The 57671-nt window shown below is 62.6% G+C and carries 48 protein-coding genes and 2 riboswitches (2 of these 50 cut by a window edge); of the genes, 30 read left to right on the forward strand and 18 right to left on the reverse strand.

Features of this window, described 5'->3' with window-relative positions; all coding sequences use genetic code 11:
* The 15 genes from QMN23_RS08800 to gltX all read left to right on the forward strand — a co-directional run.
* A protein-coding gene (locus QMN23_RS08800; protein ID WP_282003494.1) for a tetratricopeptide repeat protein crosses the window boundary here: on the forward strand, positions 1-556 show its 3' portion. Its footprint begins 398 nt before the window's first position; the window shows 556 of its 954 coding nt (coding positions 399-954); its start codon lies off the left edge, out of view; it ends in the stop codon at positions 554-556.
* 563 nt (positions 557-1119) lie between these two features.
* Positions 1120-1989 carry a 6-bladed beta-propeller gene (locus QMN23_RS08805; RefSeq protein ID WP_282003496.1) on the forward strand — a complete coding sequence of 290 codons (870 nt, stop codon included), beginning with the start codon at positions 1120-1122 and terminating at the stop codon, positions 1987-1989.
* A gap of 120 nt (positions 1990-2109) precedes the next feature.
* A riboswitch (cyclic di-GMP riboswitch) is annotated at positions 2110-2185 on the forward strand.
* A gap of 25 nt (positions 2186-2210) precedes the next feature.
* Positions 2211-3488 carry a cytochrome C gene (locus QMN23_RS08810; protein WP_282003497.1) on the forward strand — a complete coding sequence of 426 codons (1278 nt, stop codon included), beginning with the start codon at positions 2211-2213 and terminating at the stop codon, positions 3486-3488.
* 124 nt (positions 3489-3612) lie between these two features.
* The gene (locus QMN23_RS08815) at positions 3613-5010 is read left to right on the forward strand and encodes a YncE family protein (RefSeq protein WP_282003498.1); all 1398 of its coding nucleotides are present in this window, start codon (positions 3613-3615) and stop codon (positions 5008-5010) included.
* 7 nt (positions 5011-5017) lie between these two features.
* Positions 5018-7243, forward strand: coding sequence for a hypothetical protein (locus QMN23_RS08820; RefSeq protein ID WP_282003500.1), 2226 nt, complete (start codon positions 5018-5020; stop codon positions 7241-7243).
* A gap of 19 nt (positions 7244-7262) precedes the next feature.
* The gene (locus QMN23_RS08825) at positions 7263-7865 is read left to right on the forward strand and encodes a GNA1162 family protein (protein WP_282003501.1); all 603 of its coding nucleotides are present in this window, start codon (positions 7263-7265) and stop codon (positions 7863-7865) included.
* Complete coding sequence (locus tag QMN23_RS08830) at positions 7837-9012, forward strand: hypothetical protein (protein WP_282003502.1); 1176 nt, start codon at positions 7837-7839, stop codon at positions 9010-9012. The genes QMN23_RS08825 and QMN23_RS08830 overlap by 29 nt, the downstream gene beginning before the upstream one ends.
* A 102-nt stretch (positions 9013-9114) precedes the next feature.
* Positions 9115-10881, forward strand: a complete 1767-nt coding sequence (locus QMN23_RS08835; protein ID WP_282003504.1) for a peptidylprolyl isomerase — start codon at positions 9115-9117, stop codon at positions 10879-10881.
* Between the two features lie 64 nt (positions 10882-10945).
* Positions 10946-12922, forward strand: a complete 1977-nt coding sequence (locus QMN23_RS08840) for a cytochrome c3 family protein (RefSeq protein WP_282003506.1) — start codon at positions 10946-10948, stop codon at positions 12920-12922.
* 13 nt (positions 12923-12935) lie between these two features.
* Positions 12936-14219 (forward strand): cytochrome c3 family protein, encoded by a 1284-nt coding sequence (locus QMN23_RS08845; RefSeq protein WP_282003508.1) that lies wholly within the window; start codon positions 12936-12938, stop codon positions 14217-14219.
* A 4-nt stretch (positions 14220-14223) separates the two neighbouring features.
* Positions 14224-15120 (forward strand): NHL repeat-containing protein, encoded by an 897-nt coding sequence (locus QMN23_RS08850; protein ID WP_282003509.1) that lies wholly within the window; start codon positions 14224-14226, stop codon positions 15118-15120.
* Positions 15121-15162: 42 nt separating this feature from the next.
* Entirely contained in the window at positions 15163-18201 is a 3039-nt protein-coding gene (locus QMN23_RS08855) for a fused MFS/spermidine synthase (RefSeq protein ID WP_282003511.1), read from the forward strand.
* 83 nt (positions 18202-18284) lie between these two features.
* Positions 18285-19265: a uridine phosphorylase gene (locus QMN23_RS08860; protein ID WP_282003513.1), complete on the forward strand. Its 981-nt coding sequence runs from the start codon at positions 18285-18287 to the stop codon at positions 19263-19265.
* Between the two features lie 144 nt (positions 19266-19409).
* Complete coding sequence (locus QMN23_RS08865; protein ID WP_282003514.1) at positions 19410-19589, forward strand: DNA gyrase inhibitor YacG; 180 nt, start codon at positions 19410-19412, stop codon at positions 19587-19589.
* Between the two features lie 15 nt (positions 19590-19604).
* Positions 19605-20999 (forward strand): glutamate--tRNA ligase, encoded by a 1395-nt coding sequence (gltX, locus tag QMN23_RS08870; RefSeq protein WP_282003515.1) that lies wholly within the window; start codon positions 19605-19607, stop codon positions 20997-20999.
* A 78-nt stretch (positions 21000-21077) separates the two neighbouring features.
* Here gltX and QMN23_RS08875 read toward each other — a convergent pair whose 3' ends face one another.
* A complete protein-coding gene (locus tag QMN23_RS08875; RefSeq protein ID WP_282003516.1) occupies positions 21078-21911 on the reverse strand; it encodes a response regulator in 834 nt (277 codons plus the stop codon).
* 276 nt (positions 21912-22187) lie between these two features.
* Positions 22188-23408 (reverse strand): ammonium transporter, encoded by a 1221-nt coding sequence (locus QMN23_RS08880; RefSeq protein WP_282003517.1) that lies wholly within the window; start codon positions 23406-23408, stop codon positions 22188-22190.
* Positions 23409-23686: 278 nt separating this feature from the next.
* Here QMN23_RS08880 and QMN23_RS08885 point away from each other — a divergent pair, with 278 nt between their 5' ends.
* The 10 genes from QMN23_RS08885 to QMN23_RS08930 all read left to right on the forward strand — a co-directional run bounded on the left by QMN23_RS08885 (position 23687) and on the right by QMN23_RS08930 (position 33126).
* Positions 23687-24841 (forward strand): acetoin utilization protein AcuC, encoded by a 1155-nt coding sequence (locus QMN23_RS08885; protein WP_282003519.1) that lies wholly within the window; start codon positions 23687-23689, stop codon positions 24839-24841.
* The gene (locus tag QMN23_RS08890) at positions 24822-25667 is read left to right on the forward strand and encodes a hypothetical protein (RefSeq protein ID WP_282003521.1); all 846 of its coding nucleotides are present in this window, start codon (positions 24822-24824) and stop codon (positions 25665-25667) included. Before QMN23_RS08885 ends, QMN23_RS08890 begins: the two co-directional genes overlap by 20 nt.
* On the forward strand, positions 25615-26619 hold the full coding sequence (locus QMN23_RS08895) for a hypothetical protein (RefSeq protein ID WP_282003522.1): 1005 nt from the start codon (positions 25615-25617) through the stop codon (positions 26617-26619). The genes QMN23_RS08890 and QMN23_RS08895 overlap by 53 nt, the downstream gene beginning before the upstream one ends.
* 175 nt (positions 26620-26794) lie before the next feature.
* Positions 26795-27232, forward strand: coding sequence for a hypothetical protein (locus QMN23_RS08900; protein ID WP_282003524.1), 438 nt, complete (start codon positions 26795-26797; stop codon positions 27230-27232).
* Positions 27233-27347: 115 nt separating this feature from the next.
* Positions 27348-28163 carry an ABC transporter ATP-binding protein gene (locus tag QMN23_RS08905; protein ID WP_282003840.1) on the forward strand — a complete coding sequence of 272 codons (816 nt, stop codon included), beginning with the start codon at positions 27348-27350 and terminating at the stop codon, positions 28161-28163.
* A gap of 52 nt (positions 28164-28215) precedes the next feature.
* The gene (locus QMN23_RS08910; protein WP_282003841.1) at positions 28216-29196 is read left to right on the forward strand and encodes a DmsE family decaheme c-type cytochrome; all 981 of its coding nucleotides are present in this window, start codon (positions 28216-28218) and stop codon (positions 29194-29196) included.
* 37 nt (positions 29197-29233) lie between these two features.
* Positions 29234-31300 (forward strand): hypothetical protein, encoded by a 2067-nt coding sequence (locus QMN23_RS08915; protein WP_282003525.1) that lies wholly within the window; start codon positions 29234-29236, stop codon positions 31298-31300.
* A gap of 21 nt (positions 31301-31321) precedes the next feature.
* A complete protein-coding gene (locus QMN23_RS08920; protein ID WP_282003527.1) occupies positions 31322-32281 on the forward strand; it encodes an ABC transporter substrate-binding protein in 960 nt (319 codons plus the stop codon).
* A gap of 40 nt (positions 32282-32321) precedes the next feature.
* The gene (locus tag QMN23_RS08925; protein ID WP_282003528.1) at positions 32322-32717 is read left to right on the forward strand and encodes a response regulator transcription factor; all 396 of its coding nucleotides are present in this window, start codon (positions 32322-32324) and stop codon (positions 32715-32717) included.
* A 16-nt stretch (positions 32718-32733) separates the two neighbouring features.
* Positions 32734-33126, forward strand: a complete 393-nt coding sequence (locus tag QMN23_RS08930) for a hypothetical protein (protein WP_282003529.1) — start codon at positions 32734-32736, stop codon at positions 33124-33126.
* 15 nt (positions 33127-33141) lie between these two features.
* Here the strand turns inward: QMN23_RS08930 and QMN23_RS08935 are convergent, their stop codons facing one another.
* A complete protein-coding gene (locus tag QMN23_RS08935; RefSeq protein WP_282003530.1) occupies positions 33142-33615 on the reverse strand; it encodes a metallophosphoesterase in 474 nt (157 codons plus the stop codon).
* 101 nt (positions 33616-33716) lie between these two features.
* Here QMN23_RS08935 and sppA point away from each other — a divergent pair, with 101 nt between their 5' ends.
* Positions 33717-34622: a signal peptide peptidase SppA gene (gene sppA / locus QMN23_RS08940; RefSeq protein WP_282003532.1), complete on the forward strand. Its 906-nt coding sequence runs from the start codon at positions 33717-33719 to the stop codon at positions 34620-34622.
* 86 nt (positions 34623-34708) lie between these two features.
* Here sppA and QMN23_RS08945 read toward each other — a convergent pair whose 3' ends face one another.
* The 11 genes from QMN23_RS08945 to QMN23_RS08995 form a co-directional block, all read right to left on the reverse strand.
* The gene (locus QMN23_RS08945) at positions 34709-35455 is read right to left on the reverse strand and encodes a hypothetical protein (RefSeq protein WP_282003534.1); all 747 of its coding nucleotides are present in this window, start codon (positions 35453-35455) and stop codon (positions 34709-34711) included.
* 48 nt (positions 35456-35503) lie between these two features.
* Entirely contained in the window at positions 35504-36619 is a 1116-nt protein-coding gene (locus tag QMN23_RS08950) for a class II glutamine amidotransferase (RefSeq protein ID WP_282003535.1), read from the reverse strand.
* Positions 36620-36696: 77 nt separating this feature from the next.
* The gene (locus QMN23_RS08955) at positions 36697-37974 is read right to left on the reverse strand and encodes an NAD(P)/FAD-dependent oxidoreductase (protein WP_282003537.1); all 1278 of its coding nucleotides are present in this window, start codon (positions 37972-37974) and stop codon (positions 36697-36699) included.
* On the reverse strand, positions 37971-38420 hold the full coding sequence (locus QMN23_RS08960; protein WP_282003539.1) for a 4Fe-4S dicluster domain-containing protein: 450 nt from the start codon (positions 38418-38420) through the stop codon (positions 37971-37973). Before QMN23_RS08960 ends, QMN23_RS08955 begins: the two co-directional genes overlap by 4 nt.
* A 1-nt stretch (position 38421) precedes the next feature.
* Positions 38422-39951, reverse strand: a complete 1530-nt coding sequence (locus tag QMN23_RS08965) for an FMN-binding glutamate synthase family protein (RefSeq protein ID WP_282003541.1) — start codon at positions 39949-39951, stop codon at positions 38422-38424.
* Positions 39952-40244: 293 nt separating this feature from the next.
* Entirely contained in the window at positions 40245-41228 is a 984-nt protein-coding gene (locus QMN23_RS08970; RefSeq protein WP_282003543.1) for a PilZ-like domain-containing protein, read from the reverse strand.
* A complete protein-coding gene (locus tag QMN23_RS08975) occupies positions 41225-41428 on the reverse strand; it encodes a DUF1858 domain-containing protein (protein WP_282003544.1) in 204 nt (67 codons plus the stop codon). Before QMN23_RS08975 ends, QMN23_RS08970 begins: the two co-directional genes overlap by 4 nt.
* A 195-nt stretch (positions 41429-41623) precedes the next feature.
* A complete protein-coding gene (locus QMN23_RS08980; protein WP_282003545.1) occupies positions 41624-42817 on the reverse strand; it encodes a pyridoxal phosphate-dependent aminotransferase in 1194 nt (397 codons plus the stop codon).
* A gap of 50 nt (positions 42818-42867) precedes the next feature.
* Positions 42868-43362, reverse strand: a complete 495-nt coding sequence (gene coaD, locus QMN23_RS08985) for a pantetheine-phosphate adenylyltransferase (RefSeq protein WP_282003547.1) — start codon at positions 43360-43362, stop codon at positions 42868-42870.
* 7 nt (positions 43363-43369) lie between these two features.
* On the reverse strand, positions 43370-43933 hold the full coding sequence (rsmD, locus tag QMN23_RS08990; RefSeq protein WP_282003549.1) for a 16S rRNA (guanine(966)-N(2))-methyltransferase RsmD: 564 nt from the start codon (positions 43931-43933) through the stop codon (positions 43370-43372).
* The gene (locus QMN23_RS08995) at positions 43930-45015 is read right to left on the reverse strand and encodes a class II fructose-bisphosphate aldolase (protein WP_282003550.1); all 1086 of its coding nucleotides are present in this window, start codon (positions 45013-45015) and stop codon (positions 43930-43932) included. Before QMN23_RS08995 ends, rsmD begins: the two co-directional genes overlap by 4 nt.
* Positions 45016-45164: 149 nt before the next feature.
* Here QMN23_RS08995 and QMN23_RS09000 point away from each other — a divergent pair, with 149 nt between their 5' ends.
* A complete protein-coding gene (locus tag QMN23_RS09000) occupies positions 45165-46322 on the forward strand; it encodes a deoxyguanosinetriphosphate triphosphohydrolase (protein ID WP_282003552.1) in 1158 nt (385 codons plus the stop codon).
* A gap of 65 nt (positions 46323-46387) precedes the next feature.
* A riboswitch (cyclic di-GMP riboswitch) is annotated at positions 46388-46464 on the forward strand.
* A 94-nt stretch (positions 46465-46558) separates the two neighbouring features.
* Complete coding sequence (locus QMN23_RS09005; RefSeq protein WP_282003554.1) at positions 46559-47095, forward strand: hypothetical protein; 537 nt, start codon at positions 46559-46561, stop codon at positions 47093-47095.
* Between the two features lie 77 nt (positions 47096-47172).
* Here QMN23_RS09005 and yhbY read toward each other — a convergent pair whose 3' ends face one another.
* Both yhbY and QMN23_RS09015 read right to left on the reverse strand, forming a co-directional pair.
* A complete protein-coding gene (gene yhbY, locus QMN23_RS09010; RefSeq protein WP_282003555.1) occupies positions 47173-47469 on the reverse strand; it encodes a ribosome assembly RNA-binding protein YhbY in 297 nt (98 codons plus the stop codon).
* Positions 47470-47555: 86 nt separating this feature from the next.
* The gene (locus QMN23_RS09015; RefSeq protein WP_282003557.1) at positions 47556-48845 is read right to left on the reverse strand and encodes an ATP-binding protein; all 1290 of its coding nucleotides are present in this window, start codon (positions 48843-48845) and stop codon (positions 47556-47558) included.
* 226 nt (positions 48846-49071) lie between these two features.
* On the opposite strand from QMN23_RS09015, the gene lepA reads away from it, so the two are divergent.
* Entirely contained in the window at positions 49072-50871 is a 1800-nt protein-coding gene (gene lepA / locus QMN23_RS09020) for a translation elongation factor 4 (RefSeq protein ID WP_282003558.1), read from the forward strand.
* A gap of 28 nt (positions 50872-50899) precedes the next feature.
* A complete protein-coding gene (gene lepB, locus QMN23_RS09025; protein ID WP_282003559.1) occupies positions 50900-51577 on the forward strand; it encodes a signal peptidase I in 678 nt (225 codons plus the stop codon).
* Positions 51578-51722: 145 nt separating this feature from the next.
* On the opposite strand, the gene QMN23_RS09030 is transcribed toward lepB, so the two are convergent.
* Positions 51723-55361, reverse strand: a complete 3639-nt coding sequence (locus tag QMN23_RS09030) for a carboxypeptidase regulatory-like domain-containing protein (RefSeq protein ID WP_282003560.1) — start codon at positions 55359-55361, stop codon at positions 51723-51725.
* 257 nt (positions 55362-55618) lie between these two features.
* Positions 55619-57671, reverse strand: the 3' portion of a protein-coding gene (locus QMN23_RS09035; RefSeq protein ID WP_282003561.1) for a carboxypeptidase regulatory-like domain-containing protein. It continues 1625 nt past the right edge of the window; only the last 2053 of its 3678 coding nucleotides appear in the window; the start codon falls outside the window, past its right edge; the stop codon is at positions 55619-55621.

Raw genomic sequence — 57671 nt, forward strand, 5'->3', positions numbered from 1 at the left:
AGCGCAGTATCGCCTCGGGGTGCTGTACGAAACGGGGTGCGGCGTTCCCGGCGACGATGCCGCCGCCGCCCGGCTCTACCTGATGGCGGCCGGCCGGCATCTGCCCGACGCCGAATTCCGGCTCGGGACGCTAATCCACGATGGGCGCGGGATACCGCGCAACGACGCCGACGCGGCGCGCTGGTTCCACAAGGCGGCCTCCCGCGGCAGCCTCCCGGCCGCCTTTGCTCTCGGCCAACTGCTCGATGACGGGAATGTGGCGCCGCCGCCGGGCGAATCGGCGGTCGGCTGGTACCATTATGCCGCCGACCGGGGCTATGCGCCGGCACAGCGCCAGTTGGGAGTCCTCTATGCCGCCGGGCGGCTGGTGGCGGCGGACCGTGTCCAGGCAATGATGTGGTTCAACCTGGCCATTGCCGGCGGCGATGGCGAAGCGGCGGCGCTGAAAGAGCGGCTTGCCGGCCGGCTGACCCCTTTCGAACTGCTGGCGGCCCAGCGCCGCGCCCGGCTCTGGCAGCCGACCACCGATTGTACCTCGTCCCAAAACTCGCCGTAAATTCCACTCCTGCGCCGTCCGGCGCGATTTCTCCGCTCTCATGGCCGATGCCGGTTCCCTCCCGGAGTCCCCCTTGCCGTTGTGACGGCGCTGCCGTCGACTGACCGCCGAAGGCGCGCCGGCCGGCGATCGAGTTATTTTTTCCTGCCACGGTCTTTTCCCGAAGCTACTCCGCGAAAAAACACCATGTCATTACTGTTAGTTAGAAAATGTTCGGTTAAAACACCGTGGTTGATTCGCGCGTGACTACCCTGTAACTTTTTAAAAATATTGGCTAAATAAATTCTAAAAATTGCCTGCCAGTTAATTGGCTAGACCGGTTGGCTATATGACGATGGGTCTGTTACCTAAATGGGACGTAAAAGAAAAACAACGCTAGTTCAAATATTTAACGAGGATGGGGTAAGTGCCCGAATAGACATGAAAGAATAAAATTTAATGTCGTCAAACAAAGGTTAGGCATATGTAATGCTCTTTGGTCGGATATGAAAATTGGCCTGCACATATTACCAGTACTCCTGGTGTTATTTTTTTGCCTCGGTTCGGCGCAGGGAGCGCCGTCGGTGACGGCCACCTATCTGTACAATCTCTCCACCTCCAACGGCATCGTGCCGTGCAACTGGGTTCGGCTCAATATCGACGGCGTGACGGGGGAAATTTACGTGGCCGATTCCAGCGAGCGGCTCGTCAGGGTGTTCAACGAAGCGGGGATGGAAACCTACACCTTTACCGATAACGGCGAGTACGTGGTGGTCGACATGGTGGCCCTGGAGAACGGCGACCTGATCCTCCTGTCCAACCCCGGGATCAAGGGGGCGCGCTACTCGCTGATCCGGGCCAATTTCCGCGGCGAATTTCAGGCGGCGATCCCCTTGAGCGGGATCCCCGAAGATTTCGGCGAGTTTTCCCCGACCCAGCTGACCCAGCACAAGGGGGTGCTCTACCTGGTGGACCGCCAGGCGATGAAGGTGCTGGCGGTGACTCCCGACGGCGCCTGCACCGCCAGCTACCAACTGGGAAAGATGCTCGGGCTGACCGACAGCCAGATTCGCGATTCGGGGCTGGGCGGCTTCAGCGTCGACGACCGCGGCAACATGCTCTTTACCCTGCCGGTGGATTTCAAGGCTTATGTCATGGCGCCGGACCGGACGATGAAGACCTTCGGCTCGCGGGGGAGCAGCCCCGGCAAATTCAATATCGTTTCCGGGATCGTTGCCGACTCCCGGGGAACGATCTTCGTTCTCGATACCTTGCGCAGTGTGGTGATGATCTTTAACAGCGATTTCTCGTTTGTCACCGAGTTCGGTTTTCGCGGCTACGGACCGGGGAACCTGGTGATCCCGGCCGATCTCTTTCAGGACAAGACAGGGCGTATTTACGTAACACAGGGTGCGAACAGGGGGGTCAGTGTCTACAAAATCAGCTACAACTGACCGTGATTACGGGGCAATGCATCCCTTCCCGGCGGAAAGGAGGTGAGCGGGAGCAGCGAACGGGATGCAACAACATGGCTGTACAACAAACGCACGTAACCGACGAAGGTTACGAATATCCTCCGAAAAGAGTAAACCCATCGCGAGGTGGGGGCACAAAGCCTACGGGTCCTCCAGGGACGGCCGGGCTGCCGGAGTAAAATCAATGGAGGATTCAACTCATGCGTTTTAAGCCAGTTTTAGTCACTGCAGCATTAGTGGTCTTTGGAACTGCCGGTTTTTCGTATGCTTTCCACAGCGGCGGCGTTGCCGAGTGCGAAGGGTGCCACACGATGCATAACTCCCTCGGCGGCCAAGCCATGGGTGCCGGAACCCAGTACAACGCCAATGCCTACCTGCTCCAAGGTACCGACCAGAGTTCGACCTGTCTCAACTGCCATGCCCACGCCGACACCGCTCCTTCCAGCTATCACATCATGACCTACCCGACCCCGGGCGCCGGCCTGCCGCCGGTTGAACTGACCCCGGGCGGCGACTTCGCCTGGTTGAAGAAAGACTACTCGTGGGTTCCCCGTACCGGGGCCGCCACCGAGACCAGCCCTGGCGAGCGTCACGGCCATAACGTCGTGGCCGCCGACTTCGGCTATGTCGTGGATAGCACTCTGACCACCGCCCCGGGCGGCAGCTATCCGGCCGACAAACTCTCCTGCATCAGCTGCCACGATCCGCATGGCAAGTACCGCGTGCTGTCTGACGGTACCCAGGCGACTACCGGCAAGCCGATCAAATCGTCCGGTTCCTATGGCGCCGTTGGCGACAGCAACTTTGCCGTTGGTACCTACCGGCTGCTCGCCGGTACGGGCTACACCCCGGTATCGGTTGGCGGTTTCGCCTTCACCCAACCGGCACTCTACGCTGCGGTTCCGAGCAGCTACAACCGCTCTGAAGCGACTTCCGACACCCGCGTTGCTTACGGCAAGGGTACTTCCGAATGGTGCGCCAACTGCCATGTCAATATGCACAGCACCCTCGGCAGCGGCTTCGTTCACCCGGCCGGCCAGAATCTCGGCACCACCATCATCAACAACTACAATGCGTACGTGAAGTCCGGCGACATGACCGGGACCTCCACCACCGCCTTCACCTCGATGGTGCCGTTCCAGTCCGACCAGCTGACCGACAACTCGGCGCTGTTCGCCCTGACCTCCAAAACCGACGGTCCGTCGGGTAGCGACAAGGTCAGCTGCCTCTCCTGCCACCGCGCCCATGCCACCGGTTGGGACAGCATGACCCGCTGGAACAACTCGTACGAAATGCTGGTGCTCGGCGATTCCACCGGTCAGCCGGTCTATCCGGGTACCGACTCCACGGTGTCCAACGCCGCCGCGGCTCAGGGCCGGACCGTTGCCGAAGTTCAGAAGACCTTCTATGACCGTCCGGCAACGAAGTACGCTGCATTCCAAAGATCACTCTGCAACAAGTGCCATGCTAAGGACTAACGACTGGTTTTGAACGTCAGCTGTCCGTGAACCTGTGGCCGGTGCCGTACCGACCGGCCACAGGCTTTTCCTTTGCCGGCCTTTGCTTCCGCCGGGGAGCGGGCCGACCTGAAAGGTTGTGGCCGTGAAACTGCTGCTTGTTGCCCTGAGCTGTCTCCTGCTGGCCGCCTGCCAGCTCCCTTCCGTTGTTTCCAGGTTGCCCCTCGACCAGGATGGTGCGGTGTACCTGTACCTGGAGCCGATCCCCCATGAAGGCAACCGGCTCCGCTTCGAGCTTGTCGAAGCGACGGCGCTGGGAGTCGACGGCGGCAGCTATCCGCTGACCCTGATGCTTTCCCAGTTGAACGGCGAAGAGGTGAAGCGGCAGCGGTTCCTTGCCTACGGCCAACTGCCGCCGGGCACCTACCGCGGCATCGCCCTGACGGTGAAGAAGGCGGAACTGGCGGACGAGAGCGGTACGGCGGCCCTGATGGTGCCGGAGCGGCCGGTGGAGCAGTCGTTCCATTTCGTCGTCAACCGTCAGAAGGCGACCGTCGTCACGCTTTCCCTCAATCCGGGCCGTTCGCTCAGCGACGGTTTCCGCTTCACCCCGAATTTCGTCCTCAATGTGCCGCCCCGGCCGGTGATCGAGCTGACCGGCTACGTTTCCAACAGCCGGGCCCAGACGGTTACCGTCTTCGACAAGCAGCGCAAGGAGGTGGTCGGGGTTATCGCCACCGGCCGGAATCCCCGGGGGATGGCGATCGATCAGCAGCGGCGCCGCGCCTATGTGGCGCTGGCCGGCGATCACGCCATCGAGGTGCTCGATATCGCCGTCGGCGAAGTGACCAACCGCATCCCCCTCAACAGCGGCGACGCGCCGCAGGAACTGGCGTTGACCCCCAACGGGCAACTGCTGGTGGTGGTGGACGGCGGCACCAACATGGTCAGCTTCGTCGATCCCCTGTCGTACCTGGAGCTGGATAGAATTCCGGTCGATCCGGGGCCGTCCTCGGTCCTGATCGACCCGTCCGGGCGCTTTGCCTACGTCTTCAGCTCGCTGACCAATACGGTGACCCTGATCGATATCGCCCGCCGGGCGGTGCTGGCCAAGGCGGCCACCGAGCCGGGGCCGACCCGGGGCGCGTTCAACCGCCGGGGCGACGGCCTCTACCTGATCCACGAGATGAGTTCGTACCTGGGGCTGGTCGACCCGACGACCCTGGCCGAGCGGAAACGGACCTACACCGGGATGGGGCTGAGCGAGGTCATCGTCGATCCGGCCACCGACCTGATCTATGCCGCCCGGCGGCGGAGCGGCGAGGTCGATCTCTTCGAACCGTTGTCGCTGCTCTCCTTCACCTTCATTCCGGTGGGGGGTGAACCGTTGCGGCTGGCGATCGACGGCGACGAGAATCTTCTCTACGTGGTGAATGCCTCCCGCCGGACCCTCCAGGTGGTGAACCTGGTCAGCAAGCGGATCGTTGCCGAGATCGACGTCGATCTCGGCCCCTACTGGGTGACGATGATGGGCGAACGGTGAACTGCAGATGCCGGCGCGAGGCGGGATATACCGGTACAATGCGCTGGGGCGCCGGCTCGTCGCCCTGGCGCTCGGCGCCGGTTGTGCGTTCTGGGGGGGGACGGCCCGGGCCGATATGATCAGCGGCTTCCTGGAATGGAACTACAGCCTGAACAACGGCCGGCTGACCAGCGGCGGCGAGACGACCCATACCCGGGCCGACACGCTGACCCAGCGCTACAACCTCAATCTCAACTGGCAGCCGTACCCGCAGTTGCGGCTGTTGGCCGGCGGGTTGTTCAAACAGGACCAGAGTACGGTGAAAGCGACTAACCAGACGAGCACGACCACCGATACCACCGATACGACGATTCGCCCCTTTGCGGACCTGACCCTGGAGAATCCGCTCTACAACGCCGGGGTCGGTTTCAATCGCCGGGAGGAGACCCTCGAAGTGACCGCGGCGCCGAAACTTACCACCATCAGCGAGGATTACCACGCCCTGGCCGGCTGGAAGCCCGAGGGGCTGCCGTGGCTCGACCTGCAGTTCTCCCGCTTCAACAACTACGACAGCGACCGGACGTCCCTCGATTCCACCACCGACCGGGCGATCATCGGGCTCCGCTACCTGCCGGTGCAAAGCCTCGATCTCTGGTACCAGGCGACCTATACCGACGACATCAACCATCTGAAGCAGAGTGAGATCGAGCAGCTGGTCCACTCGGGGCGGGCGACCTACACCGACCAGCTGTTCGACGGCCGGCTGTTCATCGCCGCCGACTACAACATCAACCATCAGGAAATCACGGCGACCGCCCCCGGCAAGACCGAGATCGATTACCCGGTCAGCCCGAGCTCGGCGATGTTCGCCCTCAACCTGACCCCCCAGCTGGGGGCGATGCCGATCGATGCCACCTATTCCTATCTCATCGACGGCAATTTCACCGTCGGCAACAGCCAGGTCAACCTCGGGGTGCGGGGGGATACTGACCGGAACATCAATATCGGCGTGACCTTCGTCTTCGCCGAGGCGGTCGACCTGTTCGTCATCTCGGTGGATCGGGACCTGCCGGACAGCGTTGCCAATTCGTTCACCTGGGACGTTTACACCAGCACCGACAACCAGGAATGGACCCTGGTCCAGGCGGCGGTCCCCGGCACGTTCATCCGTTCGGCCCAGAACAACCGCTTCGAGATCCGTTTCCCGACGGTCACCACCCGCTACCTGAAGGTGGTCACCTCGCCGCTGTCGGCGGCGGTTGCCGCCCAGGCGGTCCCGCCGCTGACCAACCCCGAATCGATCCTGGTGACCGAGGTGCAGACCTACAACCGCCGGCCGCCCGATACCTTCAGCCAGACCACCCAGCTGCTCAATATCGATACCAAGACCAGGCTGCTGGACATCCCGGCGCTGTATTACACGCTCTCTTTCTATTACGACCGGCGCGATCCGGCCGCCGAAACCCGCTATACCGTTTCCAACGGCCTGCTGCTCGACCATCGCTTCAACAACGTCTTCTCGCTGAATGCCCGGTTCGCCCGGGAGGACGGCCAGGAGGACCTGGGGCACCGGGTCGCCTATATCTACGATGCCACCCTGCGGGCCACGCCGCTGCCGACCCTGAGCCACACCCTGATCTACAGCGGCCGCAAGGAGGATGTGGGGCAGACGACCAACAACTCGGATTCGGTTTTCCTTTACAACACCGCCGAGCTGTACCGGGGCATCCAGCTCAACCTGGCCGGCGGGATCACCTATGCCACCCACGAGAACGGCGACAAGACCCGGACCTACAGCATCATTGCCGGCGCCAGCATCATCCCGAACTCCAAGGTGACCATCAACCTCACCTATTCGAAAGACAAGACCACCGCTCTCGAAGGGACTTCCGCCGATATCGGTTCGTCGATCGAGCGGGCGGACATCACCGGGACCTACCGGCCCTTCACGACGCTTTACCTGGTGGCGGGGGTCGGCTACATGAAGCAGCAGAACAGCCCGGCCGATTATACCCAGAACTACGGCGTCAACTGGTCGCCGTTCCCGGACGGGACGCTGCAGTTCAATTTTTCCTACAGCGAGAACCAGCGGACGCTCAACGAGGAGAAGACCCGGACGATCACCCCGAACCTGAACTGGAAGATCACCCGCCGCAGCTTTCTGCAGTTGGCCTACGTGATCCTCCAGACCAAGTCGGCGACGACCACCACCGATTCGGAAATTTACAGCATGAATCTGCGGACTTCATTCTGACCTGACAGGAGAATACGCAATGGGCGCAGCGAGCAACACGAGACGAAGGGGACGGGCGGCATGGCTGACGATGCTGCTGCCGGTGGCGGTGGCGGTCTACTGGCTGGCCGGCTGTGCGGGCGAGCAGGTCTATCATGATCCGAACATGGACTTCGGCGCGGTCAAGACCGTGGCGGTGATGCCCTTCAGCAACCTGACCCGGGACAACCTGGCCGGCGAACGGGTGCGGGACGTCTTCAGCACCGCGCTGTTGGCCAGCGGCGGCTTTTACGTCGTCCCGGCGGGCGAGGTCGGCCGGGGAATCTCCCGGGCGGGGATCGCCACGCCGACAACCCCTTCGCCCGAGGATGTGGTCAAACTGGCCAAGATGATCGGTGCCGACGCGGTGATCACCGGGGTGGTGAAGGAGTACGGCGAGACCCGCTCCGGGACGGTGACCGCCAACATCATCTCGGTGAGTGCGGAGATGATCGAAGGGCAGACCGGCCGGATCGTCTGGTCGGCCTCCTCCACCAAGGGGGGGGTCGGGTTTACCGACCGGCTGTTCGGCGGCGGCGGCGAGCCGATGAACGTGGTGACCGAAGAGGCGGTTAATGATCTGCTCGATAAGCTCTTTCTCTAGCTGGCCGGCGCTCCTGGCGCTTTTCGGCCTGCTGGCGGGGTGCGCCCATCCGCCGAAGGAGGTACCGGCTCCCCACGGGCCGCTGGTGGCGGTTTTCCCCTTCGAGAACCTCTGCCGCAACGCGCCGCCGGTCCGGGAAATCCGCGAGGGGCTCTTTGCCCGGCTGGCGGAGCAGGGGATCAGGACCCTGCCGGAACGGGAGGTCGATGCCTTTCTGACCCGGCACCGGCTTCGTTACACCGGCGGGATCGACGGGCAGGCCGCCCGCCAGCTGCGGGACGAAACGGGGGCGGAGGCGGTGCTGATCACCTCGCTGGAATCGTATAGTAACGGCCGTCCCCCCCGACTGGCGATGACCTGCCGGCTGGTCGCCACCGGCGATACGCCGGAGATTCTCTGGATGAAGAGCGCCGGGATGACCGGGGTGGATACCCCGGGGTTCCTCGGCCTCGGCCTTGTCGACGATGTCCGGCAGCTGATCGACACGGAACTTTCCCGGCTGACCCACTCGCTGGCCGGTTACCTGGCGGGAGCGCCGGCGGCGCCGGCGGGGTCGGTGGCCGGCCGCTACGCCCCGAAATCGTTCTACCGGGCGCCGACGCTCTTGCCGGAGCGGAAGTTCCGGGTGGCGGTGCTGCCGTTCTTCAACAAGTCCGGGAATTCGAGCGCCGGCACCTCGGTGATGCTGGCGGTGATCCGGGCGCTGTTCGCCGACGGCAGCTACACGATCATCGAGCCGGGGGTGGTCCGGCAGGAACTGCTCCGCTACCGGGTAATCATGGACGGCGGGGTGTCGCTGCCCCAGACCGATTTCATCTTCGATTCGCTGCTGGCCGACCTGGTGGTGTCGGGGACGGTTTTGGACTACGAGGAGAGCCAGGGGACCAGCGGGGTGCCGCGGGTCAATTTCTCGCTCCTCCTGATCGACCGGGAGAACCGCTCGGCGGTCTGGAGTTCGAGCAGCATCAATGCCGGCGACGATGGGGTTTACTTCTTCGACCTCGGCCGGATCAACAGCGCCAACCAGCTGGCTACGGCAATGGCGACCGCCCTGGTGAAACGAATGACCGGGCCGCTCCCTCCCGAACCGGAGGAGGAGCCGCCACCGCCGCCGGAGCCGGAAGAAATGTGGTGGATCTATCAGTAATTTTCCCCCCTCGGGGGTACGTACTGCCGGAACCGGCCGAGGCCGGCCGCACAGCCGCTCATCCGCCGCGCGCGGATGATAACCAAACAGGGAGAATGCACTATGAAATTGATTGGCAAGGCAGTTGGTTCAATGATGATCATTACCGCCAGTGCGGTCTACTGCTGGGGCGCCGCCCCGACGACCCCGCCGCTGGCGGCTCCCCCCGCCGCGACGGCCGCTACGCCGTCCGTGGCCCCGGCTGCGGCGCCGGGACCGAAGAAAATCGAGATCGAGCTTAAGGCGCCGCTCTTTTCGCCGCAGTTCGCCTCCTGCCCGGTGGCGACGGTCAATGACGAGCCGATCACCGTTTCCGACCTGGCCGATGCGCTGGCGTCGATGCACGACTGGTCGAAGATGGGAGCGGCCCACGGCCCGCGGGATTACGAAGCGCTGCTCGACCGGCTGATCAATATCCGCCTCTTTACCCAGGAAGGGACCACCATGGGGCTCGACGAGCTGCCGGAGGCGAAAAAAGCCCTCGACGATAACGCCCGGATCACCCTCTGGGAGATGCTGAAGGACGAGATTACCAAGGACGCCAAGGCCGACCCGGCCCGGGTCGAGGAGCTGTACAAGGAGTCGGCCCGGGAGTGGAAGCTCACCTCGGTGAAACTGGCCAAGGAAGAGGATGCCAAGGAGCTGGCGGCCAAGGTGGCGGCCGGCGGCGATTTCTCGGCGCTGGTCGCCGAACTGGTCAAGGCCGGCAAGGCCGAGGGGGGCGGCGAGGGTGGCTACGTCAAGCCGAAGGCGCTGTTGCCGGAGATCTCCGCCGTTGTCGATACCATGAAGGTCGGCGCGGTCAGCCAGGTGGTGCCGATCGGCCCTGCCTTCACGCTCTTCCGGCTGGACGACATCCGCTACCCGGAGAGCGACGCTGCCCGGGAAGCCGCTACCGACCAGGCGCTGGTTTTCCGCAAGAACGCGATCATCGCCGAACAACGGGCCGTCTGGCTGAAGAAGCTGGTCAAGACCAATAACAAGCTGCTGAAGAAGCTCGATCTGGAGGCGCCGAAACCAGGCTTTGCCAAGCTGCTCAAGGACAAGCGGGTAATAACGCGGATCAAGGGGGGAGCGCCGATCACCGTCGGCCAGCTGACCACCGAAATCGGCAAGAAGTTTTTCCACGGCATCGACGAGGCGATCAAGGAGAAAAAGGTCAATGCCAAGATAATCCCGGTTCTCGACGGCCTGATCCAGAACGAGGTCTATACCGCCGAAGCGCGGCAGCGTGGGCTCGACAAGAGTGCCGCCTATCAGAAGGCGGTGACCGAGTACCGGCGGTCGCTGATGTTCGGCCTGTTCATTCAAAAGGCGGTGGCGCCGGACATCACCCTCACCGAGCAGGAAGTGAAGGACTATTTCGACAGCCATCTCGGCGATTACTCGACGCCGGAGATGATGCGGCTCTCGGCGCTGGTTTTCAGCAGCAACAAGGATGCGGAAGGCGCTGTCGAAAAATTGCGCAAGGGGGCCGAGTTCCAGTGGGTGCGCGAGCACGCCGACGGCCAGGTGAAGGCGGACAAGGCGGGACTGCTCACCTTCGGCGAAACGCCGCTGGTCACCAACAAGCTGGATGAGGGGCTCCGCAAGGCCCTGGCCGGCGCCAAAGGGGGAGACTACCGCCTCTACGAGAGCCCCGACAGTTACTTCTACCTGATCCAGGTGCGGGACGTCATCGCCCCGCAGCCGACTGCTTATGAAGATGTGCGGGAGGCGGTGGCGAAAAAGCTGTTCAACGAGAAGCTGACCAAGGCGGTCGACGATTGGGCCGAAAAGCTCAAGCAGGCTTACAAGGTGAAAGTGTTCATGGCCGACCTGCGCCAGTGACCGGGAAGACTTCCCCCGGCAGCGGCAGCGCGTGCAGGTGAAACGACATTTACGGAGAATCGCCATGATGAAAGCATCGAAGATAAGCGGGCTGTTCCTGATTCCATTCGTCCTGGTGCTGGCAGCGGTATTTGTGCTCGGCACCGGGCAAGAGTCCGGGGCGGCCCGGAAGATGGCCCGCAAGGAGTGCATCGACTGCCATCAGAAGTTCTCGGATAAGTATATGGGGATGAAGAGCCTCCATCCGGCGGTCAAGGAGCAGAAGTGCGAAGAGTGCCACCTCCGCCACGGCATCGTGCCGAAGCTGATTCTCAAGGAGAACGGCAACGCCCTCTGCCTGAAATGTCACCCACGCGACAAGATCGGCCTGAACAAGAAATATTTCCATTCGGCGCTTAAAAACGGCAAATGCACCGGCTGCCACGATCCCCACGGCGCCCCCGGCGCCTTCCTTCTCCGCTTCGAGGGGAACGCCATCTGCTACCAGTGCCACAAGAAGGAAAACTACGAGCAGCAGAACGTCCACAAGGTTTTGACCGAGAAGGGGTGCCGGGCCTGCCACCTGGCGCACAGCGCCGACCAGCCGGACCTGCTGACCAAGGCGGTCCCCCAGCTCTGCCTCGACTGCCACCAGAGCGGCGCTGCCGCCTTCAAGAAAGCGCACGGCAACTATCCGGTGGAAAAGAGCCGCTGCACGATCTGCCACAATCCCCATTCGTCCAAACAGGCGAAGCTGTTGAAGAACAGTCTCCACAACCCGGTGGGGCAGTCGGACTGCGGCTCCTGCCACGCGGCCGCCGATTCGGCCAAGCCTTTCGCCCTCCAGGACGAGGGGAGCAAACTCTGCGCCAACTGCCATGACCTGACCGGGCTGCAAGCCGGCGGAACGGTGATGCATGCGCCGTTCAAGAACGGCAAGTGTGTCGCCTGCCACAACCCCCATGCCTCGGAATATCCGAAGCTCCTCGCCGGCGACGGCAATGCCCTCTGCTTCGCTTGTCACAAGGAGAAGCAGACGCCGCCGGCGGTGAGCCACAAGGCGGTGGCCAGCGGCAAAGGGTGCCTCAGCTGCCACTCGCCGCATGCCGCCAAGGAGAAGGGGCTGTTGGTGGCGGCGGGGTCGACCCTCTGCTACGGCTGCCATGCCAAGGTCCGCGATGCCGAAAAGCTCAAGGACGTCCATCCGCCTTTTGCCGGCGGCGACTGCTCGTCCTGTCACAATCCCCACGGCTCCGGCTACCCGTTCATCCTCAAGGACCGGATGGACACGGTCTGCTACGGCTGCCATTCGACGGAAGAGACCCGTTTCAAGAAAACTTACACCCACCGGCCGGTGCTTGACGGCGAGTGCGGCTCCTGCCATTTCGGCCATTCGTCCAATGAGACGAAGCTGTTGAAGGCGCCGGCGGCCAAGCTCTGCAGCAACTGCCATGCCGACATGCTGAAGGATAGCGGCGAGATGGCCAAGCATCAGCCGTTCGCCGACGGCGACTGCCTCACCTGCCACGATCCCCACGGCAGCAACCTGGGGGGGATGATTACCCGCAAGGAGGACGTGCTCTGCCTCGAATGCCACGATGCCCTCGGCACTGCGGCCAAGAAGGCCAAGGACCTCCACGCCCCTTACGCCAAGGGCGAATGCACCAGCTGCCATACCCCGCACAAGGGGAAACTGAACAAGCTGCTGTTAGCGCTCAGTCCCGATCTCTGCCTGACCTGCCACAAGGATCTGAAGGAGAAACTGGCCAAGGAGACCGACCACTCGCCGGCGCGGAAGGACTGCCAGAGCTGTCACAATCCGCACTTCTCCGTCGAGCCGAAGCTGCTGCTCCAGCCGGTAACGCCGCTCTGCAGCTCGTGCCACGACGTGAAGAGCCCGTCGTTCGGCACGGCCCATCTGGGGATCGCCCCCGAAGCGATGGAGTGCATGAGCTGCCACGATCCCCACGCGTCGAAGGACCCGAAGTTCTTCAAGGATGTGCTCCATCCCCCCTTCGCCGCCCGGACCTGTGACGACTGCCATATCGTAGCGAAGCATTGAGAGGAGTTGCGCGATGAGAAACCGACTGATAATGCTCCTGGTTCCGGCGCTTTTGGCTGCGGTCGTGTGGGGTGTGTTTCCCAGCCGGGCCGAGGACAATAGCCTCAAGTTCAAGCTGAAGCCCGGCGCCGGCAGCAAGATCTGCTTCAACTGCCATGCGGCGTTCCAGGAGACGATGAAGAAACCGTTCGTCCATACGCCGCTGAAGAAAGGGGACTGTGCCGGCTGCCACAATCCCCATACCTCCCGCCACGGCAAGCTGCTCGACGCGGACCGGTCGCGGATCTGCTTCCGCTGCCACCCGGACCTCACGCCGAGCGGTTCGCGGAGCGTCCACAAGGTGGTTGCCGCGGGGGAGTGCATGAAGTGCCATGACCCCCATGCCGCAGCGAACAAGTTCCAACTGCGCCAGAGCGGCAACGACCTCTGTTTCGACTGCCACAAGGAGCTGAAGCAGCAACTGGAGAAGATCAAGTTCAAGCACAGCCCGGTCACCAAGGGGTGCCTGACCTGCCATCTCCCCCATGCTTCGGCGACGGCGCCGTTTTTGCTCCGCGCCGACATCAGCTCGCTCTGTACCGGCTGCCACAAGACCGATCGGCCGCTGTTCGCCAAGCAGCACATGAATTACCCGGTGGCCGGTTCGCGTTGCACCGGCTGCCACGACCCGCACGGGTCGAACCGGGAGGGGCTCCTCTACAACGGCGTCCACAAACCGGTGGCGGGGCGGATGTGCAACCAGTGCCACGAAGAGGCGAACTCCGCCAAGCCGCTGGCGCTGAAGAAACGGGGGGCCGAACTCTGCCGCGGCTGCCACAGCGTCAAGATGAACGAGATCCTCGGCAAGAACCGGCTCCACTGGCCGCTGCTCGGCAAGGACGAGTGCCTCAACTGCCACAATCCCCACGCCAGCAAGGATGCCGGCCTGCTGAAGAGCGACCAGAAGACGCTCTGCGGCAGTTGTCACGAAGAGGCGATCCGGCGTCAGGATCGTTCGGCCAGCAAGCACGAACCGGTAGACAAGGGGCAGTGCACCGCCTGTCACAACCCACACTCTTCCGACTACCTCTTCCTCGCCAAGGCACCGACCGACGCCGAGTGGTGCGGCAGCTGCCACGACTGGCAGAAGCACTCGACCCACCCGCTGGGCGACAAGGCCATCGATCCGCGCAACCGCAACCTGACGGTCCAGTGTCTCTCCTGCCACCGGGCCCACGGCACGGAGTACAAGCACCTGATCCCGTTCGTTACGGTGAGCGACCTGTGCACCCAGTGCCATCAACAGTACAAGAGGTGACGTCATGAAACGACTGTTCATACCGACCATGCTCCTCGCCGGCCTGGCCGCGGCGCTGCCGGCGGCCGCCGAGACGGTGGTGCTGCAGAATCTGCAAGGGATCTACAGCGACGATAAGGAGGGGGGGATGAAGATCCCCGAGGGGGTCGCCTGCGCCGCCGACGGGACGGTGGTGGTGGCCGATACCGGCAACGCCCGGCTGCTCCGCTACCATTTCAGCGGCGGCAGCCTCTCCGGCGGCAGCGAAGTCAAGGCGCCCCAGCTGCCGTACCCGCTCCGCCTCCAGCTCACCTCCCACGGCGACATCCTGGCCCTGGACGGCCGGCTGCGCAAGATCGCCCGGATCAAGCCGGACGGTTCTTTCGCCGGCTACCTGGAGCCGCAGGGGGTGCCGGGAGGGGCGGTCGTCCCCCGCAGCCTGCGGGTGGGGAGCGGCGACAGCATCTACCTGCTCGATATCGCCGGCGGGCGGGTGGTGGTGCTCGATGCCACGGGAACCTTCCAGCGGCAGGTGACCTTCCCCGCCGCTTACGGGTTCATGTCCGACCTGGCGTTGGCCCCCGACGGCAAGCTGCTCCTGATCGACAGCGTCAAGGCGAGGGTCTATGTCGCCGGCGCGGGGGAGCAGACCTTCCGGCCGTTGACCGGCGAGCTGCACGAATACCTCGATTTTCCCCTCTCCCTGGAGACCGATGCCCAGGGGGTGATCTACGTGGTCGACCAGAGCAGCGGCAGCATCGTGCTGATCGGCCAGGACGGCGCGATGCTCGGCCGGCAGTTGAGCCGGGGGTGGAAGCCGGGGCTGCTCAACTTCCCGGCCCAGCTCTGCGTTACCGGCAATGAACTGATGGTCGCCGACCGGGGGAACAATCGGGTTCAGGTGTTCGAACGGGGGAGGTAGCCCGCGGCCGGCCGGCGGCGGGAAATTCGGTGGGAGGGGAGCATGAGGAAACAGTTGAGCATCATTATCTACGCACTCTTTTTCTTCTCGGGGGCGGCCTCGCTGATCTACCAGATCGTCTGGGTCCGTTCGCTGACCCTGGTCTTCGGCGGTTCGCACCTGGCGGTCACCGCCGTGCTGACCATCTTCATGGGCGGCCTGGCCCTGGGCGGTTACCTGTTCGGCAAATACGCCGATCGGGTCCGCAAGCCGCTGGAGCTGTACGGCTTCCTGGAGCTGTGGATCGCCACCTTCGCCCTCGGCTTCTACTTCCTGATGGAGCACTACCCGGCGCTGTACGTGGCGCTGGCCCGCGGTCACGACAACGATCCCGCCTACCTGTTCGCCATCCGGCTCGCCTTCACCGTGGTGGCGATCATCATCCCGACCACCCTGATGGGGGGGACGCTGCCGATCCTGAGCACCGTCCTGGCGCGCCAGCCCCGGGAGATGCGCCAGCACCTGTCGTCGCTTTACGGCTTCAATACCCTGGGGGCGGTGGCCGGCGCCGCCGCCGCCGGATTTTTCCTGATCCGGCTCTATACCCTGAGCATGACCCTGTTCAGCGCGACGACCATCAATATCCTGATCGGCCTCTTCTGCATCCTCTATCCGGAAGAGTTCACGGACGAGGCGGACGAGCCCGCCGTCCCCGACGCCGAGGTGCCGCCGGCGGCCGTCGCCGGCGGGGTGCGGCCGCCGCTCCTCGCCTATCGGCTGGTCGTCTGGGGGATCGGCATCAGCGGTTTCTGCGCCCTCGGCTACGAAGTGCTCTGGACCCGGGTGCTGTCGATGGTCAGCGGCGCCAACGTCTACGCCTTCACCATCATCCTGGTGGCCTTCCTGACCGGGATCGCCCTCGGCAGCGAGTCCTACGCCCTGGTACCCCGGCTGCTGCGGCTCAAGCCGGAACCGGTCACCACCACCATCGTCGGTTTCGGCACCACCCAGGTGATCATCGGCGTCGCGGCGCTGGTGGTTACCGCCACCATGGCCGGCCTTCCCGGCCAGACCCTCTACCTGCAGCGGTTGTTCGGCAGTGGGCGGGAGTTCTTCAGCACCCAGGTGCTGAGCGGCTCGGTGCTCGCCTTCTTCTACCTTGTCGTGCCGGCCTTCTTCATGGGGCTGGCCTTTCCCCTCGCCGGCCGGGTCAATGCCGAGTACAAGCGGGTCATCGGCCGTGCCGTCGGCGAGGTGCTGGCCTACAATACGATCGGCGCCATTCTCGGCGCCGCCGGCAGCGGCTTCGGGATGATCTACCTGTTCGGCATCGAACGGTCGCTGCAGCTCCTGGCGGTGGTGAACATCGGCATCGGGCTGGTGGTGGTCTGCAGCGTCACCGGCAGAAAGACCCTTACCTGGGGCACCGCCGCGGCGGTGGCGGCGGTGCTGGTCCTCTTGGCCAGCGATGCCGGGATTCTCAAGTCCTGGAATACCAAGTACCTGGCGGTCTTCCGCTACAACCAGCCGGAGGCGTTCCGCTCCACCCGGATGATCGCCGAGGCGCTCGATAACACCGATGTCCTCTACTATGCGGAGGGGACGGAGGCGGTGGTCAGCTCGATCAAGGTGAAGGGGGGCGACCAGGCCTTTCTGACCAACGGCCGAATCGAGGCGTCGTCGCGGCTCGAAGGGCAGCAGTGTCAGTACACCCTCGGCCATCTGCCGATGCTGCTCAATGCCAACCCGAAGAAGGTGCTGGTGATCGGCACCGGCAGCGGCATGACCGTCGGCGCCACCTCGGTCCATCCGAGCGTCGAAAAGGTCACCCTGGTGGAGATCGAGCCGAAGGTGCTCGGCATCGCCCGGACCTTCGCCGCCTACAACCACCATGTCCTCGACAACCCGAAGCTGCGGATCGTCTTCAACGACGGCCGCAACTATCTCCTGACCACCCAGGAGAAATTCGACGTCATCACTGCCGATCCGATCCATCCGTCGTTCCGCGGCGCCGGCTACCTGTACACCAGCGAGTATTTCAAACTGGCCGCCGATCACCTGGAGCCAGGGGGGATCATCGCCCAGTGGTTGCCGATCTATGAGCTTTCCCCCGCCGACCTGAAGTCGGTGGTGCGGACCTTCAATGAGCATTTCCGCTACACGATGCTCTGGCTGACCCACAACGATGCCGAGCTGATCGGCAGTAACGCCCCGATCATCTTCAACGAGGCGGAACTGGCGAAGCGGATTGCCGTGCCGGCGGTCCACGAGGATCTGGCGCGGGTGTTCATGGGATCGGCCCCCGACCTGCTCAGCTACTTCGTCATCGGCAACGACCAGATGCGCTTTTTCGGCGAGTCGGGCGAGCTGAACACCGACGACAATCTCTATCTCGAATTCTCGGCGCCGCTCTCGATCGGCAAATATTCGCTGATGGCGGTCAACGTCGATCTGCTCAACTCTTACCGGGAAAGCGTCCAGGCCTATCTGTTGAAGCCCGATTCCCTGGTAGCCGAAGAGCGGCAGCAACAACTCTGGCAGGCGCGGGAGGCGGCCGGCGCGCTGTACGGCAAGGCGCAGGCGCTTTTTTTGGCCAACGCCTACACCACGCCGACCTTTAGCGAGCTGATGCGGGCGCTGACCGAACGGTATCCCGACTATGCGCCGGCGCGTTTCCTCCACAACGAATACACCACCGATATCGCCAAGATCCCCGTGTTGCTCAAGAAGACGACGGTCACCCTGGCCGACGACCAGGGGCGCGCCGTAGTCAAGGAGGTGTCGGCGGTGCTGGCCCGGATCAGTTCGCAGCGGGCTTCGGTGATCTTCGTTGACAACCGGCAACGGTTGATCTACGGTCAGCTGTTCGTCGATGGCAAGAACGTCGACCAGGAGCTGCGCTCTTTTGCCGACCAGGTGCTGCAGGGGGTCGACCGGCTCTATCGGCAGGAGCGGCAGCAGGCGGTTCTCCAGGGACGGGGCCTGCCGTCCGGGGCCGCTTTCGACCAGCTTCTCAACGATTATATTACGAAGCGGATCGATTCCCGGGCGGAGGACCGCTCGGCGAATACCGTGCCGCCACGCGCCGGATACCCCGGTTGATCTCCCGCGGCGGCTGGCCGGCCCCATTTGCGCTAGCCTGAACGACATCTCACCGGCGGGGGCGATGCCAGGGGAGGACTCCTATGGAACAGCAGCCACTCTCGGCCGACGACCTGCCGATCGTCAACGGCCGCGTCTACCATCTCGATCTGGCGCCGGGGGAGCTGGCCCGCGAGGTGATCCTGGTCGGCGACCCGGACCGGGTCCCTTTTCTGGCCGGCGAACTCCTGGCGAGCCGGGACACCGATCGCTGCCACCGCGGTTTCCATACCATCACCGGGATCGCCCGGGAAACAGCCCGGCGGGTTTCCCTGGTCACCTCGGGGATCGGCGCCCCCTCCACGGAGATCGTCCTCAACGAGCTGGCCGCCCTGAACGAGATCGATTTCGCGACCCGGACCCGCAAGGCGCAGTTCGAGCCGCTTACGGTGGTGCGGCTCGGCACGTCCGGCGGCCTTAATCCGGCCACGCCGGTCGGCACCCTGGTGTTGACCGATTACGCCATCGGCCTCGACAATACCGGGCTGTTCTACGATATTCCGCTCCCCGGTCCGACCTGCTTCGTCCTCGAAGAACAGCTCCGGACGCTGTTGAAGGGGGCGGCGGCGCCGGGGGCGCGGTTCGGCGGGCGGATCGTCCCCTACTGCGCCCGGTCCGACCGCGGGCTGTTGGCGGCCCTTGCCCGTGAGGCGACCGAATTGGGGATTCCGCATGCCCGGGGGATCACCGTCTCCAGCGCCGGCTTCTTCGCCGAGCAGGGGCGGGGAGTGGCGCGGACCGGCAGTACCATCCCGGCACTGCTCGACGCCCTGGCCACCCTCGACACCGGCAAGATCGGGCTGCGGCTGGAGAACATGGAGATGGAGGCGGCCTTCGTCCTTCATTTCCTCGGCGGGCTCGGCTACCGGGCCGCGGCGGTCTGCGCGGTGATCAACCAACGGCAGAACGGCTCCTTCGTTGCCGATTTCCACCGGCAGATGCTGGACGGGGCACGGCTGGCGCTCCGGGCTTTCCGCACCCTCGCCGCCAACCATCAGCCGCCGGGTAACGCCACCGGCGCCTAGGGGCGCCGCCGCCCCCGACGGCTACTTTGCCGTTGACTTGCGCCGCAGTTTGACGGTACTATTCGCCCAGCCGAAGCAGTTCGGACATGATCGACCACCTCCCCGGGCCCGCGCCTGGGGTTTTTGTTTGCCGGGCCCGCCACGATGCCGAAAACCATACTTTGTCCCCATTGCCGCAAAGAAACCGTCTGGGAGGGTAATCTTTACCGTCCCTTCTGCTCCGAGCGGTGCAAGCTGATCGATCTGGCGGCCTGGAGCGACGAAACCTACCGGATCGCCGGGGAGACGCTCCCCGGCGACGATGAATCGAGTGACTGCGAATGATGGAAGGAGTATCCCATGGCTGATGTTCGTCTCCGCTTTGCCCCGAGCCCGACCGGCTACCTCCATGTCGGGGGGGCGCGCACGGCGCTGTTCAACTGGCTCTTGGCCCGCAAACAGGGGGGGACCTTCGTCCTCCGGATCGAGGATACCGACGTCGCCCGTTCCACCCAGGAGTCGGTGGATGCCATCCTCCAGGGGATGGAGTGGCTCGGTCTCGACTGGGACGAGGGGCCGTTTTATCAGTCGGAACGGTTCGGCGTCTACCGGGAGTACGTGGAGAAGCTCCTGGCGGCGGGGAAGGCCTACAAGTGCTACTGCACCGCCGAAGAGCTGGAGGCCAAGCGGGAGCAGGCGCTGCGGGAAGGGCGCAAGCCGAAGTACGATGGCACCTGCCGCCATCGCCCCGACGCCCCCGATGCGCCGTACGTGGTTCGTTTCAAGGCGCCGCAGGAAGGGGTGACCGCCTTCGACGACCTGATCAAGGGGCGGATCTCCTTCAATAATGAGGAACTGGACGACCTGATCATCCAGCGGAGCGACGGGACGCCGACCTATAACTTCGTGGTGGTGATCGACGACGCCACCATGGGGATCACCACGGTGATCCGCGGCGACGATCACGTCAACAACACCCCGCGGCAGATCCTTCTCTACGAGGCCCTCGGCTATCCCGTGCCGCGCTTCGCCCACGTGCCGATGATCCTCGGCGCCGACAAGACCCGGCTCTCCAAGCGGCACGGTGCCACCAGCGTCATGGCCTACCGGGACATGGGCTTTTTGCCGGAGGCGATGGTCAACTACCTGGTCCGGCTCGGCTGGAGCCATGGCGACGAGGAGATTTTCAGCCGCGAGGAGCTGATCGAGAAGTTCTCCATCGAGGCGGTGGGCAAATCGGCCGGCGTGTTCAACCCCGACAAGCTGCTCTGGCTCAACCATCATTACATCAAGGAGAGCACCCCGGAACGGCTGGCCGGACTGTTGGTGCCATTTTTGGCCGAGCGTGGGATCGACCCGGCGACGGGACCGGCGCTGGCGGCGGTGGTCAAGACCCTCCAGGAGCGGTCACGGACGCTGATCGAGATGGCCGACGGGGCGATTTTCTACTACCGCGGCGACTTCGCTTACGACGAAGCGGCGGCGGCCAAGCAGTTCACCCCGGCGGCGGCCCAGCTGATGGAGCGGCTCGCCGGCAGGCTGGAAGGGTTGGAGCCGTTCGGCCACGACGCCATCGAGGCAACCTTCAAGGAGCTGTGCAGCGAACAGGGGATCAAGATGGGACAGATCGGCCCGGCGGTGCGGGTCGCCCTCTGCGGCGGGACGGTTTCGCCGAGCATCTACGAGGTGATCGAGGTGCTCGGCCGCGACGAAACGGTGCGGCGCATCCGCCGGGCGGTTGCGTTTATCGGCTAGTCGACGGCAGTCGACGACAAAAAAAGGGCGTTGCGGCATGACCGCAGCGCCCTTTGTCGTTTCGCCGGCCGGGGAGGGTCAGCGGAGCTTTTTCAACAGTTCGAAGGCCCGTTTCACCCGGGTGACCACCCGGATCGGCTGGACCGGTTTGGCGATGAAATCGATGAACCCCGCTTCGAGAGCCCGCTGTTCGTCCTCGCCGGTCGCCTTGGAGGTGAGGAGGATTATGGGGGTCTCCGCGGTGCTCGGACTGTTCTGCAGGGCGCGCAGCAGGCTGAAACCGTCCATCCGCGGCATCACCGAGTCGCAGATGATCAGGTCGGGTTTTTCGGACATCGCGACCTTGAGCCCTTCCATGCCGTCGCCTGCCAGCAGTACTTCGTACCCTTCCTTCTGCAGGGCAACCTGGATGATGGCGGCAACCGGCGCCGTATCCTCGACCACCAGCACCTTCTGCCGCTCCTCGTCGCGCTTCTTGCCGTGCAGGTAATGCTTTTCCACGGCTGCGGCCAGTTCCTGGCGGGTGGCGAGCACCGGGATGATCTTGAGGTTGTTCTTCTTCTCGAGATATTCCTGGGTATCCATGTCGAAGGGATCACTGATTGCCAGCGCCAGCATCGCATCTTTCTGCTTCAGCGGGAAAACCAGTTTCTGGGCGGCGATGTCCGGCGGTACCAGGGCCAGCAGCTCGGCGGGGAACGAGTAAGCGGCAAAGCCGTTGACGGTCTTGAAGTTGAACTGCTTGGAGAGGGCGGTGATCAGTTCGTCTTCGGTGATCACCCCCATCTCCTCGAGCACCTGACCAAGGCGCTTGCCGGAGCCCCGCTGGCGCTCCAGGGCACGTTCCAGGGTTTTCACCGTGATAATTTCCGCTTCGACGAGCAAGTCTCCCAGCTGCTTCCTTCCGGTCATGGCAGGTCCTTTTTCTCGCGTTTCAGGAAATCCCGACGATTCTCTCCTAACACACGAGCAGGGGAAATCCAATGATTATGTTGAGAAATCTTACCATTCCGGCCTGTTGCGCCCCGTCCGGTCCGGGCGGGCGGCGGTGGAATGGTATTACCTCTTATACTTATCGGTGCGATAAATGGAATCTTTAATTGAAACTTTGCGGAATGGTTGAGGATTTTGATGCCGGGGCGAAACGGGGGGCCGGAGCCCCGGCGAGGGGCTCCGGTGCGGTGCCGGTCAGCGGACGTGATCTTCCGGATAGGCGCCGATATGGTGAATGGAGAGGTCGGCGCCGGCGAACTCCTCGTCGACGTTCAGCCTGATGCCGACGGTCTTGGAGAGAACGCCGTAAACCAGGAAGCCGTTGGCCAGGGCAAAGGCGATCGCCGCCAGGGTACCGAGCAGCTGGGAGACGAAGGAGACGCCACCCATGCCGCCAAACAGCGGCTGGCCGAAGATGCCGGCGGCGATCCCGCCCCACGAGCCGATCACGCCGTGGAGCGGCCAGACGCCGAGCACGTCGTCGATCCGGAGTTTCTCCTGCTCGAAGTGGAAGCCGTAGACGAAGATCAGCGAGGCGATGACGCCGGTGACGAAGGCGGCCAGCGGGTGCATCAGGTCGCTGCCGGCGCAGATGGCGATCAGGCCGGCCAGGGCGCCGTTATGGACGAACCCCGGGTCGTTCCGGCCGGCGACCAGCGCCGACAGGACGCCGCCAACCATGGCGAGCAGCGAGTTGACTGCCACCAGCCCGGAGATGTTCTCCAGGTGGCCGGCGCTCATGACGTTGAAGCCAAACCAACCGACCGCCAGAATCCAGGAGCCGAGGGCGAGAAACGGGATGTTGCTGATCGGTAGCGGGTGGGATTTGCCGTTCAGATAGCGGCCGGAGCGGGCGCCGAGGAAGAGGACCGCCGGCAGTGCCAGCCAGCCGCCGATGGAGTGGACCACTACCGAGCCGGCGTAGTCGTGGAATTCGGCGCCACCGACCTGTTTGAAGAACCCTTGCAGCAGGGCGGCGTTCTTACCCCAGATCAGCGATTCGAAAAGCGGGTAGCTGATGGCGGCGAAGATGGCGCCGGCGAAAACCTGGGGCCAGAATTTGGCCCGCTCGGCGATGCCGCCGGAGATGATCGCCGGGATGCAGGCGGCGAAGCAGAGGAGGAAAAAGTAGTGGACGAGGTCGTAGCCCTGGGTGGCGCCGAGAAGGTCCTTCGCCGGGACGAAAAACGAGATGCCGTAGGCCAGGGGGAAGCCGACCAAAAAATAGGCAATGGTCGAAACCGACCAGTCGGTGAGGATTTTGACGAATGCGTTGACCTGATTCTTCTTGCGGACCGTTCCCACTTCCAGAAACGCGAACCCTGCGTGCATGGCGAATACCATGACCGCGCCGAGCATGAGGAACAGCACGTCGACGCCGCTCCGCAGCCCTGCCACTGCCGATAATGACTCCATTGTCATACCTCCGTTGGTATTGGCCCGCCGACTCATCGTTGAGCGGAGGCGCCGGAGTGAGCAAGCAACCTTCCTGCCAAAATCTACCCGGCTAAAATCATTGAGGTTATTTCGTGGGGGGCCACGACGGGGGTGGTGTGGCTGCCTAAAAAGCGGGCACGTATGCTGAAAAATGCGGCATGAAGCAGGGAAAATAGGGGTTGACTGTACGGTGTCTACATTGTAAATTCGCGTAGTTAAAAGTTATTTATCCGGATTTTCATCGCATTAGGGGTATTTTGCCAACCAGAACCGCCCTTATATACTCTCACGACTTCAGTCGCTTCAGTTACGGCGACGAACATCCGTTCAAGATCCAGCGCTTTCTGCTGGCCTTCGAACTGATGCGCCAGTATGGCCTGACCGACCTGCCCGGTGCCGATATCCGCGATTGTCCCCGGGCGACGGATGAACAGCTGCTGACCTTCCATTCGCCGGAGTACCTGGCCCGGCTGAAGGAGTTCAGCTCCTCCGCCGAACCCCGCGCCGATTTTCGCTATGGCCTCGGCGACCTCGACAACCCGGTGTTCAGCGGCCTTTACGAATGGGCCTGCCTCGGCAGCGGCGGGACGATCGAGGCGGCCCGGCTGGTAACGGAGGAGGGGTACGACATCGCCTTCAATATGGCCGGCGGCTGGCACCATGCCCACCGGGCCAAGGCGTCGGGGTTCTCCTACCTCAACGATGCGGTTGTCGCCATCAATACCCTGCTGGCGAAGGGGAAACGGGTGGTTTACCTGGATATCGACGCCCATCACGGCGACGGGGTGCAGGAAGCGTTTTACGATACCGACCGGGTGCTGACCATCTCGATCCACGAGAGCGGCATCTACTTTTTCCCGGGGACCGGCTTCGAGGCGGAAACCGGCGTCGGCAGGGGGGCCGGCTATTCGGTCAACGTTCCGCTTGTCGCCCACGCCGACGATGCGCTGTTCATGAAGGCGTTCGATGAAGTGGCGTTCCCGCTGCTGGCCGCCTTCGATCCCGATGTCATCGTCACCCAGCTCGGCGCCGATACCTTTCGGACCGATCCGTTGACTCGACTGGAGATAACCACCCACAGCTACACCTATATCCTGCGCAAGCTCAAGGCGTTGAAGCTCCCCTGGGTGGCCGTCGGCGGCGGCGGTTACAACATGGTGAACGTCGCCAGGGCCTGGACGCTGGCATGGGGGGTGATGAACGGCGTCGAACTGGCGCCGAAACTGCCGGCCGATTTCGTAGCAATCATCGGGGCGCTGGGCTATCCTAACCGGATGCTGCTCGATGCCATGCACTGGGCTCAGGAAGACGACCGGAACCGGGCGCTCGACGCGGTGGAAAAGAGCATCGCCGCCATCCGTGCCGCGGTCTTCCCGGTGATTATCGGACCCTATGGCGCGACTGACGGGTAATGAACAGCTCTGCAGCGGCGGCCGGGTGCTCCATTCGCTGCGGGAGATCAATCGGCTGCTGCCAGCCGAGCGCGACCGGATCTACGGCGGGCTGCTCCCGGAACGGCTGCGGCAGCTGCTCGGGATTGCGCCGGCGGGGTTCAGCGACACCGCCGGCCGCCGGCTGGTCCGGATCATCGCCCCGGAAGGGCTCGGGCTGGCCCGCATCGAGGTCCGGCGGGCTCCCGATGACCGGGACACGGTCTTTTTCGTCGAGTTGGCCGACACCCACTACCGGCAGATGGAGCTGTCATTCTGCATCATCGCCGATCCGGACGCGCCCCGTTTCGGCGTGGACCGGGACAGCGCCGGTTGCGACAACTGCTTCGCCACTCTCGGCAGGAACATCCCCGAGGAACTGCGGGCGATGGCGGCCGGGCTCTTCCCGAACCAGACCCGCCGGGGGCTGAAGCTGTTCGGCGAGTTCTTCGCCCTGTTCGAGCGGTTCGTCGATGCCCTCGGCATGGAGATGATCGTCGCCGAGCCGCTGACCTATGATAACGCGATCCGTTACGAAAAGTACGGTTTCGACTACATTACCGGCAAGCGGCTGATGCTGGAGATCGATCGCGAGTTCCAACCCGGCGGGCTCCTCCATCGGCGGCTGGACGGTTCGTCGCCGTTTCGCCGGCCGGGGATGGAGCGGACGGTGCGGGGGCGAAGCTGGGCGATTCATGACGGGATCATGGATGAGCCGTGGGATGAAGTAAGGATTTACAAAATGATAGGCGAACATGCCGGGATCGATACTTTTCCCGGCCGGGAGCCGGAAGGAGGAGACTATTAACGGCAACGGAACCAAAGACCTGACTCCGATCAAGGGGATTCGCTATTACTATCCACCCGAAGACGCCGTCCTCGTCTTCAAGGACGAGAAGGCCCGCATCCCCTATGGATCGCTGCCGATTCCGCTCCTGGAGGAGGATTTCACCGCCATCGAGGGAGAGCCGTCCTACGATGCGGTCGGCCGTGGCATCTACCACGCCCTGCGGAACAATCCGGACTGCAATTATGCGTCGCGGTACGCCGAACTTTTGCGCGACGCCTTTCCGCATTACATCGCCGAGCTGGCGAGCCATGCGATCATGCTCGACAACAAGGATGTCGAGGTGCCGTACCTGGACCGGAAGATCAACTGCCTGAAGATTCTGGCCCTGCTGGAACCGGACAACGGCGGCCTCGCCCTGGAGATCGGCATCACCTTCCTCGACAAGGGGCTCCGGCTATCGGCGCTGCACCTGTCGACGGTGAGCCTCTACCGGGCGGAGCATTTCCTTCGCCGGGCCTTGACGCTCCTCCCCGGCGACAAGAAAGTCCTCCGTTATCTCGGCGAAGTCTGCTACCTCCTCGGCAAATATGACGAGGCGGCGAACTGCTGGCAGCCGATCGCCAGCGAGCCGGAGCTGCCCGATGCCGCCAAGCTGACCGAGCGGCTGGAGCGGATCAGCAGCGGCACGCTCCCCCGGATCCCGCCGGTGGATTATCTTGAAGCGCTCGGCGTCGCCTTCAATGCCTTTCACGCCGGCGACTACGAAGAGGCGCTGGCGATCATCCAGGACGTGATGATGGACCGGACCTTTTGCGATGAATTCCCGATCGCTGAAATGCACTGCGTCCTCGGCAAGAGTTTTGCCGAGCTCAATATGCCCAAGTATGCCGAGGAGGCGCTCCGGACGGCGCTGGCGATCGATCCGGATCACGAAGAATCCCGCAACTGCCTCGAACAACTGGCGGGATAGCGAGGTTACATGTTCGGCTTCAGTATTGCAGACTGGATTTTCATCGTGCTTGTCCTGGCAACGATTTTTGCCTGTGTCGCCGTGAGCGACATGCGTAAAAACAGGCATTGACGGCTTCCGGTGCCCCTCGCCGGCACCAGCTGCATGCTTTGATTCCTGTTGGAAAGGCCGCCAAATGACTGATGACTTCGAGGCGCGGGCACCGCTCGGCTTGGTGCTTCTAACCGGCCTCTACCTGTTTTTCTTTATCGTGACGGTCACGACCTTCGGCAATCCGTACCCGTTTCTCGGCAGGATTTACGTTGGGACTTCGGCCAAGATTCTGATCTTTATCGACAGCCTGATTTGCCTCTACCTTTTCCTCGGCATCCTGAAAAAGCAGCTTTTGACCTGGTATTTCGTGATCGGCTACAACCTGTTCGAAATCGCCAATACCATCGTCAATCTCTATTTCATCGCCCCGGCGGAAATCGAACGGGTGATCGGCGAACAGGTCGACCGGGAGGCGCTGCTGATCAATAACATTGCCAGTGCCCTGGCGATCATGCTGCTGACCCAGTACATTTTCCGGCACAAGCACTATTTTACCAACCGGAAGAAGTACCTGTTCTGACGGGGCGGGTCGCTCGGCCCGGACGTCGTGCCGGTTTTGCGAAAGCGAGGATGGAGTATTGTCTAAGTCGGTTACGGAAGGACGCGAGGAAAAGAACGGTTTTTTCCACAAACTGATGCACGGTTTGACCGGTTCGGTTTTTGAACAGGACGAATGCGAATGCCGGGTGTCGTTGAATGACACCCGCGGCGTGTCGATCAGCATCAAGGGCTTGAACAAATATTTCGGCGACAAGCACGTTCTCAAGGATGTGAACCTGGAGATCGAGGCTGGTGAGACCTTCTCGATCATCGGTCCGTCGGGGACGGGGAAGAGCGTCCTGTTGAAGCATATCGTCAAGCTGGCGACCCCCGACAGCGGCGAAATCCTGATCAACGGCCACCCGCTGTTTACCGGCAACGGTCGCGATGAGCTGCGCGACTACCGCTACAGCATGGTCTTCCAGTCGTCCGCCCTGTTCAATTCGCTGACCGTCGGCGAAAACGTCGGGCTCTGGCTGCGGGAGAAGCGCATCTGCAAGGAACCGAAGATCCGGGAGATCATCAGCGAAAAGCTCCGGCTGGTCGGCCTGGAAGGGGCGGAATCGTTGCGGACCTCCGAACTGTCCGGCGGGATGAAGAAACGGGTGGCGATCGCCCGGTCGCTGGCGATGAATCCGGACCTGATCCTTTACGACGAGCCGACCGCCGAACTCGACCCGATCACTACCGACGAGCTGGCGAACACGATCCTCCGCCTGAAGGAGACGACGAAAAACACCACGGTGATCGTTACCCACGACCTGAACTTTGCGCTTTACATCTCCGATCGGATCGCCATGATGCACGACGGCCGGATCGTCGGGGTCGGCACCCCGGCGGAGATCAAGGCGAGCGACGACCCGATCATCAGGAGCTTCATCTACACCACGACCAAGGGGATCAACAAGTGAGCACCATGGCGGCGAGGGATACCGGGATGAGATCATGAACGTGACCAATTCCATGAAAAAGATCGGCTGGGCCGCCGTGCTGGCCGGGGGGGCGCTGGCGGTCGCCGCTTGTGCCGGGCTGAAACAGGACAAGCCGCTGCTTCCCATCGAATCGTACGAGCGGATGATCGTCGGCCGGTTCGACGCCGACTATGTCGGCACCGACAACTGCGTCAAGAAATGCCACAAGCACCAGAAGATCACCGACGACTTCCGCCATAGCGTCCATGGCGAGCAGATCCGCCCGGAAACCGGCCTGCCGCTGGTCAATTGCGAGTCGTGCCACGGGCCGGGAAGTCTTGCCATCGAGAAGATCGGCGATGACGTGGCGGCCAATGACCGGCAAGGGGTGAAATGCGACACGAGTAAGTTCCTCGACATCATGAACCTGCCGGCGCCGGCCCAGTCCCTGATCTGTCTCAAATGTCATTCCGCCGCCTCGACTCCCAGCCTGGCTCTCTGGAATGCCAGCCTGCACGCCCTGAACGATGTCAGCTGCTTCGACTGCCACAAGCTGCATCAGGGCCCCCAGCAGAAGGTGAGCCGCGAAGAGATGGCCGAGATGTGCTACGCCTGTCATCCGGAGGTCAAGGCGGAGAACGGGCTCTTCTCCCATCACCCGATCCGGGAGAAGAAGATGGCCTGCACCGACTGCCACGAACCCCACGGCTCCACCCAGGAGCATCTGCTGAAGGGGAACACGGTCAAGGAAACCTGTACCCGCTGCCACATGGAGAAGCAGGGGCCCTTCGCCTTCGAGCACGGTGACGTTACCGAAAACTGCTCGAACTGCCATGCCCCCCATGGCTCGGTGAACAATCAACTGCTTACCGCCTCGATGCCGTTCCTTTGCCTGCAATGCCATTCCGGCCACACTGCCGGCTCGACACCGGAGAGCACGACGCTCTTCAACAATCGCTGCACCGACTGTCACAGCCAGATTCACGGGACCGACATCCCTTCGGCCAATGGCCAGGGGGCGTTGCTGCAATGACGAAGCGAAAAACGACAGGTCAAGGAGTTGCTACGCGATGAGGCCGCTCAGGTTTGCCATGAAACTGACGCTGACCGCCTTCGTGCTGTTCGTGACCGTATCCGGCGTTATCGCCGCGGAGGCGGCTCCAGCCGACGATAACGAGGAGCTGTCGGGCGCTCAGCCGGAAAATGTCATCGAGCCGTTCAACGATGCGGTAGAGCTCCCCTTTGACGAAGTGGAGGTCGAAACGCACCGCTGGCTGGAGGTGCCGGTCGGCTACCGGTTCATGTCGGTCGAGGGTTATGGCGGCCGGGCCGCCGAGTACGAGTACCTCCATTCGAGTTTCACCGGTGGGGCGCAGCTGGGGAGCCTGGGAAAGGATTTCAAGCTCGTCCTGGACGGCGCCTATGCCAATGCCAAGGATTACAACGCCCAGCTGGTGGCCGATTATAAAGGGTACTACCGGCTGAATGTCCGGACCGAGTCGCTCTATCACAACCTGGACCACGAACGGTTGAATCACCCGTTGTTCAGCGACCAGAATCCGACCGACACCTACGGCATCGCCGTGCGGCAGGACAGCGTCAACTTTCGCTACAAATTGCACGATTACCCGATCCACCTGAACCTCGGTCACTGGCTGCTGGTTCGCAGCGGCAATTCCCAGCTCCGCTATGCCGACTACGCCTTCGACGGCGCGGCGGGCAACGCGCTCCATTCCCGGTCGAATCGTGTCGACCGCCGGATTCACGAGGGGACCGCCGGCTTCGACGCCCACCTCGGGCCGGTCAACCTGGTCTACACGTTCCTGATCCGCCAGTTCGACGACCAGGTCGGCACGCCGCAGGACAACCTGATCGAGCGCCGGGACCCCGACACCGGTGCCATCGTCCGTTACGGCGGGCTGCAACAGCATAACAGCGATCCGGAGAGCCGCTTCTACTCCCACACCGTCAAGATGTACACCTCGCTGAGCGGCGGTATCGTCGGCGCTGCCTCCTATTCGTACGGGAAGCGGGAGAACCGTTCTTCGCTCGTTACGGTCAGCGGGACCGACCAGAGCAGCGATACCCTGCAAAACGCCGCCGGTGATTTCACCTATACCCCCTGCCGCTGGTTTTCCGTGGCGGTGAAATACCGGCACCAGGAGGTCGACCGAAACAACGCCTCGACCCTCTACACGCCGTTTGCCGCCAATCCGGTCGTTACCGTCCGTCCGTCCATCGATACCCGCCAGGACGTACTGTCCGCTGCCCTGTCGCTGCGACCGATCACTATCCTGACCATCAGCGGCGAATACAAAGGGACTTTCCTGCGCCGCGACAACACCGGGACGGGAGCGGCGCTCTGGCAGCTTCCCGGCGAGTCGGATACCCACCGGGGAACGCTGACCATCTTCAGCCGGCCGTTCAAAGGGTTCCGCCTGCGCGCTCTCTACGGTTACACCGCGGCCGATACCCCAGCTTACGATACGCTGCCGGAGCGGAAGCACACCGGCCAGTTGCTGGCTTCCTACAACAGCGTCAATCGCTGGGGACTTTCGGCCAGCTACCAGATCGTCCGGGAATGGAACAACCAGATTTCACGGACTGCCACCGATTTCAACGATCCGACCCTGACGGCAACTTATGTGCTGCCGCGCGACCGGTTTAACTACGAACTGGCGACCGGCTTCTGGTTCAGCCCGGTCGAGCGACTGACGATCAGCGGCAATTACGCCTATCTGCGGAACCGTGCCGAGCAGGCGCTGCTGGTGAGCCACGGCGAGATCGGCGGCTATGCCGGGAGTGATTTCGTGGCTCGCTCCACGGTCTGCGGGCTCAATGCCGCTTACCAACTGACCGAGCTGTTGGAGCTGTCGCTGGCGTTGCAGCAGGTCCGGTCGCTTGCCGAGTACAACCCGGACAGCGCGACCGCCAATGGCGGTTCCACTGCCGGCATCATGGAACTGTCGCGGGTGAAGACGGTGGAAAACTCGCTGTCGGCGCGGGCGCAGTACTCACTGTCGCAGCACTTTTCCTGCGGTGTTAACTATACGTACCGTGATTATGACAACAAACTCGCCACTGCCAACGAAGGAACCGTCCATCTCGTGATCGCTTCCGTCAAGGCGAAATGGTAGGCCGCGGATCGGAATTCTGATATGCGCTTGAAACTGCTGATTCCGACATTACTGATTGCCCTGGCTCTTGCCTGGCCGGTGCCGGCCCGGCCGGGGAGCAAGCTGGTTGCCGCGGTGCTTACCAGCGACATCAGCCGCTATAAGGAGGCCTATCGAGCGTTCGTCCGGGCGATGGCGGCCAAGGGGTATGACCAGGGAAGCGTCGAATTTATCCTGCAATCACCGAATCCGGATCCGATCTCCTGGGCCAACAGCGTTCGGAAGTTCAATGCCATCCGGCCCGACGTGCTGGTCACGTTCGGCGCGCCGGCGACACTGGCGGCGATGAAGGAGGTCAACGACATCCCGGTGGTCTTTACTGACGTCTATGCGCCGGTGGAGGCCGGGGTGTCCCGGAGCATGACCCGCACGGGAAGCAATCTGTGCGGGGTAAGTTCCAAAGTACCGCTGGCGACGCTGATGAAGGCGATGGTGGAAATCAGGCCGGTGCGTTCCCTCGGGGTGCTGTTCAACAGCCGGGAGACCGGCTCGCTCGTTCAGCTGAAGGAGATGAGGCGACTGGCGGCCCAGCAGGGGTTTGCCGTGGTCGAGGCTAACGTGGCAACCGCCGAGCGTCTCGATGCGGCCCTCAGCCATCTGCTCGGCCGGGTCGACTGTCTGTTCGTGGCGGAAAGTTCCGTCGTCGGCAAACATCTGGAAAAAATTGTCCGGAAGTCGACCGAAGCGAATGTCCCGGTGATCTCGCTGATCCCCGATGCGGCGGAGAAGGGGGCGCTCGTCGCCCTGGAAGTCAGCCCGCAGGAGCAGGGGCAGCTGGCCGCTGATTATGCGGCCAAGATCCTCTCCGGCCGCCGGCCCGGCGAGATGCCGATCGCCACGCCGCACAAGGTTGAACTGATCGTCAACCTGCAGGCCGCCAAGACGCTCGAGTTCCATATCCCGTTCCGGGTTCTCAGTCTTGCCACCAAAGTACTCAAGTAATAATGGGGCACCGATGCCGCAAGCCGTTAACGAGGTGAGGATGGGGAAGATTTTAATCGTTGATGACGACAAGGCATTTTCGTGCTTTTTGAAAGATCACATCAAGAAGTACTATCCCTTGCTTCAGGTGCAGATCTGTACCGACCCGGTGCGCGCCTTGCCGTTGATCCGCAAGGGGGAGGTCGATCTGCTGCTCGTCGATTATGAAATGCCGGTGCTCGACGGCGAGAAGGTCATCAAGTACGCCCGGGAGGTCGGCATCGAAACGAGCAGGATCATCATCCTGTCGAGCCGCGATGCCGATTATCTCCACCAGCATTTCCCCCTCGGGACCTGCCTGGCGGTGATGAACAAGCACGAAACCGCGCAAAAGGCGGTGCTCGACATGGTTTTCAAGTCATTGCAGCGGAAAGCGGCGGATGCCACCGCCGGGTGAACAGGGAGGTGCGATCGTGGCAGGCAAAGAGATAACTATCGTTTTCTTCAAACAGAACCATGTGCGGGACAACTGGCGAGTCGACCTTGCCGGCCCGGAGGCGGAGCGCTTTTTCGCGGGACTGACCGATGAGTTGGGCGGATACGGGATTGCGTTGAAAAGGGCAGCCAACGATGCCTTTACGATCGACATTAACAGCTACGCGGACGTCCTGAATTCGATCCGCCTCTCGTCGCCGGCGGACGGTTTCGTCAGCGTCTGCGTCGGGCATGTGATCGGTGCCAGCGCCAACCTCGATCTATTGGAAGATATCAGGAAGGCGGTGACGCGGATCGCCTTTGCTCCAGAGACGGTTCCTCCCGAAGATCACAATCGGAAGGTCTGCCATAACTGCGGCTGCGGCTGCTAGTGTGCCGCCATCGCGTCAGGCGGGCAGGGGGACCAGTTCGGCGGATAGCGCCTGGCCGTCCAGGGTCAGGAGCGCATAGCCCGGGGAGGCACAGCCGCGCTTGAGGCAGCCGGGGTTAACGTAGAGCCGGCCATCGAGTTTATTGATGGCCGCCAGATGGGTATGCCCATACAGGACGACATCGGCCCGCTCAACGGCGGCCTTCCGGCGCAGGTTTTCAAGGGTCGTCTTAACCCCGTACCGGTCGCCGTGGGTGAGGAAAAATCTTTTCCCCCCCAGTTCGAGCGTCAGTTCGCGGGGGAAAGGCGAGGCGGCATCGCAATTGCCGGCAATCCTGACGATCGTTGCGGTGGTGGCCAGCTCCAGGTGTTCGGTGTCGCCGGTTTCGTCGCCCAGATGAATGACGGCGTCGATGTTGCCGGTGCTGTCCAGAAGCTGGAAAATGGCGGCGGAGTTGCCGTGTGTGTCGGAAATAACAATGATTCTCATGGGTTCATTGTAGCAATAGCATTCATTAAGTCAATACACTTGTCCGGCTGGCGGACGCCAGCGATGCCGTTTTCGGCGGGCGGTGATGCGGAGAGCGGTCGATGGCGGTAACCGGGCGAAAAAATATCCTGTTGGGCGTGGTGCTTGCCAGTTGTGCTCTGGTGGGGCTTTTTGTCCTGTCGGTACTGCTGGTCAGGCTGGCGTTGGGCGAAAGGTTGACGATCTCCTCCGGGCCGGGTGTTGGCTATGTGGAAGTCAAAGGGGTGATCGTCGATGCCGAAGAGGTCGTGAAGCAGCTCCATGCCCTGCAGAAGAATGACGACGTGAGGGCGGTCGTGCTCCGGATCGATTCACCCGGCGGGGTGGTGGGGCCGTCCCAGGAAATCTACCAGGAAGTGAAAAAGTTGGCGGCGGTGAAGAAGGTGGTGGTTTCCATGGGGAGCGTCGCCGCCTCGGGCGGCTACTATATCGCTGTGCCGGCCACGACGATCTACGCCAACCCCGGCACGATCACCGGCAGCATCGGCGTGCTGATGAAACTCTCCAATATCGAGGGTCTGCTGGGAAAAGTGGGGATGAAGGCCTTCATTCTGAAGAGCGGGGAATACAAGGACTCCGGGTCGCCGCTCCGGCCCCTCACTGCTGCCGACCGCGCCGTGCTCCAGGGGGTGATCGACAATCTGCACGACCAGTTCATCAGGGCGGTTGCCGAAGGGCGCAAGCTTCCCCTGGCCGTTACCCGCAAGCTGGCCGACGGTCGGGTCTATACCGGCGAGCAGGCGCTGGGGCTGAAACTGGTCGACCGTCTCGGCACCCTCCAGGACGCGGTGACGGAGGCGGGACGGCTGGCGGGGATTGTGGGCGAGCCGACACTGATTACCCCGCCCCGCAAGCCGGCCTTGCTCAGGGACCTGCTGGTGGAGGAACTGGCTGGCGCCGTCCGGGGGGCGGTCCGCCAGGAGAGCCGGTTCAGCGTCAATTACCAGCTCGACGGGCCATCCCGCTAGCGCCGGCTGGCACAAGCCGACGCAACAAAAAAAGGAAGGCGCCGCAGGGTGCCTTCCTTTTTTCGTCTCCGTCGGTCAGCCCCGGTTCAGCGGGGGACAGGGCAGTACATGTTGCCGTAGGGGCGTTTGCTCTTCGGCAGGATCTTGCAGAACCTTTCCTTCATCACCTCGGCGAAGTCGATGCCGAAGTCGGCGCAATAATCCTTGAGATAGTTCTCCAACTCCTGGCGGTCCTCGGCGGTCAGCTCGAAAACCCCGACTTCCCGGGCCAGCTTTGCCTCGTCAACCTCGCCGCGGACATAGATGGTCCCGCCGTGCATCCCGGTGCCGAAGCGGAAGCCGTGCTTCGGCTTCGCCGGGTCGTCGCTGAACATGCCGAGCAGTACCAGCACCCCGCCGGCCATGTACTCGCCAAAGAAATCGCCGGCCTTGCCGCCGGCAATCAATACCGGCTTGTTTTCGTCGTAGGATTTCATGTGGATGCCGACCCGGTAGCCGACATCCTTGCGGATATGGACCCGGCCGCCGCGCATTCCGTAACCGAGGACGTCGCCGGCGTGGCCGTGGACGACGACCTTCCCGGCATTCATGGTGTTGCCGATGTTGTCCTGGCCGTTTTCGTTGACGATGATCGTCGCGCCGTTCATGAATGCCGCCAGGTCGTTGCCGGGGACGCCGTTGATGGTGATGGTGACCGGCCGGTTGATCCCGTCGCCGATGAAATACTGGCCGTTCACATTGTCGAGGACGATCTCGGTGGCGCCGGCGGCCACCTCTTCGCGGATTCTCTTGTTGAGGTCTCGGTAGTAGAGCCCCTGCGCGTCTATTCTCATAGTCTTACCTCAGTATCCTAATGAAGAGTCGGGGATGGGGAGTGATTGCTAGAGCACTCCCGGTTGCATCTTGGCAATGACCGGTTCGCCGCCGCGGGGCGCCCAGACCTTGTCGGGGCTCGGGCAGATCTCCCGGATGGCCGCTTCCTCGGAGGCCATGTAGACGAAATCGTCCTTAGTGGCGCAGACCAGCGGCCGCAGCTTTACCCGGTCGTTCAAGCCGATCAGCCCCTCGTTGCTGGCGAAAAGGATGGCAAACGGGCCGTTCAGCAGGGCGCTGCCGTACACTTGGCGAATGGCGGTCAGCAGTTGCCGCTCGTCCTCGGGGAGGGTATCGATGATGTCCCAGAAGGGGGAGGCCATCGCCAGGCTGGCCAGTTCCGGCGTCAGCCCGTGCTTGCGGATCAACAGGTCGAGGGTGTAGGCGACGACCTCGGTGTCGGTCAGCATGGTGCAAAGGTAGCCGTACATCTCCAGGTAGCGCTTGTTGATGCCGTATGAGGAGATTTCGCCGTTGTGGACGATCGACCAGTCGAGGAGGGTGAACGGATGGGCGCCGCCCCACCAGCCCGGGGTATTGGTCGGGAAGCGGTTATGAGCGGTCCAGATATAGCCGCTGTACTCTTCGAGACGGAAGAAATCGGCGATTTCCTCGGGGTAGCCGACCCCCTTGAAGGCGCCCATGTTCTTGCCGGAGGAGACGACGAAGGCCCCCTCGATCTCGTTGTTGATCGCCATGACGTGCCGGACGACGATGTCCTGGTCGGTCATCGACTGGAATTCGACCGCTTCCTTGTATTCGGCGGTTTCCAGCGGTTTGACGAAATAGCGCTTGAAGGCCGGCGGGTTGGCGATCGCCGGAATCCGCCGGGTGGGGATCGCTTCGTGATGGTCGATGTAGAAGTGCCGTTCCAGGTACTCTTCGGTCAACTGAAGTGCCATGCCGCTCTCGTACATCAGGTGGAAGGCGTAGAACTCCTTATAGTCCGGATAGATGCCGTAGGCGGCAAAACCGCCGCCGAGACCGTTGCCGCGGTCGTGCATCAATGATATCGATTTGATAATGACATCACCCTCAACGAGCTTGCCGGAAGTAGAGATAAAGCCGGTCAGGCCGCAGTTGGAAATGTCTTTCTGAAAGTGATGCGTCGGTTGTCGTTTCATGCGCTGACGTTCCTCCTGGTAAACGTGCATGGGGCGCGGCGCGAAAGGTCCGCTGCCGGCCGCCCCGCCGCCCGCCGTTAAGCCACCTTGCCGTACGGGGCAAACAGGGCGTTGCGGATCTCTTTGGGAAGATGGACGAAGCCGAAATCGGGAGCCAGCAGGTTCTCCTTGAAGGGAGTGATTGCCACCTTTTCCCTGATCAGCCCGGCGAAGATGCCGGCCCGGTCCACGGCGCCGACCAGGACGGCGCCGGCGAGCCGGTCGTTCTGGATGACGATCTTCCGGTACTGGTAATTGGCGCTGTCCTGATAGGTCAGGATTTCGTATTCGCTCGGATCGAGCGGGTTGGTGACTCCCATCGAGATGGTCGGAACCTTGAACAGCTCCAGCGAGTTCATGGCCAGGCCGCCAGCATATCCCTTGGCGCTGCCGGCCATGGCGACCCCGGCCACATCACCCTGGATATAGGCATCGGGCCAGATCGGCATCGGGTTCTTGACCCCCGAGAAAAAGTCCTTCGCCTCGGCAACGTCGCCGGCGGCGAAGATGCCGCTCACCGAGGTTTCCATCCGGTCGTCGACGACGATGCCGCGGTTGACTTCGACGCCGCTCCCCTTGAGGAAGCCGGCCGCCGGACGGACGCCGATGGCGACGATGACCGTGTCGCAGGGGATGAAATCGCCGGACTTGAGGGTGACGCCGGTGATCTCGGCGCCGTCGCCCTCGATGCGGACAACGGTGTCTTCGGTGATGACGTCGATGCCGTTGGCCTTCATCTTCTTGGCGACGATCTTCCCGGCCGGCCGGTCGAAGGCGGCGGAGAGGATTCGGTCGGCCAGTTCGACGATGGTGATCTGTTTGCCGAGGAGGTGGAGTCCCTCGGCGGCCTTCAGGCCGATCAGCCCGCCGCCGATCACCACCACCTTCTCGATGTCGTCGGCAATTCCCTTCATGGTGGCGGCATCGTCCCAGGTGGTGAAGGTGAAGATCCGCTCCTTGTCGGCCATCCCTTCGATGGGCGGGATGAACGGGTCGCCGCCGGTAGCGACCAGCAGCCGGTCGTAAGCGATCGTCTCGCCACTGGCCAGCCTGATCTGGTGCTTGGCGCTGTCGACGCCGGTCGCTTCGGCACCGAGGAGCAGATTGACCCGGTTCTTCTCATAGAAATCTTCCGGCAGGTAAGCCATCCGTTTTTCGGTGATCAGTCCGCCGAGCAGGTAGGAGATAAGCGGCCGGCCGTAGGCGATGTGTCTTTCGCGGGAGAGCACGGTGATGGTCCCGTCCGGATCGATGCTTCTGATACCACGGATGGCGCCGACGGCGGCCACCGAGTTGCCGATGATGACGTAATTCATTTCTGGCTCCCCTCCTTGTAGACGAGCGCCCGGTTGGGACAGGCATCAACGCAGGCCGGGCTCTTCCGGTCCGGGCAGAGGTCGCATTTGTTCGCTTTCTTGCGGGTCAGGTTGCGTTGGATGGCGCCGTAAGGGCAGGCCATGACGCAGGACCAGCAGCCGACGCACTGCTCGGTGTCGATCCTGACGGTGCCGTTATCCCCTTTCTGGATGGCGCCGGAGATGCAGGCGCGGAGACAGTCCGGCTCGTCGCAGTGGCGGCAGGTGGTGGAGAAGGAGACAACCCCCCCGTCCCACTCTTCAACGGTGCAGCGGGAGATGGCGCGAGCCGGTTCGTGGAGGAATGCCCGGACCGGGTCCTTCGACGCGGAATGTTCGGTGATGCAGGCTACCTCGCAGAGATGGCAGCCGATGCAGTAGTCCTCAAGGGTGTAGATACGTTTCATGCTACTCTCCAGCCGGCATGACGCCGAGTAAGTTCATGTCTTGTTCGGAAAGGCCCACGGAGCGAAGCTTGTAGCGGTTGCCGCGCAGCGATTCGAGGGCATTCAGTCCCATGCCGCCGAGGATTTCCTTCATTTCGTGGCCCCAGGCGTGGACCAGGTTCACCAGCCGTTCGGCGCCGAGTTCGGGGTTCAGCCGTTTGGCCAGGTAGGGGTTGTTGGTGGTGATCCCCCAGGGGCACTTGCCGGTGTAGCAGCGCTGGCAGAGGGTACAGCCGAGCGCCAGCAGGGTCGAGGTGCCGAGGTTGATGGCGTCGGCGCCGAGGGCGATCGCCTTGATGGCATCGCCGGAACTGCGGACCCCGCCGCCGACCACGATGGAGACCTGGTTTCTGATCCCTTCGTCGCGCAGCCGGGCGTCGACCGCTGCCAGGGCCAGCTCCATCGGGATACCGACGTTGTCGCGGATCACCTGCGGCGCCGCTCCGGTCCCCCCACGGAAACCGTCGATGGTGATGATATCGGCCCCGGCCCGGGCAACCCCGGAAGCGATGGCGGCAATGTGATGGACGGCGGCGATTTTCACCGATACCGGTTTTTCGTAGTTGGTCGCCTCTTTCAGGGCGTAGATCAACTGGCGCAGGTCCTCGATGGAGTATATGTCGTGGTGTGGTGCCGGCGAGATGGCGTCGGAGCCGAGGGGGATCATCCGGGTTTCGGAAATCTCGCTGTTGACCTTTTCGCCGGGCAGATGGCCGCCGATTCCCGGCTTGGCCCCCTGGCCGACCTTGATCTCGATGGCGACGCCGGCGTTGAGATACTGCTCGCTGACGCCGAAACGGCCGGAAGCCACCTGGACGATGACATTCTTGCCGTACTGGTAGAGGTCCTTGTGCAACCCCCCCTCGCCGGTGTTGTACAGGGTGCCGAGCTCCTGGGCCGCCGCTGCCATCGCCTTGTGGGCGTTCAGGTTGAGGGCGCCGTAGCTCATGGCGGAGAAGATGAACGGATATTCCAGCTTCAGCTGCGGCGTCAGCTGGGTTGCCAGCTTCGGCTTGCCGGTCTTTTCGTCTTTGACCACCTGGATCGAATCGGGCTTCTTGCCGAGGTAGGTGCGGAGTTCCATCGGTTCGCGCAGCGGGTCGATGGAGGGGTTGGTTACCTGGGAGGCGTCGAGCAGCAGGTGGTCCCAGTAAATCGGGTACTTGGCCGGATTGCCCATGGCTGCCAGCAGGATCCCGCCGGTGTCGGCCTGGGCGTAGAGGTTCCTGATATGGGCACCGGACCACGACTCGTTACGTTTGAAGTTCTCTTCGTTACCGCGAATGGTGATGGCACCGGTGGGGCAGAGAGCCGAGCAGCGCCGGCAGCCGATGCAGAGGGTGCAGTCCTCGGTCAGGGCATCCGCCTCCTCCAGGTAGGAGTGGACTTCGTATGCGCACTGCCGGACGCAGACCTTGCAGCGGATACACTTGGCATCGCTTCGGTCGACGATGAATTCGTTGAACGATTCAGTAACTGTCTTGTAAAGCACCTTTAGACCTCCTGGATGCTGGTGGTGGGTAAACTGAGTACACTCCAGCCTGGTGGAAAAGTATTGATGCGATTATCATGCCATAAATCCCGGTGCTGGCGTGCTTGGGTGGCCCAGTTTGTAATATGCCGGAATCGTTGACAATGTATTGCAGCGGTCCGGGTGGGGAAGGGGTGGGTGGGTGGCTGCCGCGAGCAGCTGGTCGCGGTCGAAGCGCTTTTGGGGACTGCCAGAGTAGACTCGGGATTCTAAAAAATACACAGTTGCCGGCGGAAGCACGGCAGCGGGGCCGGTTACCTTACGGGGAGGTTGTCCCGGTATTTTCTGATTTCCCGCTCGTAGGTCCGTTCGATCTCGCCCTTCTTGGCGGTAAATTGCCAATAGATAAGACCGGCGACGAGTGTGGCCAGGATGACGAAGAGGGTGAAGGCGGCGAGAATCCTTCGGCGGCGGATCTGCTCGGCGTACGATGGGTAGGCGAGGCTGGTGATGCTGACGTTTCCCTGGCGGAGTTCGCGCAGCCGTTCCAACTGGGCGACGGCGACGAATTGGACGATCGCGTCGCGGTCCCGCTCGTCGATGTGGAGAAAGTGGAGTCCGGTGCTGAACAGTGGCGGCGTCCCCTCCCTGGTGTGCAGCCCGCGCACGTCGACCACCCGGCCGACGACCTCGATTTCCCGTGGCTGGTCGAGTGGCAGGTGCAGGTGGAGCGGGACCAGGGCATCGGCGGAGAGCTTTTCGCGCATTTTGATGCGGATCCCCGAACCGCTGATGTTTGCGGCGACCGGCGGCAGGGGGGGCGGTGGTGGCGGTGGCTCGGCAGGGACTTCCCCCGTTTGCTCGTCTTCCGGGGGGGGCGCCGGATAGCGCCGGTCATGCCATTCCTGGCGGATCTGTTCGGCGGTTTTGCCGACGGGAATGCTGTAGGTCAGCGGAATGTGGACGTCGATGCGGTAGAACTCGCGCAGCTCGTCGGGGATGACGTCGCTGATCAGCCGGACGGAAAGCTTTGCCGGCCCCTCTTCGGCGACGATGATTCCGCGGCAGTAATAGGCGTAGCCATCCTTGCCGACCCGGATGTCGAGGATCGTTCCGGTATCGGTCCGGATGCCGTCGGGCAGGACGTCGCGGGAGAGCTGGAGGACAAGAAGGTCTTCGTCGAAGACCGTGATATCGGCCCAGTCGTGGAAGGTGGTGTTTTGCGACCGGGGAAACCGGACCTCGACCCGCAGGCCGACCGCAAAATATTTGGCGTAGTCTGGGAGCTCTTCCTTCATGCCTGCAGTCGGGAAATCTCCTCGTTAAGTTCTTTCAGCAGCTGCTCGAGGTCGGTCTTGTGGACATCGGCACCGTGCTGAAGCTCTTCAAAGTCGGCTATCTGGCATTCGTAACAGTCGAGACCGTATTTCGCAAAAATCTTCAGCGTTGCGGGGTACCGGCGGATAATGTCGCCGATCAGCATCTCCCTGGTGATCATGTCGACCTCCTGATCCCCCGGGGTGGTCGCTGCAATGTTCCGGGAGATCGTCCACGAGCGGATACGGTGCAACGAATGCGAAAAAAGGCGAGGTCGGTATCCCAGCCTCGCCTTTTTTCGCTACAGTAACAAATAAGCTCGGTGCATGCAATGGTAAATCGGCAGCCCGCAGCACCTGGCCGGCCCGATTATCCGTTATTTGAGGTCGGCGATCGCTGCTTCGATCCGGTCGATCCCCTTCTTGATGTTTTCCATGCTCGTGGCGTAGGAGAGCCGGGCATAGCGGTCATCGCCAAAGGCGACCCCCGGTACCAGCGCCACCTTGGCCTCTTCCAGCAGGTAGGCGGCAAATTCGGTCGAATTGCTGATGACCTTGCCGTTGAAGCTCTTGCCGTAGACGCCGGAGAAGTTGGGGAAGGCGTAGAAGGCGCCGGTCGATTTGAAGCAGGTGACGCCGGGGATGGCGTTGAGCCGGTCGACGATGTAGGTCCGCCGTTTTTCGAATTCCTTGACCATTTCGGCAACTGCGGTCTGGGGACCGTTCAGCGCTTCCACCGAGGCTTTCTGGGCGATGGAGGTGGCGTTGGAGGTCGACTGGGACTGCATCTTGGTCATGGCGGCCATCAGCTCCTTCGGCCCGCAGGCGTAACCGATCCGCCAGCCGGTCATCGAGTAAGCCTTGGAGACGCCGTTGACGATGATGGTCCGGGGCTTGAGTTCCGGGCAGGCCATCGGGATGTTGCAGAATTCCAGCCCGTCGTAGAGCAGTTTTTCGTAGATGTCGTCGGAGACGATCAGGAAATCATGCTTCTTGATCACCTCGGCCAGGGCAGCCAGCTCGGCCTTGGTGTAGGTGGAGCCGGTCGGGTTGCAGGGCGAGTTGAGGATCAGGTACTTGGTCCGGGGGGTGACCGCCTTTTCCAGCTGTTCCGGGGTAATCTTGAAGCCGGTGTTCTCGTCGGTCATGATGAAGACCGGCGTGCCGCCGGCAAGGACCACCTGGTCGGGGTAGGAGACCCAGTAGGGCCCCGGAATGATCACTTCATCCCCTTCCTGGAGCAGTGCCTGGGAGATGTTGTACAGGGTGTGCTTGGCACCGCAGGCGACGGAAATTTCGTCGCGGCTGTAGTCAAGGCCGTGGTCGCGCTTCATCTTGGCGATGATGGCGTCCTTCAGGTCGTCGGCCCCGCCGACCGGCATGTATTTGGTAAAACCGCCGTCGATCGCTTTTTTCCCGGCTTCCTTGATGTTGGCCGGGGTGTCGAAGTCGGGCTCACCGGCGCCGAAGCCGACGACGTCGACCCCCTGGGCCTTCAATGCCTTTGCCTTGGCATCGATGGACAGGGTGGGGGAAGGCTGGATTTTGTTGACGCGATCTGCAAGTTTCATTGGTCCCTCCTTAGGGGTTGGATGAAAGCCTCGTGGGAAAAGGTCTTTCTTTAAGCGCTACGCTCCTGGAACTTCCGTTTGAGAGCATCCCTGACCAGCGGCGGCACCAGCCCTTCGATGGGGCCGTTCAGGGAGCTGACTTCCTTGACGATCGACGACGACAGGTAACCGAACGGCACCGAGGTCATCATGAACAGGGTTTCCACCTCCTGGGAAATGCTCCGGTTCATCTGGGCGATCTGGAATTCGTATTCGAAATCCGAGATCGCCCGCAGTCCGCGGATAATTACCGAAGCCTGCTGTGAAAGGACGTAATCTACCAGAAGGCCGTCGAAGGTGTCAACCCTTGCCCGCGGGTTGTCGGCCAGCACTTTCTGTAGCAATTCCAGCCGCTCGTCGATGGTGAACAGGGCGTTTTTCGCAGAGTTGCGGGCCACGGCGACGATGATCGAGTCGAAGATTTTCAGCCCGCGGTCGATGATGTCGAGGTGTCCGTAAGTGATCGGGTCGAAGGAACCGGGGTAGACGGCAATTTTCCTGGGCATGGTGTGGTCAGTTCCCTTTCTGGAAAAATACGAGCGTGGTATCGCCGTAGATGCGGCGGTCGAATTCCCGCAGCGGGCCGAACTCGGTGGGGAGATGCTCGTCCGAGGCGCATTCGGCCACGACCACCGTTTCCTCCGTCACGAGTGCCGACTGGGCCAGCTGGTCAAGGACCCGCGTCGCCAGACCGACCCGGTAGGGCGGATCGAGAAGAACAATCCTGAACGGGGGGTGGCTTTCGGCGAGTAACTGCAACGCGGCCAGCGCTTCCTTGACGATGACCCGGCTGCGGCTGTCAAATCCCAGCTGCGCCAGATTCCGGCGGATGACTGCCGCCGAATCGCGGTGATTGTCGATGAAGACGGCTTCGCTGCAGCCGCGGCTCAATGCCTCGATACCGAGATTGCCGCTGCCGGCGAAGATGTCGAGCACCCGGGCGCCGGCGAAGCTGCCGAGCAGCGAAGAGAGAATGCTGAACAGCGCCTCCTTCACCCGGTCGGCCGTCGGGCGTACCCGGTCGCCGCGCGGCGCCGCCAGCCGGCGACCGCCTGCCGTGCCGCCGATTACCCTCATGCGCCGGTCTTGAGGACGGCACAGAGGCGCGACGCGCTCCCTTTGGCGTGGAACGCCAGGAGGAACTCTTTTGCTTCGCGGTAGGCCATGTCGTGAATCTGGCGGGCATGCTCCTCGCTGATGGCATCGATCTCGCTCTTGAACATCCCGGTGGCGAATTTGATATCCTTGCCGTTTTCCCTGGCCCAGCGGCGCATCGCGTCCATCAGTTCGAGGGGGAGCCCGGCGTGGGCGACATTCTGCCAGAGGGTGCCGATGTTCCCCTTTTTGATGCCGTATTCGACCAGTTTGCCGACCAGCCGGAGGGGGGTACCGGTGATGCCGTGCTGGACCAGGCCGGCGAGGCCGTAACGGGTGGCGACGGCATGGATCTGCCGGGTCCGCTCCAGGTCGATCCTGACCATCTCCCCGTCGAGGTAATTGCCTTTTTTCGAGCCGTTATTGATGGCGAGAAGCTGGGGGGATATGCCGCCGGCGGCCAGGCCGGCCAGAAATTCTTCCGCTTCCTCGGCCGTCGTTAGCGACGATTCGCCGCTCGCACTTTTGATTTCACCCAGCTCCACCTCCAGCCCATACCCTTCGTCGACGATCGGCCGGGCCAGTTCCGTGGTCAGCCGGATATCGTCGGGGAGAGGGTTGAAGGAGCAGTCGATGGCGAAGGATGTGTAGCCGGCCTGAATCTGGGCTGCGATCAGTGCCCGGGCCTCTTCGATCTCGGCAGTGCCGGGACGCTGGACGGTGGTGTGGTCGCCGTGGATGATGAACGGTTTGCTGAAGCCGGATTGTGCTGCGTAGTCGATTACCGTCTCGAAGAAGAGTTCCGGCGTCTGGCCGGTGTAGCCGCCGTCGAGCCCCCCCTCGGTCTTTGTCAGTTCGAAGGCGACGATGGCGTCGAGTTCTTCGGCAGCCTTCATGATGCCCGGGATGACATGCTTGATCCGCGGGTTGCAGGCCATCAGGATCGATTTGTCGTTGCGCAGGGCGTCAAAGGCCGCCTTGCCGTTCAGGAGGCAGATGCCGGATTTGCTGCCGAGCAGCCGTTTGACCCGCTCGGGGATTACCGCAGAAGGAAGTGTATGCATAACAATGGTTCGCAATTCTGTATACAGAGGTTAACATCTTAAAAAGGCTTAAAAAAATACCATCTACCGTGGGGAGAGTCAAGCCTAACTTTTGTGGTTGACACCCGGCGGAGGCAGAATTAGAGTTGCCTGAATCAAATGGAGGAATTATGGAAACCAGCGCCGACGAATGTTCGCTCGAACGAACCGATCTGGCCGATTATGCCGCGCGGAGCACGATGTCCCGGGGCCGGAAGCATCAGGAGTCCTTTCGGGACAACCGGCCGGCCTTCGAGCGGGACCGCGACCGGATCATCCACTGCACTGCGTTTCGCCGGCTGGAATACAAGACCCAGGTGTTCGTCAACCACGAAGGTGATTATTATCGGACCCGGTTGACCCATTCGCTGGAGGTGGCGCAGATCGGCAAGGCGATCGCTCGCCGGCTGCGCCTGAACGAAGAATTGACCGAAGCGCTCGCGCTGGCTCACGATCTCGGCCATACCCCTTTCGGCCATACTGGCGAGGAGGTGCTGAGCCGGCTGATGGAAGGCTTCGGCGGCTTTGAGCACAATATCCAGTCGTTTCGTGTTATCGACGAACTCGAGGAACGCTACCCCGGCTTCAACGGGCTGAACCTCTCCTGGGAAGTCCGGGAGGGGATTCTCAAGCATTCCACCCCCTATGACCGGCCGACCGGCCTGCTCGGTGAGTTCCTTCCCGGGATCGTGCCGACGCTGGAAGCCCAGATCATCAATTTTGCCGACGAAATCGCCTATAACAATCACGATATCGACGACGGCCTCAAATCGGGGTACATTACCTTCGACCAGCTGCAGCAGGTGGATCTCTGGCGGGAGGCGTTCAATGGGATCAGGGCCGCCTACCCGAACCTCGATCCGGAACGGCAGAAGTTCCAGACAATCAGCGCGCTGATCGGCCTGCTGATCAAGGACCTGACCGCGACGACCCTGGCCAATCTCCGGGAGTTACGGATCGCCAGCCTCGACGATGTTCGTCGGGTCAACCGGCAGCTGGTCGCCTTCAGCCCGGAGATTACCGAACAAAACTGCGCCCTGAAAAGGTTCTTGTTCGAAAATCTCTACCGTCACTACAAGGTCGAGCGGATGCGGGTGAAGGCGGAACGTTACCTGTCCAGGCTGTTCGAGTCGTTCATTAAGCATCCCACCCTGCTGCCGAGGAAGTACCAGCATAAAATGGAACTGCTGGGACGGGAGCGGGTGGTCTGCGACTATGTGGCCGGAATGACCGACCGTTTTGCCCTTGATGAGTTCAAGCGGCTGTTCGAGCCTTACGAACGGGTTTGATCTGGCCGTTCCCCTCTTGACTCGCCGGCGATTTTGGGGTATTTACCAGTAAAAGGCAGTGCGATAGACGACAATACTAAACCACCCGCGAGGGTGGGGCGGAAAGCCTATAGGGTCTCAAGCAGACAGCCGGGTTGCCGAAATGTCCACGGATATTACGGTAGCCCGGCTTTTTTTGTTTATCGACCGGGCCGGCGGCGCGCACTGTCTCATCACGAAGTCGAAAGGAGAATTCCATGAAGCGTTTGCTGATGGCCGTTTCGCTTTCCCTGGCGGCCACTACCCCCGTTTGGGCCTCATCCGATGTCGGGTTCGACCTGAATATCAACCTCGGCAACCGGCCGCGTGCCGTAGCCGTTCCCGTTGCTCCGGCAGCCGTCGGGCCGGCCGTGGTTATCGACGAGCCGCCGCTGTTCATTGTGCCGCCCCAGCTCGGTTTCTATGTCGGCGTCGGGGTTCCGTACGACATCTTCATGATCGGTAACCTCTATTATCTCCATTCGGGGAATGCCTGGTACCGCTCGCGGGATTACCGGGGGCCGTGGGGTGCCGTCGGCTATCGGGGGCTCCCGCCCGGGCTGCGCAAGCACCGGCTCGACCGGATCCGTTACTACCGCGACGACGAGTATCGGCATTACGAACATGACCGTGATCACTACCGTGGACGGTATTACCGCCCCGACAAGGAGTGGAAGGAACGGCGCAAGGACGAGCGGCGGATGGAGCGCGAAGAGCGCAAAGAACATCGCGGCCATGGCCGCGACCGCGACTGAGCGGGTTGGTCGAACTGAAAAAGCCCGGTGGCAAGCGCCACCGGGCTTTTTGCATGTATTGTTGCGGGATGGTCGTGCTACCGGCCGCGGGGAAGTTCGATCTTGCGTTCTTTGGCCGGGCGGTAGAGCAGGAAGGTACGGCCGATCACCTGGGCTACGTCCGCGTCGCAGGCCGCCGCCAGTTCGTCGGCGGCATCGTGGCGATCGAGGAGGCAGCTTTCGAGAATCTTGACCTTGATCAGTTCGTGATGTTCGAGGGCTTCCGCCGTCTCTTTGACCAGCGCCTCGGTAATCTCTCCCTTGCCGATGGTGATAACCGGGTTGAGACTGTGTCCCATTGCCCGGAGAAAACGTTTCTGTTTTCCGGTCAGCATTTGTTATGTCCTTTGGTGGAATGGTGGCGGTGAAACCGGTGCCGGACGTATAACACGAAACGTTCGGGAAGGCAATGGGCGCGGCGCTAAACGGCAATCTCCCTGATCGCCCGGAGAAGTGCTTCCTGCCTGATCGGCTTTGCCAGGTGGCCGGAACAGCCCGCTTCGCGGCAGCGATGGTGATCGCTCCGCTCCACCGCGGCGGTGAGCGCCAGGATGGGAACCTCGGGAAGTCCGTGTTGCCGCTCCCAGTCGCGAATGGCGCTGGTTGCCAGATAGCCGTCCAGGATCGGCATCTGCATATCCATGAGGACCACCTCATAGCGTTTGCTCGTCGCCATGGCCACGGCCTCGGCGCCGTCGGCGGCGAAGTCGACGCGGTGAGCGGCCCGGCTGAGGAAGGCGCCGAGCAGGAGCCTGATTTCGGCCGAATCTTCGGCCAGCAGCACGGAAAGTTGCCGGTCGGCCGCCGGCGATTCCTGCTCCGGGCGGCTAACGGCGGGCCGGCCCGGTCGGTCGGGTGGCAGCGGGACGGTGAAGATGAAGCGGCTGCCGTGCCCCTCGCTGCTTTCCACCGCGATTTCTCCTCCCATCAGCGTTACGAGATCCCTGGCGATCGCCAGCCCCAAGCCGGTGCCGCCGTGCAGACGCGCAGTGGCCGGCGATGATTGGACGAAACGGTCGAAAATTTCCCGGAGCTGGTCGTTGGGAATGCCGATGCCGGTGTCCGCTACAGTGAAACGGAGCATCGCGGCGGTTGCCGGTCCCGGGGCCTGATAGTCGATCTGTAGCGTGACCCCGCCCGTGCGGGTGAATTTGACGGCATTGCCGATCAGGTTGGTCAGCACTTGCTGGAGGCGTTTCGGATCACCCCGTAGTTGACGAGGCACGCTGTCGTCGATCAGGACTTCGAAGGAGAGTCCTTTCCTGCCCGCTTCCCAGGCCAGTAGTCTGGTTGCACCGGCAAGCAGTTCATCGAGCGACAGCTCGGTTTCTTCGAGGCGGAAGCGCCCCGCTTCGAGCTTCGCCGCATCAAGGATGTCATTGGTCAGGGCGAGCAGCTGCTGGTTGGAATGCTGGAAGGCGCAGAGATACTCTTCCTGTTGCCGGTTCAGTGTGGTCTGCCTGAGCAATTCCACCGTGCCGGTCGTGAGTTGGATCAGCGAGCGGATCTCGTGGCTGACATGGGCGAGCAATTCGCCCTGGTTCCGGTAGGCGGCGGTGGCGGTCGCGTGCCGGGTGTGCAGTTCCTCGTTATGGCGGCGTTGCCGGTCGAGTTCGCGGGTCAACTCAGTGACGCGCTTTTCCAGCTCGCGAGCGGCATGATCATTGGCGACGGGGGGCTGTGGCTCGGGCGGCGGGGCGATCTGCTTCATGGTTCCTTGGTGACTTCCTGTCGAGATATCGGTATCTGTTGTGCGAGGATGATGTTACCGTGGTGAAATTTGTCGAGGTATAGCACAATAATGTGGCGGTTGCAATGAGAATGCTCTCAGGCGTTCCGGCGGGTCGCGGCGCGGCAGGGAGGGTGAGAAATCCCTTTACAACTAACCGATCGTTCGGCTATTCTTCATCGGTTGAACTTAGCAGGAACAGGAATCTATGCAGACAGAACTGATACGAAATTTCTCGATAATCGCCCACATCGATCACGGCAAGTCGACGCTCGCCGACCGTCTCCTCGAATATACCGGTGCCTTGTCGGAACGGGAGAAGCAGGACCAGTTTCTCGACAAGATGGACTTGGAGCGGGAGCGCGGGATCACCATCAAGGCTCAGACCGTGCGGCTCACGTACCGGGCCGACGATGGCCGGGATTACGTCCTCAACCTGATCGACACCCCGGGACACGTCGATTTTACCTACGAGGTCTCCAGGTCACTGGCCGCCTGCGAGGGGGCGCTTCTGGTGGTCGATGCCTCCCAGGGGGTGGAAGCCCAGACCCTGGCCAACGTCTATCTGGCCATCGATATCAACCTGGAGGTTTTCCCGGTCCTCAACAAGATCGATCTTCCGGCCGCCGAGCCCGAACGGGTCAAACAGGAGATCGAGGAGATCATCGGCCTCGACGCTCACGATGCGGTACTGGCGAGCGCCAAGGAAGGGATCGGCACCCGGGAAATCCTCGAAGAGATCGTCAAGAAAATCCCGTCGCCCCACGGCAGCGCCGATCAACCGCTGAAAGCACTGCTCTTCGACTCCTGGTACGACCAGTATCAAGGGGTGATCATCCTGGTGCGGATCGTCGACGGTACGGTCAAGAAGGGGGACAAGATCCTGTTGATGTCGACCGGCCGCTCTTACGAGGCGCTCAAGGTGGGGGTGTTCGCCCCGGCCATGTGCGAGGTGCCGGCGCTCTCGGTCGGCGAGGTCGGTTTCATTATCGCCGGGATCAAGGATGTCCAGGACGCCAAAGTCGGCGATACGGTCACCCTGACCGCCCGTCCCTGCGCTGCGCCGCTGTCCGGCTTCAAGGAAGTGAAGCCGATGGTCTTTTCCGGGCTCTACCCGATCGATACCGCCCAGTACGAGCAGTTGCGGGACGCCCTGGCGAAACTCAAGCTGAACGACTCGTCCTTTTCCTACGAACCCGAAACCTCCCTTGCCCTTGGCTTCGGTTTCCGCTGCGGCTTCCTCGGCCTGCTGCACATGGAGATCATCCAGGAGCGGCTCGAACGGGAGTTCAATCTCGACCTGATCACCACCGCTCCGACCGTCGTCTACCGCGTCCACCGGCTCAAAGGGGACGTTATCACCATCGAGAGCGCCAACCAGCTGCCGCCGCTGCAGGAGATCGACTTCATCGAGGAGCCGTTCATCCTCGCCTCCATCCATACCCCCAACGAGTTCGTCGGCGGCATCCTCGCTCTCTGCGAGGAGAAGCGCGGTGTGCAGCGGGAGATCAAGTACCTGACCCAGACCCGGGTGATGATCGTCTACGAACTGCCGCTCAACGAAGTGGTGCTCGACTTCTACGACCGGCTGAAATCGATCACCAAGGGGTATGCGTCTCTTGACTACGAACAGCTCGATTACCGGCGGAGCGAACTGGTGCGGATGAATATCCTGATCAACGGCGAGGTGGTCGATGCGCTGTCGCTGATCATCCACCGGGACAAGGCCTATTACCGCGGTCGGGAGCTGGTATCGAAGATGAAAGAACTGATCCCGCGCCAGATGTTCGAGGTGGTGATCCAGGCGGCCATCGGTGCGAAGGTCATCGCCCGCGAAACCGTCAAGGCGCTGCGCAAGGACGTTCTCGCCAAATGCTACGGCGGTGACATCACTCGCAAGCGGAAGCTGCTGGAGAAGCAGAAAGAAGGAAAAAAACGGATGAAGAACGTCGGGAACGTCGAACTTCCCCAGGAGGCGTTCCTCGCCATTCTCAAGGTTGAAGACTGATCGTATTCTCGTTCCGAAAGGAAGACCAATGGATCACAAGGATGAGCGCAAGGCGGGACACACCGCCGATGCCGGCAGCGATCCGGCATCCCAGCCGGTGCGGAAGAAAAGCGTTTTTCGGGAGTATGCCGAGTCGATAGTCATTGCCGTAATTCTGGCGCTGTTCATCAGAACCTTCATCGTCCAGGCCTTCAAGATTCCCTCCGGTTCGATGGAGGATACCCTGGCCATCGGCGATCATATCCTGGTCAACAAGTTCATCTACGGGACGAAGATCCCCTTCACCGACAAACGGTTTTTCAAGATTCGCGATCCGCAGCGGGGCGACGTGATCGTCTTCGAGTACCCCGAAGATCCGAGCAAGGATTTCATCAAGCGGGTGGTTGGTGTCCCCGGCGATGTCGTGCAGGAAGTCAACAAGAAGATCTACGTGAACGGCAAGCTGTTCCAGATTCCCCAGGAAGTCCACAAGGAACCGGATATGCTGCCGGCCGCCATGAATCCGCGGGACAACTTCCCGCCGCGGACGGTGCCGCCCGGCTGCTATTTCGTCATGGGGGACAACCGGGACCGTTCCTATGACAGCCGTTTCTGGGGCTTCGTCAAGATGGACGAGATCAAGGGGCTGGCGTTCATCAAGTACTGGTCGTGGGACAAGGAGCACTTCCGCGTTCGCTGGGGCAGCATCGGCACGCTGATCAGGTAGGACGTTCCTCGGACTGCCGGTAATTCATCAACAAGGCCACGGGCGGCTTTATCGCTCCCGTGGCCTTGTTGCGTCTGGTGCCGGCCGAGCGGCGGGAAAGGGCGGCCGCTCCGGTGGACAAACTGCCGGAGCGGCCGATGGACTGCTACTTGAAGAAGACCATGCCGCCGGAACCATCGGAGAGGTAGATGCGGCCGTTGGCGATGGCCAGGTCGGTGGCTTCCGCTGCGGTGTCGGTGCGGGAGACGAGCAGTGGCGCCGCCGGGTTGGTGTAATCGATCTTGAGCAGGCCAGCCTCGGCGTACGCTACGTAGAGGTAGAGCGTGCCGTTCTGCATGGTGTACTGGAGGCGCATCGCCCCGCCGGCAATCGTCTCATAACCGACGGTCTCATCGAGGGCGAAGCGTCCCAGGGCAGCCGGGCGGTAGTCGTAGACGACCATGCCGTCGAGGGTCTTGAGGAAGATTTCGGTGGCATCGACCCCGACCGGGAGCGGGGCAACCAGATCGCTCATGGCGTAGCAGATCACCCCGAACGAGTCGTAGGTGAAGTAGGCCCGGTCGCCGATCACCTTGACGTCGATGGCCTGGCCGTCGGCCACGCCGATGTCGCCGTCCTCGATCTTGATCGGTTCGAAAACCTTGACGATCTTCATGTCGGCGATGTCGGTGATATCCACCACCCCCACGCCGTAGGGGCCGGCCGCGACGACGGCGTACAGCTTGCCGTCGGCCGGGTTCTGCCACAGCTCGATGCCGGAGGCGGTGCCGAGCAGCGGGTCACCCTTGTTGGCGCCGATGTTGGCGACGAAGAAGCCGCTCTTGGCATTCGACGGGTCCTTGGTCACATCGTAAACGGTGATGCCGTTCGGGCCGTCGGCCACATAGGCGTAGTTGCCCCGGAATTCCACGTCGTAGGCCTTGTCCTGGAAGGGAAGGGCCTTGACGGTAAAATCGGAGTTGTGCTCGAAGATGTCGTCGCGCTGCAGCTTGAGGAGGAGCGGCGCGCCGACCTGGCCGGCCCCCGCTTCCACCTGGTCGATGGGGACGCCGCGCATGCCGTTGCCGATGCACTGGGCCCAGGTCGTGCCGTGGGCCAGGTCGATGACGTTACGGGCGGTGTGGGAGGCGGGATAGATGGTTTCGCCGTTGTAGACTTCCGGGTACTCGTCCTGGAGGGTGTTGGCAACCAAGTGGACGCTGTCGGTCGGGTAGCCGAGCGGATCGAGCAGGTTGAAGGCCAAGACCCCTTTGGGACCGTTGGAGAGGTAGAGATAGCGGTCGCTGGCGGCGATGCCGTTGCCGTTGCCGATGGAGATCGGCTGGGTGGCGGTGCCGTCGACGGCGGCGCCGATCTCGTCGGTGGTGGGGAAGTAGCCGACGATCGCGAAGCGGTCGGCCATCAGCGGCGCGGTGAGGTTCCTGACGTCGACGAAGACGAATCCGCCGGCGCTGGAGGCCTCCAGGACGTCGACGTTGCCGGCCGTATCGAGTGCCAGCGGTTCGTTGAGGAGCAGGGTGTAGCCGTGGCCGTTCAGCTCGGCGGTCGCCAGCAGGCACGGCGCCTGGTAGAAGGCCCAGGGGAGCGACTCGTTGTCCAGCGGGTCGTAGGGGCTCATGTCGTAGGAGGTGATGTCCTCGTAGTCGGGGACATTGTCGTCGGCGACGCCGTTGGTATCGTTGCTGTAAGGCGGGTTCGGCCCGTGCCAGCTCAGTTCCGGCGTCGCAGCGCTGTCGAGGATGACCAGCCCGGCAAAGTGGTCGGTCAGGAAAACCTGGTTGCCGGCGACGCGCACGCCGGTGACGCCCGACTCTTTCAGCATTCCCGCCCCCTCATAGGGAAGGATGCTGGCCGGCAGCGAGTTGGTCTCATAGGGACCATTGACCGGCACGGCGGGGAAGTAGCCGAGATAGGCCGGCGCGGTCGGGGCGGTGACATCCACCGCCACGACGCCGCCCAGCGAGTAGGCGATATAGGCGATGGTCCGGCTTCCCTGGACGGCGACCGCCACATCCTGGGCCTTGTAGTACCAGAAGCCGTTGCGGGCGAAGTCCGCATAGGGGGTGAGGCCGGTGCCGGTCCCCTTCATCACCACCAGGATTTCGTACTGGACCTGACGGTAATCGGGCATGCCGGTGAAGTCGTCCAGGTAGATGTCGCCGGTGGCCGTATCCTGGCCGACGCTCTGGCTGACCGCCATGGCGCCGAAATAGTCCTCGGTCCGGGCCTCGTCGGTATAGAGGTTGTAGCGGCCGAGCCAGCCGAGGGAGGCGGCATCGTAAATGTTCAGCCCGAGGGCGCCGAGGCTGGCGTAAAGTTTGCCGTCGACGAGCTTGATGCCGATCGGGCCGCCCCAGGGGTTCTCGCCGGCATACTGCAGGGTGTAGAGCTCGGCGTCGATCAGCAGGGTGCCGTCGGCCTCGACGGTGCCGTTGATCAGGTTGGCCAAGGCGGTCTTGTGGAGGCCGTAGGCAAAATCGGCGATCCAGAGGGTGGTGCCGTCGGTTTCGGTGGCGGTGATCGGCGCCGTGGTTCCCTGGATGACCTGGTCCGGCCAGATGGTGCCGCCGGTATCGGTGAAGGTGATGCCGGCCTGATAGTAGTTGACCGGCAGGATCCTGACCAGCGTCGGCAGGGTCGGGTCGGTGATGTCGACCGCCGCGATGCCGGACGGGCCGCAGGAGACGATGGCATAGACGGTGCCGTTATAGGTGACGACATCGATATCGAAGATGAAGCCGGGTAAGGTCAGGGAATATACGCTCCCCTTGCTGGTGCCGACGGTGGTGAGTTTCAGGACGTTGCCGACGTTGAAGGCGCTCCAGGTGGCGCCGCTATAGGTAAATTTGGCGATGGCGGTGGTAGAGCCGCCGATCTGGACGTTGGGGCCGAGGAACGGATAGATGTCCACCGGCTGGACGGCCACGGTCACGTCCCGAGAGGTGGCAACGCCGTCGGCGCCGGTAACGGTAAGCCGGAAGATCAGATCGGTTTCGACCGCCACGTCGAGGCCGCTGACATCAGCGGAGGCGGCGGTGGCGCTGGTGCCGGCAAGCGGGACCCGTGGCCCGGCCACCTGGCTCCACTGGTAGCTGACCGGGGTGCCGGTAATGGCTGCCAGAAGACCGATCGAGGTGGCGGCATGCTCGGCAATGGTCGATGGGGTGGCGGTAACGGAATTGATGGTCACGCCGGCGGACGCCATGGTGAAGTTGAGGGTGGCGGATGCATTGGCGGTGATGGTCGCCGGCTTGCTCTGGGCGGTATAGCCGGTGGCGGTGCAGGTGACATCGTAGGTCCCGGCAGTGATCGCGGCGATGGTATAGGCCCCGCTGGAATTGGTGGTGGCACTGTAACCGCCGGTCGAGGTGGCGACCGTCGCGCCGGCGATGGCAGCGCCCGCCGAATCGGTGACCGTCCCGGTCAGGGTCCCGGTGGTAACGGTTGCCGCGGTCAGGGCGAAGTTGACGACGGTCTTCACTCCCGCCTTGAGGACTGCCGAGGCGGTGGCGGTGTTGTAGCCCGTAGCGCTGCAGGTAACGGTGTAGGTGGCCGGCGGCAATGCCATAGAGTAGCTGCCGGTTGTGCCGGTAGTGGCGGTGTAGGTGCCCGTGCTGCCGACCGCCTTGATCGCGGCGCCGGCGATGGCTGTCCGGCTCCCCGAAATGGTGACCTTGCCGGTCAGGGTGCCGGTCGACGAGGTTGCCGCAAGGCCACCGCTGGCAATGAACAGCGAGCAGACGAGCCAACCGACGATGGTTATCCAGATTCTTCCTTTCCTCATTCTCTTCCTCCCGATACAGTTGATTGCTATTGATGCCGATGTATTGCTCCCGGTGGTCGTTCCGCTCCTCCTTTCTCGGGAAAAGTCGTTTCCGGCGCTCGCCGGGAGACGCCCGGGCCGGTGCCGTTCCCCGGTTGGGCTGGTCGTTTCGCTTTCGTGCACGAGGATAGGAACGGCAATTTTCGGCTGATCTGGCGGCAGAGGCGGGTGGTCGGAGAGTGGAGGGCAGGGCCGTGAAGCCCTGCCCTTCGTGCTGCCTACTTGAAGAACAGCATGCCGGCGCTGCCGTCGGCAGCGTAGAGCCGGCCGTTGCTGATGGTGACGGCTGAGCATTCGCCCACCGTCGATGCCACGCCGGCCAGGACCGGATTTGCCGGGTCGGTCCAGTCGATCTTGAGTACGCCGGCCTCGGCAAAGGCGACATAGAAGACCAGCCGGTTGTTGACCAGGGTGTAGTCCATCTTCACCGCGCCGCCGGCCCACTCCTCATAGCCGGGCACCAGCTGCAGCTTGAAGCGGCTGACCGCCACCGGCCGGTAGTCGTAAACCAGGGTGTCGGTGGTGTTCTTCTGCCAGGCCTCGGTCGGGTCGGTGCCGGCGGGGAGCGGGGCGATCAGGTCGGAGAGCTTGTAGCAGACGACGCCGAAGCTGTCGTAGGTGAAGTAGGCATAGTCGCCGACCACCTTGACGTCGACGGATTGCCCGTCGGCGGCGCCGACTTTGCCTTCCTCAATCTTGATCGGTTCGAAAACCTTGATCAGCTGCATGTTCAGCACGTCGGTGACTTCCGCTACCCCGACGCCGCGTGGGCCGGCCGCGACGAAGGCATAGGACTTGCCGTCGGCCGGGTTGGTCCAGAGCGCGATCCCCGAGGCGGTGCCGAGCGGCGGCTTGCCGCTCCCCGCTCCCAGGTTGGCGACGACGAAGCCGCTGTTCATGACGGTCGGGTCCTTGGTGATGTCGAAGACGGTGATGCCGTTACTGCCGTCGGCGGTGTAGGCGTAGTTCCCCTTGATCTCCACGTCGTAGGAGTGATCCTGGTACTGGATCCCCTTGACGGTGCCGAAGTCGCCATTGTGTTCGAAGAGGTCGGTTGGCTGGAGCGGCAGCAGCAGCGGCATGCCGATGGCGCCGAGGCCGCCTTCGACCCGGGAGACATCCACCCGGCGCAGGCCGAGGCTGGAGCTTCCCGACCAGGCCACCTGATGAAGCGGATCGTAGACGACGTTGGCGGCATGGGAAGCCGGGTAGATGGTGGTGCCGTTGTAGACTTCCGGATATTCGTCCTGGAGGGTATTGGCCACCAGGTGGATGTTGTCGGTCGGATAGCCGTCGTTGTCGACGATCTGCCAGGCGGAGATGCCGTGGGGGCCGTCGGCGTGATACAGGTACTTCTCGGAAGAGGCGATCCCCACCGAGTGGCCGATGGAGATGGCCTGGCCGGCGGTGGTGTCGACCTTGGCGCCGATTTCGTCGGTGGTCGGGAAGTAGACCGGCACGCGGTAGCGGTCTGCCATGGTGGCGGCGTCGAGGTTGACGATGTCGACGAAGTTGAAGCCGCCGGCGCCGGAGCAGGCCAGCAGGTCGACGTTACCGGCAGCACCGAGATCCATGCTGTCCATGAGCAGGATCCGGTTGCCATGGCCGTTGATCTCGGTGGTCACCAGCTTGCAGGGGGCCTGGTACATCCATTTGGGCATCGACTCGTTGTCGAGCGGATCGTAGGCGGTCATATCGTAGGAGGTGACGAACTCGGTATCCGGGAAGTGATTGCCGGCGATGCCGTCGGTGTCGTTGTTATAGGGACCGTTGCTGTTCCGCCAGCCGGTTTCCGGGGTCGCGGCGAAATCGACGATGACCAGGCCGGCGAAGTGGTCGGTCAGGTAGGCGTAGTTCCCCCTGATCTTGACATCGATCACTCCCGAATCCTTCAGCATCCCTGCCCCGTAATAGGGGAGCAGGCTCTGGGATTTGGTGCCGGTGATCTTGTCCGGGCCATTGGCCGGCACCGCCGGGACGTAACCGAGGTAGCGGCCGGTGAGGAAGGCGGCCGGGGTGGCGCCCTGGTAGCCGGTGATGTCGACGGCGATCAAACCGCCGAGCGAGTAAGCGATGTAGGCGATGGTGCGGCCGTTGAACTCGGCGACATCCACCCCCTGGGCCTTATAGTAATATTTCCCGTAGCGGTCGAAGTCGGCCCATGGCGTCGGCGCCACTACGTCATTTCTCATCACCTCGACCAGTTCGAAGTTGGTCTGGCGGTAGTCGGGCATGCCGGTCACGGCGTCGATAAACGGTTCACCGGTGGTG

This window comes from Geotalea uraniireducens (assembly GCF_027943965.1).
GTDB classification, from domain to species: domain Bacteria; phylum Desulfobacterota; class Desulfuromonadia; order Geobacterales; family Geobacteraceae; genus Geobacter; species Geobacter uraniireducens.

Coding starts and splice junctions, on each gene's coding strand:
- QMN23_RS08810 (WP_282003497.1), top strand. CDS start 2,211: ATGCGTTTTAAGCCAGTTTTAGTCACTGCAGCATTAGTGGTCTTTGGA.
- QMN23_RS08820 (WP_282003500.1), top strand. CDS start 5,018: ATGCCGGCGCGAGGCGGGATATACCGGTACAATGCGCTGGGGCGCCGG.
- QMN23_RS08825 (WP_282003501.1), top strand. CDS start 7,263: ATGGGCGCAGCGAGCAACACGAGACGAAGGGGACGGGCGGCATGGCTG.
- QMN23_RS08830 (WP_282003502.1), top strand. CDS start 7,837: ATGATCTGCTCGATAAGCTCTTTCTCTAGCTGGCCGGCGCTCCTGGCG.
- QMN23_RS08835 (WP_282003504.1), top strand. CDS start 9,115: ATGAAATTGATTGGCAAGGCAGTTGGTTCAATGATGATCATTACCGCC.
- QMN23_RS08840 (WP_282003506.1), top strand. CDS start 10,946: ATGATGAAAGCATCGAAGATAAGCGGGCTGTTCCTGATTCCATTCGTC.
- QMN23_RS08845 (WP_282003508.1), top strand. CDS start 12,936: ATGAGAAACCGACTGATAATGCTCCTGGTTCCGGCGCTTTTGGCTGCG.
- QMN23_RS08850 (WP_282003509.1), top strand. CDS start 14,224: ATGAAACGACTGTTCATACCGACCATGCTCCTCGCCGGCCTGGCCGCG.
- QMN23_RS08855 (WP_282003511.1), top strand. CDS start 15,163: ATGAGGAAACAGTTGAGCATCATTATCTACGCACTCTTTTTCTTCTCG.
- QMN23_RS08860 (WP_282003513.1), top strand. CDS start 18,285: ATGGAACAGCAGCCACTCTCGGCCGACGACCTGCCGATCGTCAACGGC.
- QMN23_RS08865 (WP_282003514.1), top strand. CDS start 19,410: ATGCCGAAAACCATACTTTGTCCCCATTGCCGCAAAGAAACCGTCTGG.
- gltX (WP_282003515.1), top strand. CDS start 19,605: ATGGCTGATGTTCGTCTCCGCTTTGCCCCGAGCCCGACCGGCTACCTC.
- QMN23_RS08875 (WP_282003516.1), bottom strand. CDS start 21,911: ATGACCGGAAGGAAGCAGCTGGGAGACTTGCTCGTCGAAGCGGAAATT.
- QMN23_RS08880 (WP_282003517.1), bottom strand. CDS start 23,408: ATGGAGTCATTATCGGCAGTGGCAGGGCTGCGGAGCGGCGTCGACGTG.
- QMN23_RS08890 (WP_282003521.1), top strand. CDS start 24,822: ATGGCGCGACTGACGGGTAATGAACAGCTCTGCAGCGGCGGCCGGGTG.
- QMN23_RS08895 (WP_282003522.1), top strand. CDS start 25,615: ATGCCGGGATCGATACTTTTCCCGGCCGGGAGCCGGAAGGAGGAGACT.
- QMN23_RS08900 (WP_282003524.1), top strand. CDS start 26,795: ATGACTGATGACTTCGAGGCGCGGGCACCGCTCGGCTTGGTGCTTCTA.
- QMN23_RS08905 (WP_282003840.1), top strand. CDS start 27,348: ATGCACGGTTTGACCGGTTCGGTTTTTGAACAGGACGAATGCGAATGC.
- QMN23_RS08910 (WP_282003841.1), top strand. CDS start 28,216: ATGAAAAAGATCGGCTGGGCCGCCGTGCTGGCCGGGGGGGCGCTGGCG.
- QMN23_RS08915 (WP_282003525.1), top strand. CDS start 29,234: ATGAGGCCGCTCAGGTTTGCCATGAAACTGACGCTGACCGCCTTCGTG.
- QMN23_RS08920 (WP_282003527.1), top strand. CDS start 31,322: ATGCGCTTGAAACTGCTGATTCCGACATTACTGATTGCCCTGGCTCTT.
- QMN23_RS08925 (WP_282003528.1), top strand. CDS start 32,322: ATGGGGAAGATTTTAATCGTTGATGACGACAAGGCATTTTCGTGCTTT.
- QMN23_RS08935 (WP_282003530.1), bottom strand. CDS start 33,615: ATGAGAATCATTGTTATTTCCGACACACACGGCAACTCCGCCGCCATT.
- sppA (WP_282003532.1), top strand. CDS start 33,717: ATGGCGGTAACCGGGCGAAAAAATATCCTGTTGGGCGTGGTGCTTGCC.
- QMN23_RS08945 (WP_282003534.1), bottom strand. CDS start 35,455: ATGAGAATAGACGCGCAGGGGCTCTACTACCGAGACCTCAACAAGAGA.
- QMN23_RS08950 (WP_282003535.1), bottom strand. CDS start 36,619: ATGAAACGACAACCGACGCATCACTTTCAGAAAGACATTTCCAACTGC.
- QMN23_RS08955 (WP_282003537.1), bottom strand. CDS start 37,974: ATGAATTACGTCATCATCGGCAACTCGGTGGCCGCCGTCGGCGCCATC.
- QMN23_RS08960 (WP_282003539.1), bottom strand. CDS start 38,420: ATGAAACGTATCTACACCCTTGAGGACTACTGCATCGGCTGCCATCTC.
- QMN23_RS08970 (WP_282003543.1), bottom strand. CDS start 41,228: ATGAAGGAAGAGCTCCCAGACTACGCCAAATATTTTGCGGTCGGCCTG.
- QMN23_RS08975 (WP_282003544.1), bottom strand. CDS start 41,428: ATGATCACCAGGGAGATGCTGATCGGCGACATTATCCGCCGGTACCCC.
- QMN23_RS08980 (WP_282003545.1), bottom strand. CDS start 42,817: ATGAAACTTGCAGATCGCGTCAACAAAATCCAGCCTTCCCCCACCCTG.
- coaD (WP_282003547.1), bottom strand. CDS start 43,362: ATGCCCAGGAAAATTGCCGTCTACCCCGGTTCCTTCGACCCGATCACT.
- rsmD (WP_282003549.1), bottom strand. CDS start 43,933: ATGAGGGTAATCGGCGGCACGGCAGGCGGTCGCCGGCTGGCGGCGCCG.
- QMN23_RS08995 (WP_282003550.1), bottom strand. CDS start 45,015: ATGCATACACTTCCTTCTGCGGTAATCCCCGAGCGGGTCAAACGGCTG.
- QMN23_RS09000 (WP_282003552.1), top strand. CDS start 45,165: ATGGAAACCAGCGCCGACGAATGTTCGCTCGAACGAACCGATCTGGCC.
- QMN23_RS09005 (WP_282003554.1), top strand. CDS start 46,559: ATGAAGCGTTTGCTGATGGCCGTTTCGCTTTCCCTGGCGGCCACTACC.
- yhbY (WP_282003555.1), bottom strand. CDS start 47,469: ATGCTGACCGGAAAACAGAAACGTTTTCTCCGGGCAATGGGACACAGT.
- QMN23_RS09015 (WP_282003557.1), bottom strand. CDS start 48,845: ATGAAGCAGATCGCCCCGCCGCCCGAGCCACAGCCCCCCGTCGCCAAT.
- lepA (WP_282003558.1), top strand. CDS start 49,072: ATGCAGACAGAACTGATACGAAATTTCTCGATAATCGCCCACATCGAT.
- lepB (WP_282003559.1), top strand. CDS start 50,900: ATGGATCACAAGGATGAGCGCAAGGCGGGACACACCGCCGATGCCGGC.
- QMN23_RS09030 (WP_282003560.1), bottom strand. CDS start 55,361: ATGAGGAAAGGAAGAATCTGGATAACCATCGTCGGTTGGCTCGTCTGC.